Raw genomic sequence first — 57,671 nt, forward strand, 5'->3', positions numbered from 1 at the left:
TCCAGCGCGCGGTTGATGATCCGGACGTTGTCGTCGGGATCGGTGCTTCCCAGCCGGCCGAAGTTCATCGTGCCCAGGCACTGGGTGCTTACCTCGACACCGGTTGTTCCGAATCTGCGATATCTCATGAGTCTCCTTCAACCCTGGCGACGGCCGGCTGCGCCGCCCCCTGCTTGCTCCACATGTAGTCGGCCTTGCCGTGCTCAACCGCCCACTTCGCCGCCTCGTCGAAGTCGATGATGGCGAGGTACTCCTTGAGTAGCAGCAAGGTTGGCCTCCCAGCCCAGGCCCGCCGCGGAGCAGATGAACCCGGTTCGCGCGGCAGACTGGACGACCTCAGGTCGACGATGTGACAGCGGTGGTCGCGGGTAGCGCACGGACCCATCGCGCCAGGCGGTCCCAGAGCTGGTGGCGGGTGCCCGCGGTGTTGTGGCAGTGTCCGGACCTCGGGAGCCGGAACAGCGTGATGTCGTCGGAGGAACTGTAGGCACGGGCTTCGTCGTGATGGTTCGGGGTGGAGTCACGCTCACCCAGGCCGATGAAGACCGGGCAGCGGACCCGTCCGGCATGGTCCGAGGTGATGAACGGGACGATCGACAGCGGCCCAGTCACGCCCGGAAGATGGGTACTCGTGAGGTCGTCGGCGGCGATGACGTCCGCGGGGACGTCCTCCCAGTAGAAATGGCGGCGGATGACGGGATTGGCCCGGTCGGACTTGAACGGCTCGTCGTAGGCGCCGGCCCGAGCCGGGACCATGATGGACTCGAGGCTGGGTATACGGGTGCGGTCGTCTCCGGCCAGATAGGCGGCGAAGGGCGCGACCGTGCCGTAGCCGAGTGGGGCGATGGCATCGAAGCTGCCGTGCAGCGACTGCTGGAAGACGGCGAGCATAGCCCCCATCGAGTGACCAACACCGATGACCGGTCCGACGTCGACCGGCCCCAGGCCGGGCAGGAGCAAGCCCTTCTCCGCGCGTTCCACCAGGTCGGAGAGCGCCGCGTTGTTCGCCGCGGCGACGACGTCGGGAGTGAGCTCGGCGGCCCGCGGATACCGGGAACTCTCGCCGGTGGCGAGGTGGTCGACAGCGATGACGAGCATGCCCTGAGCCGCCAGATGCTCGGCGAAGCTATAGCCGGTGCGGCCGGGGACGTCCAGATGCCAGTACGCCTTCGTGTAGCTACCACCCGGGAGGCAGAACAGCAGCGGCACCGGGCCCGCCAGCGGCGTCGGGGGCGGGAAGACCCACGTCGCGATGTGGTGCGGGCCGTCGATCGGCACACGGCCGGTCACGTCGACGATGACGGTGGGCGGGGCGGTGGCGACCGGCGTGCTCATTGGGCGCACCCCGCGTTCCCGACTCCCGTGTGTTCGTTTCCTAACATCAGCGAACCTCCTCAAGAACTGCTGCCCTTGCTCGATAACGGACCCTGATCCGCGTGTGAGAACATCCGCGCCGATGCCACCCACCGGCTGCTGCGACACGCTGATCTCAGCGACCGAAGAGTTCTGCCACGCGTTCCTGCCCCCCATCGAACTGATGGAGCTGGATCAGCGTCCCGTCCGGATCGAGAACGAAGAAAAGTCTTGATTTCCCCGTGTCGGTCACCGGCCCGATGACGGGAACGGACAGCTTGACCAGCTCGTCGTAGGCGGCGTCGATGTCGGCCACCGTCAGAGCTATCTTCGGGCGACCATAGGGCGCGGGGTAGAGCATGTCGGCCGGTTCCAGGGCCTGCCCGGTCGGATTGGGGCCGCCGGTCGGATGGGGACTGAACAGCTCGAGCATCATCGCGTCGATCCCGATGCCGACGCGTCCCCATGCCTTTCCCCGTACTTCGAAAAGGACCTGGAATCCAAGCACACCGGTGTAGAAAGCCACTGAACAGTCGAGGTCTGCCACCGTCATCCCGACGTGCGAGAAACATCGGATCTCCGGCATTCGTTCCTCCCCATCGGCGGTTTCCGGGACGGCGGTGTTCAGCACAGGCGCAGGGCGACCCGGATCGAATCGTGGCCCGGTGTCCTTCGTGACAGGAGGGCGAACGCCTCCTCGAAACGTTCGAGGGGGAAGGTGTCGCCGAGCAGGTCGGCGGTCGGTACCCGGCCGGCGTTGATGAGCTCGACCGCTCCTTCCGTGTCGAGGCCCGCGCCGGGGTGGAGGGTGATCCGTCGGGTGGGGATCCAGTCGCTGTGGAAGCCCTTGAGCGGGCCGTCCTTCATCCCGGCGACGACGACATGCCCACCCTTGTGCACAAGATCCATGGCCAGGTTCACCGTCACTGGGTTTCCCGCCGCGGCGTCGATCACCACGTCCGCCATCCGGCCGTCGGTGATCTCGCGTACCCGTTCGACCGGGTCCTCGTTGTCGACGTCGACGGTGTGGTCGGCACCGACACGCAGCGCCCAGTCGAGGCGGAATCTGTCGCTCGCCGTCCCGGTCACGATCACCGTGGCGGCTCCGGCCGCGCGGGCAGCGACGATGGTGGCCATGCCCATGTGGCCGGGACCTTCGATGATCACGACATCGTCCTGCCGCACCGGCGCCACCCAGGTCACCGCGCAGCTCAGTGGCTCGAAGACCGTGAGCTCCTCGGCCGGGAGTTCGTCACGCAGGCGATACACCTGGGAACCGGGCAGCAGTTCGAGGTGCTCCGCGAATCCGCCGTGCAGGCCGGAGCCCTCGTCCACGGAGAAGTCGTGCCCGTAGATGCGGTAACCGGCGGGGGTCACCACGATGTCGCGGACGGCGACCCGGTCACCTTCCCCGACGCCCCACGCGGCGGCCGCCGCGGCGTCGATCTTCTCCACCCGGCCCACGATCTCGTGACCGGCGATGGACGGGAACGCACCGCCCCAGGACGTGTGCACATGACCCCGGAAATGATCGATATCGCTGTGGCAGAGGCCGGTCGCCTCCACCCGAAGGACAGCTCCGCCCGGCCGGGGATCGGGCACCGGCAGATCACGTTCCTCCCAGGTCTCGTCGCCGTTGAAAACGATGGCCCGGCTCATGGGAGAACCTCCACGCCCTCTGATGCGTACGCCGTTCGCCTTTCAGTCGATGAAGTATGCGAACAGTGCACGCATTCTGTCAAGGTGGTGTTGGATGGCCTGGTGAAGCGGCGATCATCTGTGGAGACCACCCTGCGGTCCGACTCGCCTGGGTCCAGGGCCGTACTTCCGGCGGATCCGCCGGATCCCGCGTCCTCGGGCGAACCGGTCGCGCCCGGATCGGTGCGCTGGTGGGTGGATCGCGCGGCGGTCGAGGCCCGGCGCAAGCCCCGCGCCGGGGGCCTGTCCACCGCGCGCATCATCGACACCGCGCTGGAGATCCTCCGGGAGGGCGGACTGGACGCGCTCTCCGTGCGGGCCGTCGCCGTGCGGCTCGGCACCAGCGCCGGATCCCTCTACCGGCACATCGCCAGCCGCGAGGAACTCGTCGCGCTGATCGCCGACCACGTCATGGGCGACATCCGCCTCGACCGCACCGGCCGGGGATGGCGCGCCGACGTCGAGGCGCTCCTGCGCGAGATGCGACGGGTCTTCCTCGAACAACCCCTCCCCCCGTCCGCGACCAGAGGGGAGGCGTACGGGCCGAACATGCTCCGCGTGGTCGACGCCGCCCTCGGACTCTTCCTGGAGGCCGGACTGACCAACGAGCAGGCCGCCTACGCCACCTCGACCACACTGAAATTCGTCGCCGCCGCCACCAGCATCCAGCGCAGTGCCGCCAGCCAGGCGACGGGCCGAAAAGCCGGAGGCGCCGACTTCGGCCAGCTTCTCGACGCGCTGCCCGCCAGCCAGTTCACCGCCCTACGCGTGGCCGGACCGATCTACGCGGACATCTCCGCCGACGATGTCTTCACCCAAGGCATGGCGATTCTCCTCGACGGCGTGGCCAGCCGACGCCCCGACAGGTGGTGAGCGTCGCGTCGGTCATCGCGAACGGCCGCCGGTCAGCGTCCAGGACGGTGCCCGAGACCATCGTCGCGGCCAGCAGCGTCGGGTGCACCGGTCCGACGCCCACGACGCCCACGACGCCCACGCGATCATCAACGCCGCGAGGCCCCCGCGTAACATCGGCACCGACAGCTTCCCCGCCCATCAGGCCGGCTGGCTGACCAACCAGTCCGAAACGGAAGCTGTCGCATTGCCGCGCGAGAGGGCGAGCAGCTGCGCCGAATGTGCTCGACAACGCCTGTCGACCTGTTGTAGATGGGATACGGATCGTCACAGCTGGTTTTCCGCAATGCCGTCGCCGTCAGACGGTGTCTGAACCCCTTCAGTACCGCCCCGACCTGCTACGGGGCTTCCTGGCCGGAACCGGCCTACAACTCGAACCACCATAGCCGGTCACCTCACGAGTACAACATCAGTAAAGCCACCCATCGAGTGGCCGACCAGCACGTCACCGGGTTCGCTCACTTCAACGACCGCGTCGCGGTAGCGGGCGAGAGTGGCGTCCTCGTCGACGCGCTTACCGTGGCCGGGAAGATCGATAGCTAGTGCGGTGTGACCGCGCTTCTCGAGAGCTGCACCGGCTGAACCGTGCGATCGCCCTCGACCACACCGCCACCGCCGACCGGCCCGCCATCCTCGAGCAGGCGGCGGGCATCCTCGCCAGCGGCGACGAATTCGCCCACGGCGCCCGGCCCGGCCCGGCGCCGACGCGAGTGGCAATCCGCAGCTGCGGATTGCGGACCCAGCTGAGCGGGACGGGCGAGTGTGGCGTCATCATCGGTCTGCTCGGGTTGTTCACGCCGCCTCCCCTGCCGCCGCCCGGCACCACCGTGGCCGTCTGTGGCGTGGGGAATAGACCGCGACGGTGGGGCCGAAATGGTCACCCAGTCGCCAATGCGACGCACCCAGCTGGCGATGATTTGCCGCATCCCACCGGCGGTCATTGGTCCGGATGAAGGGCGTGAAGCCGGTCACTGGCGGTGGACGTCAAGGCCGTTGGACACCGGCGAGCCCATCGACCGGGCGGCGTGGATCGTTCGACAGGACGGCACTCGGTCGCGCCGATCGGCCGGATCCTCAAGGAAGTCGATCTCGAACGGCGGCGGTCCACGACTGTCGCGACCCTCCCGCTGACCAGGGCTTTGCCGCCAAGGTTCGCGCCCTCTACCTGCTCCCAGCCGCGGGCGCGACGCCGCTCAACCTGATCGCCGCGGCGGATGTCGTGCCCGGCCAGATTTTCCTGCAAGATCACCTTAAGGAGCGACGCGGCACTACTATCCGCCCATGGCGGTCCCAGTGGGTTCTTCCCCGACCTCGCCCATCGCGGCCAGTCTGCGGCAGCAGGGTGTCGACGCATCGGCGGTGCGAGCTGGCACGTACGCCCTGGGGGTCGGCCGCGAAGTGGTCAGCGGTTGGCATTCGCACGAGGTTCACCAGCTGGAGTACGCGTTCGAAGGCATCGTCCACGTCGAGACGGCGACGGCGCGCTATCTCCTCCCACCCCAGCAGGCCGTCTGGATCCCAGCCGGGATGGTTCACTCCAGCACGATGACCAACGTCAAGGCCGTCGGGGTCTTCTTCGACCCTGCGATGGGCCTGCCGGTGGGCGACCGGGTCCGCATCCTCGCCGCCGCACCGGTGATCCGGGAGATGATCTTGCACGCCAAGCGGTGGCCGATCAGCCGGACAGTGCAGGACCCGATGGCCGACACCTTCTTCGAAGCCCTCGCCCACCTCGTCGTCGAATGGCTCGACCGCGAGACCCCGCTGTGCCTGCCAACCAGCCGCGACCCGCTCGTGGCCGCGGCCATGGATTACACCAACGAGCACCTGGCCGAGGTGTCCCTGCCCAAGGTGTGCGCGGCTATCGGGGCGTCGGAGCGCTCGCTGCGCCGGGCGTTCGCCGCCGCGACCGGCATGTCCTGGCGCCGGTACCACCTCGAGAGCCGCCTACTGAAAGCCATGGTCCTGCTCGCGCAGGACGGCCAGAACCAGAACGTCACCGCTATCGCCATTGCCGTCGGCTTCCAGAGCGTGAGCGCCTTCACGCGGGCGTTCGGCCAGTACGCGGGAGAGACGCCAACCGCCTACCGCCAGCGCGTCTGCGCCGAATGAGGCCGTTCGCCGGTGGGTTACGCCGGGCGGTGCACCGCGAACAATGCGGCGCTCGGGACGCTGCCGACTACGTATCCGGCATGGCGACGAGCTTCCTGGTGAGCATCCCGCGGTGTCCGATACGGCACTTCTCCTTCTTCTCGACTGCCCGGTTGGAAAGGTCGTTCACGCCATCCGCCGCCAGCACTGTGCCGCCGGGTCCGGGCGTTGCCGGGCAGGATGGGCTGGCCGGTGTCCAACGGCCTTGACATCCACCGCCAGCGACCGGCTTCATGCCCTTCATCCGGACCAATGACCGCCGGTGGGATACGGCAAATCATCGCCAGCCGAGTGCATCGGATTGGCTACTAGGGAATTAGACCGCGACGGTGGGGCCGGAATAGTCAACGACTTGGCCGAACGCGCAAAGACGGCCAGGGTCGGGCCGTCGATGATGAGCCCACAGGACGCTGCCGACGGTCCCAGACGGGCAAGGATGGCGCTCGCACCGGAGCTGATGACTACCGGTGTGGACCATCGAGCCGTCTGAGCTGAACGTCGGGATCATCATGGCGGCGGCGGTAGCGGAGGCGGCGTGAACAAGGACGACTTAATCCTGATCAGCGTGGACGACCATGTGATCGAGCCACCTGACATGTTCGACGGCTTCATCCCGGCCAAGTACGCCGATCGGGCCCCCCGGCTCGTCTCGGACGAGCTGAGCGACAAGTGGGTGTTCGGCGAAGGCGAGGCCCGCAGCTCGGAGCTGAACGCGGTGGCCGGCCGCCCGCCTGAGGAGTATGGCGTGGAGCCGACGCGGCTCGAGGAACTGCGGCGGGGCTGCTACGACGTGCATGAGCGAGTCAAAGATATGAGCGTCAACGGCGTGCTCGCCTCGCTGAACTTCCCGTCGATGGCCCGCTTCTGCGGCCCGTTCTTCGCCAGCCGAGTCGACCAGGACCCCGGCCTTGCCCTCGCCGTCCTGAAGGCCTACAACGACTGGCACCTCGACGCCTGGTGCGGCTCCTACCGCGACCGGTTCATCCCCTACTCGATCCCGCCCATCTGGGCCCCCCAGCTGATGGCCGCCGAGATCCGCCGGACCGCGGCCAAGGGCTCGCACGCGGTCAGATTCTCGATGAACCCCTACGCTCTCGGCCTGCCGTCACTGCACAGCGACCACTGGGACCCGTTCTGGGCGGCGTGTCAGGAGACCGAGACGGTCGTGTGCGTGCACATCGGGTCGGGCGGTATCGGTGTGGTCACCGCACCCGACGCCCCGATGAACGTCGAGATCACCTGCGCGGCCATCAAGACCTTCCCGACGGCGACCGATCTCGTGTGGTCACCGATCTTCCAGAAGTTCAAGAATCTGAAGGTGGCATTGTCGGAGGGCGGCATCGGCTGGATCCCGTACTTCCTCGATCGGGTGGATTACACCTACAAGCAGCACAAGGCATGGACCCGCCCCAACCTCGGCGGCCGGCTACCGAGCGAAGTCTTCCTCGACCACGTCGTCACCTGCTTCATCGTCGACGACTTCGGCCTGGCCAACCTCGACCGGATGAACGAGGACATGATCACCTGGGAATGCGACTACCCCCACTCCGACAGCACCTGGCCGCGCTCCCCCGAGGTGGTGGCGGAGGCTGTGGCCGGGCTGACCGACACGCAGGTCGACAAAGTCACCCACCTGAATGCCATGCGGGTGTTCTCGTTCGACCCGTTCGCCCTCCGGCCGCGCGAGCAGTGCACGACTGGCGCGTTGCGGCGGGAAGTTGCAGGCCACGACATCTCGATCCTCTCCCGCGGCACTCGGAACTGGAAGGCGGTCACAGTGGGGCAGTTCGCCCACTCGCACCAGCCGACCAGCACGGCGTGAGCGCGGCGCCACTCGCCGGGGTGCGGGTGCTCGAGGTGGCCTCGCACGTTTTCGTCCCGTTGTCGGGGGCCGTGCTCGCCGAGTGGGGAACCCTTGATACTCCCGTATCGCACCGCCGACCATGGCGACCGACCCCCGCTTCCTCGACATCGACGCCCGCCGCCGCAACGCCCAGGCATGCAAAGTTCGAGGGTGAGTGGGCACCGAGCCGCAACGGCCACTCCCTCTCGCTGGCGACCGCACCCGTGCAGTTCGACCAGCAGCCCAGCCAGCCGGCCCGCACCCCCGAGCACGGCGAACACACCGAGACCGTGCTCCTCGAACTCGGCCTCACCTGGGACGAAATCGACGAACTCAAAGCCAGCAAGGCCATCCTGTAAACGGGCGCGGCAGTCACATCTAAAGGCAGTTGGGATTTGCCGGGCGAGGCAAGGAATTGGTCGAATACGCAAAGATCGCGCTAAGCTCAACCGGAAGGATTCGTTGATGCTGGGTGCTGTAAGGATATCGGGCGATGGCGTCGAACCGCCCCGGCGAGTGGGGATTGAGATGAGCGACACCTGGACGGTCACCGTAGATCGGGAGCGGTGTATGGGTAGCGGTATCTGCCTCGTCTATGCGGCCGGCACGTTTGGCCATGACGAGGAAGCCAAGGCGATCGTGATCGACTCGGCCGCCGATCCGATTGACGTGATTCGCGTTGCGGCAGAAGGGTGCCCGACCGCCGCAATCCAGCTCGCGCCAAACGATGGGATGTGACGGTGTTACTCGAAAGGAAGAGCGCGGTGATCACTGGCGCCGGGTCGGGCGTCGGCCGCGCCTCAGCCCTGCGGTTCGCCAAAGAGGGTGCGCTCGTCGTCTGCACTGACATTCGGCTCCAGTGGGCGAAGGAGACCGTGCGCCAGATCGAGGCTGCTGGCGGCGTCGCCATCCCGCAGGAATGCGACGTGGCATCTGAACAGGACGTCGCCGCGACGGTCGCCGCGGCCGTCGAGCGGTTCGGCCGGCTCGACATCATGTTCAACAATGCCGGCATTCCAGCGCCCCGCCGCGGCAAGACGATCGAGGACCACACTATCGAGGAGTTCGAGCGCATCACGTCGGTCAACCTCCGCGGGGTGTTCCTCGGCTGCAAGTACGCGGTGGCGCAGTTCAAGAAGCAAGGCGACGGCGGCGTCATTCTCAACACCGGGTCGGTAGCCGGGTTGGTCGGCCTGGGCGACACGATATACGGAGCGACGAAGGGTGGCGTGCACCAGCTGACCCGCGGCGTCGCCATCGAATGCGCACCCTTCGGCATCCGAGTCAACGCGATCTGCCCCTCCGGCATGCCGTACACCACCAATTTCACGGCGGCAGGCGGAACAGAGGTTCCGCCCGACGCCCTTGAGCAGTACGCCGAGCGGGTCGGGTCAATCCATCCGCTGGGCAAGCCGATCAGGACGGAGGACTGCGCCGAGGCGGCGGTGTACCTGGTGTCGGACCGGGCGGCGAATATCACAGGTGTGTTGTTACCGGTCGACGGAGGTTACGTAGCGAGATGACCAGACCAGATAGCATTGGGTTGCTTGACCGGGCGCGTTTGCGCGAGGTTTTCGATCTCCGCAATGAGGCGAACCTCGGCACGGTCGCGGGCTATGAGGAAGACCCGTACCCGAGGTGGCACGAGCTTCGGGAGCTGGCAGCGGTACATCCTGGAACGTTGCACGAGTTGACGGGTTTCAGCGGCCCGGTGTTGTTTCAAGGGTTGCCGTTCGAGGACCGGCCGCACTTCACCGCGTTCACGTTCGCGGCGTGTGACGAGGCGTTGAAGAACCAGGAGGTTTTTGCTTCGTCGTCGGTAGCGGTCGATCTCGAGGGCGGTCGGCTCGCTCCGCTGAACAGCATATTCTCCATGGCCGGTGCCCAGCACCGCCGTTACCGGAGGCTGGTGCAGTCGTCGTTCGTGCCACCGCGGATGGCCTGGTGGACCGAGAAGTGGATCGAAACGACGGTACACGCATTGATCGACTGGTTCGCCGGCGACGGCTCTGCGGACCTGAACGTCGATTTCTCGGCAGCGGTCCCGGTACTGACGATCACGGGCAGCTTCGGGGTGGCGGTCGAGCAGGCGATCGCGATCCGGGAGGCTTTGAGCAGCCCGGAGCGGCTCGTACCGCTGCTGGCGCCGATCATCGCCGCCCGCCGCGAGACTCGCGAGGACGATCTCATCAGCGTCCTGGTCGACGCCGAGGTGCAGGACGACGACGGGAACCCTCACCGCCTGTCGGATGCCGAGATCTATTCGTTCGCGGTGTTGCTCCTCATGGCGGGATCGGGCACGACATGGCGACAGATGGGGATTGTACTGACCGCGTTGTTACAGCGCCCGGAAATCCTCGACGCGGTACGCCGGGACCGGCAGCTGCTGCGTAACGCGATCGACGAGTCGTTGCGGTGGATGCCAACCAATCCCATGTTCTCCCGGTTCCTGACCAAGGATGTTGAATTCCACGGCGCGCATCTCCCGAAGGGCGCGGTGTTGCACCTCGCGCTGGGTGCCGGTAGCCGGGATCCCCGCCGCTGGGAACGGCCCGACGAGTTCGACGTGACCCGCCCACCGAAGCCGTCGCTGGGGTTCGGCGGGGGACCCCACGTGTGTCTGGGGATGCATGTCGCCCGGGCCGAGATGTACACGGGCATCAGCGCCCTGCTCGACCGGCTGCCGAACCTTCGGCTCGATCCCGACGCCGACCCTCCCCGCATCATCGGCATGTACCACCGCGGCCCGACAGCGATCCCCGTGCTGTTCGGTTGAGAGGAGCGACCCGTGGCTGAGAGCGACTTCCAACTACCTGACCGGACCCTGCTCGGCGCGGAACACGTCCGCCGTTACCGGGAGACCGACGGCGAGGTCGGCTACCTCTGGAACACCGTCCCGATATTGCTGCTCACCACGACCGGCCGGCGCACCGGCAAGGCACGTACCACGCCGCTCATCTTCGGGCGCGACGGCGACGACTACCTCGTCATCGCCTCCACCGGCGGCTCACCCCGGCACCCAGCCTGGTACCTGAACCTCACCGCAAATCCTCGAGCCGAGATCCAGGTCCGAGCCGACCACATCGTGGTGACCACCCGCACCGCAACCGAGGAGGAAAAGCCATGGTTATGGAGGATCATGGCCGACATCTGGCCTAACTACAACGTCTACCAGCGACGTACCGAGCGAGTGATCCCCGTCGTCGTACTCACCCCTGCCTAGATGGGCACGGCGGGCAAACCCGCCGGACGGAAGGAGCAGGCAGCAGTGGCTGACAGACCTCAGTTCGAGTCGAGGATGTTCATCGACGGCAAGCTCGTCGAGGCCGCGACCGGCAAGACGTTCGACAACGTCAACCCGGCGACCGAGGAGGTGCTCGGCCAGGTCACCGATGCCTCCGCCACTGACATGCACCGCGCCATCGACGCCGCCCGCCGGGCCTTCGACGAGACCGACTGGCCGACGAACCGCGCGTTGCGCAAGCTCTGCCTCTCCCAGCTACAGAAGGCGCTCGAGTCGGAACGCGAGCAGTTCCGCGAGGAGCTGATCGCAGAGGTCGGCTGCCCGCGGACGATCACCAACGGCGAACAGCTCGACGCGCCGCTGGCGAACGCGCTGCGCCACCCGACCAAGCTCATCGACACCTACCCCTGGGAGACCGACCTCGGTAACACGGTCGACGAGCGAAGCGGAAGGCTGACATCGCGGAGGATCTGGCGCGAGCCGACCGGCGTCGTCGGGGCCATCGTGCCCTGGAACTTCCCGCTCCAGATCGCACTGCACGCACTCGGCCAGGCGCTGGCCACCGGCAACACGGTCGTGCTCAAGCCTGCGCCGGACACCCCGTTCCACGCCACCCGCCTCGGCCGCCTCATCGCCGAACACACCGACTTCCCGCCTGGAGTCGTCAACGTCGTCACGGCGTCGGACCACCTCGTCGGCGAGGAACTGACCCTCTCCCCCAAAGTCGACCTGATCGCCTTCACCGGGTCGACCGCCGTCGGAAAACGGATCATGGAGAAGGGTGCGGCCACCCTCAAACGACTGTTCCTGGAGCTGGGCGGCAAATCGGCGACGATCGTGCTCGACGACGCCGACCTGCAGACCGCCACGAGGATGGGCATCGCCGCATGCGTCCACGCCGGCCAAGGCTGTGCCATCCCGACCCGGATGCTGCTCCCCCGCTCCCGCTACGACGAGGGCGTAGCCCTGCTCGAGGCCATGTACGCGGGCGTCAAGGTCGGTGATCCCCAGCAGGGGGATACCGTCACCGGCCCGGTCATCTCGACAAAACAGCGTGAGCGGGTGCTCGGCTACATCCGCAAGGGCATCGATGAGGGAGCCAAACTTCTCGTCGGCGGCACCGAGCGGCCCGAAGGGCTCGACAAGGGGTACTTCGTCAAACCGACGCTGTTCGTCGACGTCGACAACTCCATGACCATCGCCCAGGAAGAAATCTTCGGGCCCGTCCTGGCGGTGATCCCGTTCGAGGACGACGAGGACGCGATCAGGATCGCCAACGACAGCTCCTACGGCTTGTCCGGCGCGGTGATGTCGGGATCGCTGGAACGGGCGCTGGCGGTGACCCGACGTATCCGGACGGGCACCGTCCACGTCAATGGCGGCCTGGCGTCCGGCCCGGACATGCCCTTCGGCGGCTACAAGGCCAGCGGCATCGGCAGGCACAAAGGACATGCGGGCTTCGACCAGTACCTCGAGACCAAGTCCACAGCTTGGCCGGCGAGCTGACGCGCTCATCGCTTGGCAGACCTACATCTCAGGCAAGGGCACAACCACCTGGCCTTCCCGGGACGCGCCGCACCTGGACCTGGGACTTTCGTCGACGCAGCGCACGACCGCCTTCTCCGGCGGGTCGAGGTAGACCCCGACCACGTCACGAACCTTGTCCACGAACAGCGGGTCCGTCGAGAGCTTCCACGTCTCGACCAGATGCGGTTTCAGGCCGAATGCCCGTCACATCCGCGACACCGTCGACTGCGACAACCCCGACGCCCTGGCCAGCTCACCGCCAGTCCCGCGGGTTGGCGTGGGAGAACGGTGTCGCGCGGAACGCCGAGTCGTCGCCCCTGTGGATGAACAGGTGCCCGGTGAGCACGTCGCCGTCGCCCAGCACGGCCCAGCCGCGCCCACTGATCTCATCGCCTTCGTCGTCGCCGTCCCAGCTGAACTCGACGAGGGGCCGGCCGTCGCGCGTGCCCCAACGACAGTCCATCCAGCCGCGAACGGCGATGAACCCGAACTCGCTGGTCCCGTCCCGGTCGAACTCGATGAACCCGGGGCCGACGAGGTCGATGGCATCCTGGTCCCACAGGTCCATCTCCACGATCCGCCACCGCCCGGTCAGACGCTTCATCCGATCCTCCGCCCTCGCCGTGGTCGCTCCGTCGGACTGGTCCGGCAGCCGCTCGCTGTTCTGCAAGCACTCGGGTGGAAGGCCGGGCACGCATGAGTGCCGTGGCATGAGGAACGAACATGGAACAGCCGCAGGAACATCATCGCGATTACATCGACCCGCGAAGATCTACCAGCAGGCCGCGGGCCACAGCATAGACAATGATCGTCGGCGGAGAGAGTTCGGCGTCCCGAGCACAGCGCTCCCACAGATCCGTCACACAGGGCGACCACCGTGCACCAGGTCCCACCATGGGCGCGACCGCAGGCGCCACTCAGATCGGGGCACCGGTCGATGCCTGGGCGCAAGGACGTTGCCAAGCTCGAACAGGGACGTCAGCCCGGCCACGATTCCCGTGCGGGCCGTTCAAGACCGTCGACCCGTATCGACCGCAGTCGACTCGGCCCACCACCAGAGTCCCGAGCTGCCGTCTGACCGTGTCTCGGACGCCAGTTTGTGTTACCGGTGTAGTCGGCTCGGCGAATCTTCGCGTGCGCCGCGCCCGCAGCGACCGTCGGGCCCGTGACCTGCAAGTTCAGGTTCGCATTAATACTGGTTGGATGCTCCCGGTCAGGATCGAACCTTCGGAATCTGCCAGGCGCCCCTGCGGGAAGAAGGCTCACCTGCCACGACTGTCCGGTTACGCCCGGACTCCTTTGCTCGGTAGAGGGCGGCATCCGCACGAAGCAGCAGGTCATCCAGGCAACGGTCGCCAGCGGTCAGCATCGCGACACCCACGCTCACCGTAATTGCGAGAGAGCCACCGGGGATGCAGACCGGGCTCGTCGATACGTTGTTTCGAAGCCGTTCAGCGAGGACGACCGCGGCATCCTCGTGGCAGTCGAGCACTGCCGCGAACTCCTCTCCGCCGACCCGCCCCGTCACGCCGTGCGGGCGGAGCACATTCTGGATGAATTCGCCGATCCTGGCGAGAACGAGGTCCCCAACGGCGTGACCATGGCGGTCGTTCACGCCTTTGAAGCCATCGATGTCAGTCATCAGAGCAGCGAGCGGTTGGCCGGCAGTAATGTGTTTCTCGACCAGAGTGCCGGCCTGCCCGAAGAAGGCGCGCCGGTTGGCGAGTCCGGTCAGCGGATCGGTGCAGGCGAGACTTCTGGTCTCCCTGAAGATCAGCGCCTGCTCGAATATGGTGGCTGCCTGACCGAGAATCTTCTGGGCAATGGCCGCGCGTTTCGGGCCGTAGCGGCCGGGGGCGCGGGATGTCACCACGACTATCACGCGCGGGTACGTGCCGCGGGCGGCCGGCACGGCGATCCAGCTTCCGGCATAGCTCTGGTGGCCCGGCATCTGTTCCAGCGCGGGGAAGTGCGGACTGGCTCGCATGGTGCCGCAGAAGGCAAGGTGGAGCACCGAATCGGACGGCGCAACGAAGTCCATACCGACTACCCGCTGGTCCACGTCGCCCTGCACCGCGATGACCTTCAGGGCCTGATCCGGTTCTCGGGCGAGCACCCAGGCCGCGTGCCAGGGAAGCAGCGGCGCGGCTGCCGTCATGATTCGTGCGAGGACATCCTGGCCATCAAGTGTGGACATGTCCTGAGCCGCGATTCCGCTCAGCGTCTCCGCCACTTCCCGATTTCTGCGCTCCGTCTCGTACAACCTCTTCAGCCGGGCTGTGTCATAGTCCCTGACCCATATTCGTCGCCGGTCCGAGTCGCTCTTCGTCGAGGACAGGACGTTCTGGATCTTGTCCGCCGCAAGATCAGCTACGGCAGCCATCATGGGTCCTGAGTCCACCGCCGGGCAGCAAAGGTCCAGCAGGCCGAGAACCTGGCCCGTGACGGGGTCACCGAGAGGCACACCGACACAGGAAAGATCCCGGAGCTCGTTGACGTAGTGCTCGCCGCCGGCCACCAGGGTCGGAGCACCACGATGCAGTGCCGTGCCGACGGCGTTGGTACCGGCAGACTGTTCGGACCAGCTGTAGCCGGGAAGCGAAGCGGCCCGGTCGAGTCGGCGTCTGAACGTGGGATCTTTGGCGAAACGGAGCAACAGCACGGCGTCCGCATCGGTGAGAAGCAGGCCGATCTGCTGGCCGGCCAGCCGGCCGGCCAGCCGTTGCAGGATCGGTCTCGCGATATCCACTATCGGCGGGTCCAGATCCCGGTTCACCGGGTGCGGCACGAGTCGATCCGCCGCAACGGCCCAGCGCCGCGACCGCAGCCATGATTCCCCGATGAGATCTCTGACCCCGACTGGCTTGTTGCTCCTCGTGGCCAGGAACTGGTCGCGCGCCTCCAGGACCGATGCCCGATGCCCGCTGTCATCAGTCCCTGCGCCTGGGAGGTCGTTCTCATGCGCCGCAGGGGTCCGCCGTCCCGGCATCGTATGCACCTCCTCGGCGTACCCCTTGGCCAGCGCCGTGCCCAGGAAAGCCCGGCCTAGCCAGCCTATGCCGTACGACCTCCCGCTTCTTCGCCCGAGCACTTTTTCTACTCACCGCGACTTATAGACGTGCTCGCACTTTCTTGTCAGTTCTGGGGCTTTTTCGGGTCTCGCCGTCAGCCAGGACAGGTGCCCGCCTCTCCGCGGAATGCCGGTGATCACCGGGCCGGCGGGGCGGCGGACGGGTACGGGAAGCCGTCGGGCACCAGGATGTCGTCCGGAGTGAGGTCGTGGATGGATGAGTGGCCGAGCGCGAGCAGGGTGGAGTCGATCCCGCCCCGCAGGATGTCCAGGACGTTCTCCACCCCGGCCTGCCCGGCAGCGGCCAGCCCCCACAGGTATGCACGGCCGATCATGACCGCCCGAGCGCCGAGCGCCAGTGCCTTCACCACGTCGCCGCCACGGCGGATGCCGCCGTCCATCAGCACCTCGACGTCCTCGCCGACCGCCTCGACCACTGCACGTAGCGCCCGGATCGGGGCGGGGGTGCTGTCGAGGTTGTTGCCGCCGTGGTTGGACACCGAAATCGCGCTCGCCCCGACATCCACGGCACGCCGGGCGTCGTCGACCCGGCTGATGCCCTTGAGCATGAACGGCCCGTCCCACTGCTGGCGCAGCCAGGCGATGTCGTCCCAGCTGGGTGGGGGTGTCTGCAGCCAGGTGCCGTAGGCGCCGAAGAACGTGGGGGCGGGCTCACCCGGCTCGGCCAGATTCGGCGCGGTGAGGTCGGGGAGCCGGCCGGCGCGCAGGTGGGCCGCCAGCCAGCGGGGCCGTGCGCGCCCCTGCGGTGCCAGCCTTGCCATGGCCCTGAGGCCGAGCCGCTCGGGGATCCAGGGGCTTCCCCAGTCCCGGCTGTGCGAGAACGACCAGTCCAGGGTGACGATCAGGCCGACCGCGCCGGCATCCCGGGCGTGCTCGAGGCGCCGCACCATCCAGTCCCTGGTGCCCATCCAGTACGTCTGGTAAAAGACCTGCGGGTTCGCGGCGATGACCTGCTCGATCGGCTTGCTCGCGAACGAGCTCAGGCCCATGGCGGTGCCGCGGGCCGCCGCCGCCCGGGCGACGGCCACCTCCCCGTCGGGATGGACGGCCTGCACCCCGGTGGGGGAGATGACGACCGGCAGTGCCAGCGGCTGGCCCAGGACGGTTGTGCTCAGGTCACGCTTCTCCTTCAGCCCCGCCACGTGCGGGGCGAAGCCGAGCTCGTCGAAGGCGGCGGTGTTGTCCCGGTATGACACTCCCGCCTCCGAGCCGGCGAGCAGTGCGCTGTAGACCGACGACGGCAGCCGGCGGCGCGCGCGCCGCTGTGCTTCGGCGACCGATTCAAACCATGTCTTGTCCATACGTCACCTCTCGACGGCCTGCCGGACCGCTCGTGGTTGTCGGGTCGCAGAGATCAGCCCCACGGGGAGACCCGGCAGCGGCACTGCCGTCTCAGGAGAAGCGGCGTACCGCCACCGGCCCCCGGTCCGGGACGTCAGGAGGTGACGACTCCGGTAAAGGTCCGCGAAGGTCGGAGTTACGCCCGGGTCGTGATATCGGGGCGTCCCAGATTAATGACGATGTTGTCCGGATGGCGCGCTGTCAGCCAGACCAGCTCGTCGACGTCGGAGGCGTTTCCCTCGATGTGCGGCAGGCTCGGCGGAACGAAGATGAAGTCGCCTTCCTCCAGATCCACCCGCTCCCGGTAGTTCTCACCGAAGAGTATGTAGGCGCGGCCCTTGAGGACGTAGCCAGCCGTCTCGGCCCTGCCGTGGTGGTGGGCCTCCGACGCGTAGCCGGCCGGGGTGTGCACCTTTCCCAGCCAGATTCCGGTCGCGTCGCTGTTCTCCTTGCTCACCCCGGATCGGCGCAGCGCGCCCTCGGTTTGGGCCGTGAGCTCACCGAGGTCCGCCGATCGAATGACCTTCAGCTGTTGTTTCGCTACATGGAGAGCCACACCGACTCACCCACCCTTCTTGATTGTCCGAACGAAGAATCGTAGGCGGACGTTTGTTAGCGTATAATGGCAACCGACTGCCGCGTGGAGCCGAAAGACGCGTCGACAACAGCCGGGGAGAGCAGATGCAGAACCGACCACGAGATGGAGCGCGAACTCGCGCCGAGATCAGGGCCGCAGCGGTCGCACTTTTTTTCCAGCATGGCTATGAATCGACGTCACAGCGGATGCTCGCCGACCGGGTCGGTATCAAGGCCGGGAGTCTGTACAACCACATCGGCAGCAAGGACGAGCTGCTCGCCGACATCATGACGTCGATAATGGATCGACTTATCAGCTCCTCGCGGGAGGCACTTGAGAACGCGGGCCCCGATCCGGTCAGACAACTCAGCGCACTCATCGACAACCACCTGCGTTTTCATGCGAAAAACGCGAAGGAGACCTTCATCGGCAACTCCGAGCTGCGTTCACTTTCCCCCGACCAGCGGCAGCTCATTCTGGGCCGCCGCAGGGAGTACGAGTTCCTGCTGAGAGGGGCCATCGAGACCGCGGCGCAGTTCGCGCGGCTGCCTCTTCTCGACTCTCGGCTGCAGACCTACGCCATACTCGCCCAGGGCATGCATCTCGCGTCCTGGTTTCGGGAGTCGCGCGAGCTTCCCCTCGAGCGCATCGTCGGGGTCTACACCGAGCTCACCTTCCGCCAGCTCGGCCTGTCCACGGCGGCTGGGACGGCCGGGCCCAGCGCCGGGCAGACATCGCCAGCCCATGATGATCATATGTGACAGGCCCCCACTCAGACCGGCGTGACGCCGACACGGCGGGCCGGGCCGGTACGGGGGCGCCGGCGGTAGACATCCAGACGGGAGACGAGTTCGTTCCGCAGGAGGCTCGTCGGTACCACGGCCTCCACAGCGTTCTCGTTGGCAATCTTGAACACGTCGATCCCGGCAGCGTACTCGTCCTGCTTCTCCTTGATGAAGGCCGCACGTTCCGCGGGGTCTTCGATGCTCTGGATCCGGTTGTAGTGAATTCCGTTGACGGCGGCGTCGGGGCCCATGAGAGCGGGTTTGGCGGTCGGCAACGCGATCACCGCATCAGGGTTCATCGGTGCTCCCGACATGGCCAGATAGCCACCCCCATACGCCTTCCGCACCAGAACCGTGATCCGCGGGACCCGACTGTCGGCGACGGCGTACAGCATCTTCGCCCCGTGCCGGATGATGCCGTTCCGCTCGACCTCCGAGCCGATCATGTAGCCGGCGATGTCGACAAGAAACAGCAGCGGAATGTTGAAGGCGTTGCAGATCCAGATGAATCGCGCCGCTTTGTCCGAGGAGTCGGGGAAGAGCACGCCACCCAGATGAATCGGCTGATTGGCCACGATGCCGACCGGATGGCCGTCTAGACGTGCGAACCCGGTGACCAGTTCCGGGGCGAAAAGCTCCTTGTAGGGGAAGAACGAGCCGTCGTCGACCACCGCGTTGATCAGTTCGACCATGTCGAAGGGTTCCGACTCCCGCTCCGGGACGATCTTCCGTACGGTGCGCCCGTCTGCGGGCTCCAGCGGCTGGGCCCGTGGCGGGTCCTCCTGCCAGTGCTGGGGCAGGTAGGAGAGCCAGACACGGATCGCCGCGATGGCCTCCTCGTCGTCTTCGACCAGGACGTCTCCCAGGCCGGAGGTGCGGCAGTGCATCTCCGCGCCGCCCATCTCCTCCAGCGTCACGTCCTCCCCGGTCACCATCTGGGCAAGCCGCGGAGAACCCAGGTAGGCGGTGGCCCGACCCCGAACCATGATCGTGAGGTCGCACAGCGCTGGCACGTATGCCGACCCGGCCGGCGAGGGCCCGAACAGGGCGCAGACCTGCGGGATCCGCCCGGAGTACTGGACCTGGTTGTAGAAGATGTTCCCCCAGGCCCGGCGGCCGGCGTAGCTCTCGAACTGCTCGTCGATGCGTGCTCCGGCGGAGTCGAACAGGTAGACCAGCGGTGCCCCGATGTCGTCGGCGGTCCGCTGCATGTTGACGATCTTCTCGAAGGTGCGCTTGCCCCAGGTTCCGGCCTTGACTGTGTAGTCGTTCGCGATGACGCACACGGTCCGGCCATCGACCCTGCCGACGCAGGTGACCACCGCGTCGCCGGGCAGTCCCTCCTCGAACCGTGCCAGCAGGCCGTCCTCGAAGCTCCAGCCGTCGTCGAAGAGCAGGGCCAGCCGGTCGCGGACGAGCATCTTGCCGGCCTCGACCTGCTTGCGCCGCTGTGTCTCGCTCCCGCCGAGGCGGGCCGCGGTCAGCTTGCGTTCAAGCTCCTCGTGGGGATCGGAACGCACCACCGCGGGTGCCGGTGTGGTCTGAGTCATGATGTCTCCCGGATAGGTCGGCTCAGCCCGCCGACGGTGTGATCTCGCCGAGCAGGGTGCCTGTGCTGACCACCAGGCCCGGTGTCGCGAGCAGGGATGTCACGGTTCCGGCGATCGCTGCCCGTATCGGGTTCTCCATCTTCATGGCCTCCAGGACGAGCACGACCCGGCCCTCCTCGACGAGGTCGCCCTCCTTCACATTGATCTTGATCACCGTCCCCTGCATGGGGCTCACCAGTGCGCCCGTCCCGGCGGCGGCCTTCTTCGGGCGACGCGCGGCAGCTTCGCCACGTCGCCGGCCGGCGGTTCCGTTCCTGGCCGCGGCGGACGGGGCCGCGACGGCTGTCAGCGTCGGCGCCGCGGGCAGGGGAATGCGGTAGAGGCGGCCACCCACGTAGACCTCCTGCCGATCGAGCAGCTCGTCGTTCTCGGCGGCCTGGTCAGCGTGGTCAGGGTGATCGGAGTCGTCGGGGTCGGTCGCCACTCCGGGTGCCGGCAGCAGTGCGGGAAGGTCCACCTCGTGCTCGAGCCAGCGGGTGCTGATCCGGGCGTTCTGGAAGTCGGCATGGTTCAGGATCACGGCTGCCGCGGGCAGTGTTGTGGGGATGCCCTCGATCTGCAGCTCGGCGACGGCGCCCAGGGCGCGCTCGATCGCGTGGCTTCTTGTCGGCGCCCACACGACCAGCTTGCCGACGAGGCTGTCGTAGTACGGCAGCACCTCGTCGCCGGTGTCGTAGCCACCGTCGAACCGCACGCCCGGGCGGACGGGCACCCGCAGCGTGCTGACCGGCCCGGGGGACGGCCGGAAGGCGCCCTCCGCGACGTCCTCCGCGTTGACGCGGATCTCGATGGCGTGCCCGCGGGGGGAGGGCCCTGAGGAGGTGACGCTGAGGCGGCCGCCACCGGCGACGCGGATCTGTTCGGCGATCAGGTCGAGCCCGAGGGTCTCCTCGGTGACCGGGTGCTCGACCTGGATCCGCGTGTTCATCTCAAGGAAGTAGAAGGCGTCCCGCTCAGCCTCGACGAGATACTCGACCGTGCCGGCCCCGACGTAGCCGACCGCCGACGCCAGCCGAACCGAGGCCTCCCCCATCGCCTGCCGCAGCCGCGGAGACAGACCGGGTGCGGGGGCCTCCTCGACGAGTTTCTGATGCCGACGCTGAACCGAACAGTCGCGGTCGCCGAGCCAGACCACGGTGCCGTGGGTGTCGGCGAAGACCTGGACCTCCACATGCCGAGCGTTGGCGAGATATCGCTCGATATACACCTCGTCCCGGCCGAACGCGGCGGCAGACTCACGGCGCGCGGCCTCGAACGCCTCAGCGGCCTCCCCCTCGTTCCACACTGTGCGCATCCCACGGCCGCCGCCCCCGTAGGAGGCTTTGATCGCCAGTGGATAGCCGTGCTGACGCCCGAACTCGACGACCTCGTCGACAGTGGTGATCGCGCCCTTGCTGCCCGGGACCTGGGGGACTCCCGCGGTGCCCGCGGTCTCCCGCGCGGCGACCTTCTCACCCATCGCCTCGATCGCCGCGGCCGGCGGCCCGATGAAGGTCAGACCGGCGGCATCGACCGCACGGGCGAAACCGGCGTTCTCAGCCAGGAACCCGTAGCCGGGATGAATGGCTTCCGCGCCGGAGGCCACAGCCGCCGCAATAATTTTGTTCTGGTCGAGATAGGTGTCCTTCGCACCCGCCCCGTCCAAGGCCGCGGCTTCGTCCGCCAGCCGGGTGTGCAGGGAGTCGCGGTCAGGATCGGAATATACGGCGACGCTCCCGATGCCGAGCTCGCGGCAGGTGCGGATGACCCGAACCGCGATCTCACCACGGTTGGCCACGAGGATTTTCGAGAACATCCGACAGCCTTTCGGTCGATTCAGTGGACGTCGGCTTCGACACACACGTTCCACAGGGTGCCGAGCTCCGAGACCGTGGTGACGACGACGCTGCCCGGCGCCAGGAACTCCGCCGGCTGGCGCGCCACTCCCACCCCGCCCGGCGTGCCGGTGAGAACGATGTCACCGGGCCGCAGTGCCAGGACGTGCGAGAGGTAGGAGACGAGCACGTCGGGCGGGAAGACGAGATCCTTCGTCGAGGCCCGCTGCTTCTCCACACCGTCCACAGAGCAGGTGACGGTCAGGCCGTCCCGCGGATCGACCACAGTGCCGGCGACGATCCAGGGACCGATCGGCGTGGTCCGTTCAAAGGTCTTTCCCAGCAGCCACTGGGTCCCCCGACGCTGCCAGTCGCGCGCGGAGACATCATTGGCGACCGTGTAGCCGGCGATGAAGGCACCCGCCTCCCGGGGCGAGACACGGCGGGCTCGCCGGCCGATCACCAGCGCGAGCTCGGCCTCCCAGTCCCACGCCTTCGCCTCGGGACTGAGCACTATCGGATCAGCGGGCCCGACGAGCGCCTCGGGAAACTTGCTGAACACGTTCGGGTACTCGGGCAGCGGATGACCCAGCTCCAGAATGTGATCGCGGTAGTTGTGTCCGACGCAGATCACCTTCGACACCGGGTCGGCCGCCGGTAGAAGCGAGACCTCGACCGGGGCCGAAATCTCCGCGACGGCATGCTCGCCAGGATTCTCAAGTATCCCGGCTGCAAAGGCCGTTCCGAAGGTCTCGAACGGGCTGAGAAATGTCACCCCGTCAAGGCTGACCACAACCCGTGGGCCCTCGGATGTCCGCATTCTGGCCAGCCGCATCGCGAATCCCCTCCCGCATCCACCCACTGACATCGACCACATCATCCGACACATCCGACACATCCGACCTTAACAAACGAACGCTCGTTTGTCTACGACAGCGCAATCATGAGGTCGCTCGTGAAGGTCATGACCACCTCGTCACGCTGATCTACCATCTCGTAGGCGAAGGTCCAGATGCCCCGGTCGCCGGAGGACGTAGTGCGGGCAGCCGTGAGCGTCACTCGCGGGTGCACGGTGTCTCCGATACGCACCGGCGACAGGGCGCGAACGCGGTCGACCCCGAGCCAGGCCACGACGTTGCGGAGCATTCCGGTCTGTGTGAACAGACCGAGCCCAAGGCTCATGATCAGCGGCCCGTGCGCGATTCGGGATCCGAACCGGGTCTGCGCCGCGAGCGTCTCGTCCAGGTGCAGGGAGACGATGTCGCCGGTCAGCCCGGCCCACGTGACCAGATGCGCGTCGGTGATCGTCATGCCAGGACCATCGATGACCGTTCCCACAGTCAGATCGTCAAAATTCGGCCCCCGGCCAACGTGGGGCGGCGTGCGGACGTCGAAAGACATCGTCGATAGCTCCCGGTTCCGAAGTGCTGGAGCGCGGGCAGGCGGCCAGGCACCCGCCACGCGGCACTGATCCACTGGGCTCAGCTGTTGAACGCGGCGACCACCTTGGCGACCGCGTCAAGGTTCGCCATTCCTCCCGCCGGACTCGCGGCCGGGTCGATCCACAGGGCGGCCCGTTCCACGCCCTGCGCCGCGTAGCGCTCAAGCACCGCGGGGTCCGGCGGCGCCGAGGCCACTGCGATGCTGATCGAGTCGCGGTCGCGGCCGACCTCGTCGACGGTCCTCCAGAACGCGGGAATGGACGCCTCAAGCGTGGGATCATGCGGCGGTGGCACGACGTACCAGACGTCCGCCCACTGCGCGGCGTGCCGCATGGTGGTGGGGCCGGCGCCCCCCAGGTAGATCTTCGGGCCAGCCGCCTGCTTCGGCTTGGGCCAGGACCAGCTCGGCACGAGCGAGACCTCGGTGCCCTCGTAACTGGCCTCCTCCTGGGTCCACAGGGCACGCATCACCTGGACCTTGTCCCGGAGGATGCTGAACCGCCGCTTCCAGACCACGCCATGTGACTCGGCCTCGTCCTGATTCCAGCCGAAACCGACGCCGCAGAGGAGACGTCCGTTCGACAGGAAGTCGAGGGTGGCAAGCTCCTTCGCCTTCGCGATCGCGTCATGCTGGGCCAGCAGGCAGACGCCCGTGCCGAGCAGGAGGGTCCGCGTGCCGGAAGCGATCATGGAGAGGGTGACGATCTGGTCCAGCGTGTGCAGGTAGAAGGACGGCAGTTCCCCCCCGCCGTAGGCCGCGGGGTACGGCGTCCGCCGCGATAGCGGAAAATGTGTGTGCTCAGGCAGGAAGAGCGACTCGAACCCATAGGCTTCCGCCGCCTGCGCGAACTCGACGGGGTCAGGCCCGTCGTCGGTGAAGAAGTAGACACCGCCAAGCTTCATAAAAGCTGCCCTTCAGGCCTTCGAGACGAAGATGGTCGCGCCGCGCACATGCTTGGACGACGGTCACCCGTTGTACTTGACCAGCATTCCGGCGTCGACGGGGATCGCGGCTCCGGTGACGTACCTGGACTCGTCCGACGACAGCCACAGGACTACTGCGGACACGTCCTCGACCTCGACCCAGGGAATCGGGAACAGATTGATGCGCTGCAGCACCTCGGCCGTGTCGTCGACATCCGGATTCTCCAGACCCGGCGAAAACATTCGAGCCGACGCGGGATTGTCGATCATGGGCGTGTGAACGTTCGTGGGGTGCACGGTGTTGACTCGGACGCCGTGTCGCGCGACTTCGTTCGCCAACGAGGCCGCCAGACCCACCAGACCGTGCTTTGCCGCCGAGTAGTTGCTGACTCCGGGAATTCCACGCAGTCCGGCAATGGAGCTGACCAGCACCACCGAGCCGCCGTTCCCGGCCTCGATCATGTGGGGTACGGCGGCCCTGACGGACGTCCAGACACCAGTCAGATTGATGTCGACGACGGTGTCCCACTCCTCGCGGCTGAACTCCCAGGTCTGACGGCCCCTGCCGAGAACACCGGCATTGGCGACCAGGATGTCGAGGCGGCCCAGTTCCGCCACCCCCGCCGCGGTCCCGGCCGCAACGGCGTCCAGATCTCGGACATCAGCCTCCACCGCCACCGCGCGGCGGCCGAGTGCACGGACCTCCTTGGCAACCGTCTCCAGCGCGGAAGAGTCCGGCATCGGGTACTCGATGTTCTCGATCGACGACACGGCGTCGAGGAGGATGACGTCCGCTCCCTCCGCTGCCAGCCGCAGGGCGTGGCTTCGGCCCTGTCCTCGAGCGGCGCCTGTCACCAAGGCGGCCTTGCCAGCGACCCGGCCCGCGCCTGGGGTTCCCGCTGCGTCACTCATGAGTGCCTCGCCTTCCGTGTGGTCTGATGCGCCAGCCAGGCACGCAGATCGAGGCCGCGCACTGTGACGGCGATCCCGATCAGCGCCGCCTGGACGATCAACTGTGTCGACGACGGCGCGCCGAGGGAGAACACCAGCTGGGTGAGCTGGCTGAGGAACAGCGCCCCGATCGCCGAGCCCACGACCGTGCCCCGCCCGCCGGTGAGCGCGGTTCCCCCGATCACCACGGCCGCTATCGACGGCAACAGGTAGGAGTTGCCCGCGTTCGTGTTCGGGGTGCTCACATAACCCGCCAGGACTACGCCGGCGCCGGCGTAGCACAGAGCCGCCGCGACGTACCCGCCGATCTGGACCCGGGCGACCCGGATGCCGGCGACCCGTGCGGCTCGCTCGCTGGCTCCGACCGCGACCAGCCGCCGACCCCAGGTACTGAGCGAGGTCGCCACCGCCGTGAACAGCACGAGACCGAGCGCCAGCCAGACCGTGTTGGAGATCCCCAGGGCCTTGTTCAGGGAGAAGGAGGCGACTGCCTCCGGGGCCCGGGTCGGTGTCCCGCCCGAGTAGGCCAACGCTGCGCCCACCAGGCCCGCGTTCATGGCAAGCGTCGCAACCAGCGGCGTCACCGAGAACACGGTGACGATGACGCCGTTGAGCACGCCGATGACGACGGCTATGACGGTGACGACGGCCAGGGCGGCGATGACGTTGTCGCCGTGGTCCGCGGCGTACTGGCTGCTCACGAGAGCCGCTAACGTCATCATTCCGGGCAGGGAGAGATCGATGCCACGCAGCATGATCACCAGGGTCTGCCCCACCGACGCCATCGCCAGGATGCCGGCGAACGGCAGCAGCGAGTCGATCCCGCTCCGCGAGACGCTTCCCGGCGCGATCAACCAGCTGAGCAGGAACAGCGCGACCGTGACGATCAGCACTGGCGCGGAGTCCGGCCACCGTCGACCTCGTCTGGGGCCCATGCGGGCCAGGAGTTTCCGGGGTGCCGTCCGCGCGCCGGGCCCGGTCCCGCTGCCTGCTCGCGCTCCGTTCTCGCCGTCGCTCGCCTGCGCTCTGCTCTCACCGTCCGTGCCAGTACCCGCTCCGGTGCCGACGAGGTGGGCGCTCATGCCACGCTCCGTGTCATCAGTGACCGGGTCTTGGAGTAGAGGGCCACGGAGACGATCGTGAGTCCCGCCAGGAGCCACTGCTGCCAGTAGAGTTCCAGGCCCAGGAACTGCACGACGGTGTTGACCTGAGTGATGAGGGCCGCGCCCACCAGCGCGCCCACGAACGAACCGCGGCCACCGAAGATGGACGCCCCGCCCAGCACCACGGCCGCGATGCTGGACAGCGTGTAGCTGTCGCCAATGCTGGGATTCCCGGTACGGGCCTGGGCCATCAGCAACAGGGCCGCTGGAACGACCAGCACAGAGCATCCGACATAGGCGACAAGGCTGGCCCGGCGGGATGACAGTCCGATCCGCTCAGCTGTTCGTGGGTTTGAACCCACGGCCCGCAAGCGGACGCCCCGCGACGACAGCCGGAGCCATGCTTCGAGCCCGATCGCCACCGCGATGGCAAGAACCATCATCACGGGCACGAACCCCCAGGTCGTCTGGACCTTGGAGAGGAACACAGGGTCGATCCGCCCCGCAGGCAGCGGGCGCAGCAGGAACGCCAGCCCCTGCAGGAGGGTGAACGTCACGAGCGTCGCCATGATCGGACTGATCTTGAGAACGCTCGCCAGCACCCAGTTCACCGTCCCGGCCGCAGCCGCGACGAGGACCAGCAGAACGACACCGAAAACCATGCCGGCCGGCGAGCGGTAGGCAGCGAGCGAGAAGGAGCCCACCACCACCAGGAAACTTGCCAGTGGTCCCACCGAAAGGTCGATCCCACCGACGAGCATCACCATCTGCTGACCCATTGCGAGGAAGGCGAGCAGCGCGAGGAGCGGGAGCACCAGACTGAAGTTCCGCTGCGTCAGATAGAACTCGGTGTGATTCACCGCGACCACACCGAGCACGAGGATCGCCAGCGCCAGGACGCCCGAGGGCATCAGGTCGTTGCGAGCCAGCCTCCGTGGTACCGAGTTGGCGGCGGGAGCGGGTCGAGTGGCCTCGTCTTCGGCAGCGCTGGCCCTGGCCCTGCTCGCGGTCAGCGCGGCCTGCGTGATGCCGTGGTCCGTGAGGGCCGCGCCCTCCAGCTCGGCCACCACCTGGCCACGGGAGAAGACCACGACCCGGTCGCAGATCTGCGCGAGCTCGGCACTCGAGGAGGACAGAACGATGACGGCGATTCCGCGGCGTGCGGTCTCCCGGAGGATCTCGTAGATCTCCTCGCGTGCCCCGACGTCCACCCCCTGGGTGGGCTCGTCGGCCAGGATCACCTGTGAGCCGGCGAGGAGCACCCGGCTGAGCACGACCTTTTGCTGGTTGCCGCCTGATAGCGACGCGATCTCCACATCCATCGACGGCGCCTTGACTCTGAGCGCCTCGAACTGGCCGCGGATGGCTCGCCGTTCGGTCTGGGTCGACATCAGCCCCCAGCGCGACAACCGCCTGAGCGTCGTCACGGCGGCGTTCTCTCGCAGCGACAGATGCGCGAACACGCCCTCGTTATGCCGATCCTGCGGGAGATAGAGCACTCCCCCGCGTTGGGCGACTGACGGGTTACGGGTACTGATCTTACGATCGTTGACCCGTACCTCCCCGCGGCCGTCCTCCAGGCCTGCCAGCGCGCGGAGCACCTCCCGCTGCCCCTGGCCCTCGATGCCCGCGAACCCGAGGATCTCACCCGCCCGCACGGACAGGGTCACATCGTGGAAAGCCTGTCCCGAAAGGCCACGGACGGCGAATCTCTCGGTCTGCTGCACGTCGCCGCCGGACGCCCGATGTTCGCCGACCGTGACCTCGTGGCCGACCACCAGGTTCACGATCTCGGGTTCACTCACCGTCGCACGGTCGAAGGTCCCGACAAGCGCACCGTCGCGGAGCACCGAGATCGTGTGAGCGATCCGCATCACCTCACCGAGGCGGTGGGAGATGTAGACGACCGCGCCCCCGTGTTCCACGTGCTCCCGGACGAGTCTGAACAACTCCTCGACCGCCGCCGGCAGCAGATGCTCTGTGGGCTCGTCGAGCACGATGACCCGGGGCTGTTCGGCCAGCGCACGACCGATCTCCACCACGAAGCGGGCATCAGGCCGTAGCTCACGGACGGGCAGCGATGGATCGATGTCGGCCAACGACTGCCAGCGGTCGAGAATCTCCCTGGCCCAGCGCCCCTGCGCCCGCAGCGCCGGACGTTGCGCCTGCGGCATCGCCAGCGCCATGTTCTGCGCCACCGTCAGATCCGGAAGGAGAGCCGGCTCCTGGTAGACGATGGCCAGGCCCGCCTCCCGGGCCCACTCCGGGGACGGTTCCTCGCTGACCGCCGAGCCGATCTCGACGGTGCCGGTGTCAGCGCGAACGGATCCCGCCGCCACGCCGACCAGGGTCGACTTGCCGGCGCCGTTCTCCCCTACCAGGGCGTGGATCTCCCCGGCGTGCACCCGCAGGGACACCCCTTTGAGCGCGTGGACACCGGGGTATCGCTTCTCGATCTGGTCCAACCGAAGGACCACCGTCCGGGGATCGGCCGTCGGTAACAGCCGGTCGTCGTCAACGACTTCGGATTGCGTCACCGCATCCCTCCTTCCTTCCCTGACTGCGCGGATGCACCGTCAGCTGAAAACGGCGGCAAGTTTCTCCGGTGACAGCGCGGAAGAGAGGTCTGCGTCCGGCGGCAGGTCCTTCCTGCAGGTCGGCAGCTTTCCGTTCACCGTATCAACGAACACCTTGAGGTCGAAGTTCGTCGGCTCGTTGTCAGGCAGTTTGCCCAGCGCTGCGAGCGCCTTTCGTGCCGCGATCCGGACAACGGTGGTGGTGCCGTCCAGGGTGAACAGCTCGAAATCAGGGTTCGCCTCGTGCAGATCCACCCACATGCAGCCGAGCTCGTTGTCCGTTGCCGATGTCGCCAGCGGCGGGATACTACGGCCGGCATTCACGAACGCCCGAATCGTCCCCTTGTCGGCATTTCCGTAGTCGGAGACGATGGCGTCGATCTGGCTATACTTCGCCAGCGCGCCCGCCGCCGCCCGCTGCATGTAGGCAGGGTCCCAGCTCGAGGGCACCGGCTGATCCGTGAGCGAGGTGACCGGATCACCCATCTCCTCGCTCGTCTGCCTGACCGCCTCGAACAGCGCCAGCGTGGAGGGGCTGCCTCCCGCCAGGCCGCCCGTGAACAGCATGCGGGCACCTGGGTCGACAATCTTGGCCAGCCACCGCGTCATGGCGTCGCCTTCGGTGTCGAAGTTGTACTGGACGTACCCGTCGTAATCGACTCCGACCTTCCCGCCCGGGTCGGAGATGTACGGCACGACGACAACTCCGGCCTGGTGCGCCTGCTGAAGCGCGCTCAGAGCCTGACTACCGAAGTCGTCATAGGTGATGATCGCGTCGAAACCCTGCGCCGTGTAGGAGTTGATCGCGGTGATGTACTTCTGCAGGTCGCCGTCGGTCTGGGTGTATTTGAGCGTCACGTTGTCGCAGGCCGATAACTCGTCGGCCAGCTCCGCCTGCGTGATGCGCCGCCACGAGTTCCCGCCGAACCCCGCGACATGGGCAATTTTGAGCGGCCGGTCACCGCAGAGCTGCTGCACGGGAACCGCTCTATCGGAACCCGCGGCTCCCACCTCCGCGGAATCCGCGGCGGAGTCGGTCGCCGGCGCGCTCGCAGAGCAGGCCGCGACCGAGAGCAGCGAGACCGCCGCGGTCGCCACGACCGCCCGCCTCAGCCATCTTCTGGGCACGATGAACCCCTTTGTACAATTGGAGGGAAGAATGTTGGAACGTGCGGCGGTACGGGCCCCGCCCGGCCGGGAGGACGTACACGGTCCCGGGATTCAGGCGGTTCCCCGCCGGGTCAGGGCCGGAAGGGCTGCCTGACCCAGCCCTGGTCCCAGTTGGAGACCTGGTGGGTCCGACCAAGCAGTTCCTGGAAATACCAGGTCCCGTCGCGCCTGACGAACTGATCGGTGTAGTTGAGCGTGAGAATCACCGCATCCTTCTCACTCGGGTCTTCCGTGCGCTCGATCGTGCAGAAGCAGATGAGGTAGAACCGGCCGGTGGCGGTCTCGCCGTCCGACGCGACCTCGACCCGGGGCGCGATCACATAGTGCTGGGCCCAGGAGATCCGCTCCGACAGCGCCCGAAAATGAGCCTTGATCTCGTCATGGCCGGTAAGAGTCGCGCCCTCACCGTCGACGACCCAGCGGCCATCCTTGGCGAAAAGGCCGGCGATGCCCTCGGGATCGTACGAGTCATCGCAGTAGCCGGCATAGCGGTACTTGAGCTGCTCGATGGCACGAATATCTTCGAGACGCGCGAGTCGTGCCACAAGTTCGGCGACGGGCACGCCTCCCGAGTCCTGACCGTCCGGTGCCGTCATTGATATTCCCCCAGCCTGCGGACGGATGTCAGTGGTCGATGTCGAGAATGCCGCGGATGTTGACGCCTTCGAGGAGGTCGTCATAGCCTTTGTTCACCCCTTCGAGGGGGTAACGACTGGTGATGAGCTCGTCCAGGTGCAGGTGCCCGGCCTGATAAAGATCGATCATCTTACGGATGTCCTGATGTGGGCTGCCCGACCCGAAGAGGCTCCCGACGATCTTCTTCTCATACAGAGTGAGCTCGAGGCTCGGAATCGCCAGCTGTGTGTTCGGGTTGGCAAGTGCCGTCACGACCACCGTGCCGGCCTTCCGAATGATCGTGAAAGCCTCGGAAACGACCTGCGCGTCAACCAGGCCGACTGTGACGATCGCCGCGTCGGCGCCCTGGCCGCGCGTCAGGTCCCAGACAAAGGTATGCGCCTCGGCCGCGGTCTCGAAGGCATGGGTGGCCCCGAGCTTGAGTGCAGTGTCGCGCTTGAACTTCAGCGGGTCGACTGCCACAATCACCCGGGCGCCTGCATGCCGGGCGCCCTGGACGGCGTTGATGCCGATGCCACCAATGCCATAGACGACTGTGACGTCGCCGGGCGTCGTGCCCGCCGCGTAGACAGCCGATCCCCAGCCTGTAGGCACCCCGCAGGCGAGGATCGCCATGACGTCCAGCGGCAGGCTCTCATCGATCTTCACGACGGCGGACTCGGGAATGACATTCCACTGGGAGAACGTTCCCAGCAGATCGACACCGCCTAAGTCGTGCCCCCTGGCGTGAAGCCGCTGCGTGCCGTCCAGCATCTTTCCAGCCATCAGATAGGCGCCGTTGTCGCACAGATTCGACTTGCCCATCATGCAGAACCGGCACCGGCCGCAGTAGGGCATCCACGAGGAGATGAAGTGGTCCCCCGGGCAGAGGTCGCGGACCCCCGGACCGACAGCCTCGACCACGCCCGCTCCCTCATGGCCCCCAACCATCGGCGGCGTGATGACCAGATCGCCATGCCGCAGGTGCTCATCGGAGTGACACAGACCCGCGTACTCGTAGCGAACGAGGACTTCGTTCGCCTTCGGCGGATCAAGATCGAGCTCCGTGATCTCGAAGTTCCCGACGCTCTCCCACATCACAGCAGCTTTGGTCTTCATCGCGCTCCTTTCTGCCCCCGCCCTCGCGAACCAGCTCGATCACGCTAGGGAGACTAACGTTCGTTAGGTGGTTCACACTAAGCTATGCTGGTAGCGCTGGCAAGAGGTGGAGAAGCCTCGCGTGTTCGCACCCGAGGTTGAGATCCACACGCGTTCTGCAGCCACCTGTGCACAGTCGTCAGGCGTCATCAGGTGCCCGCGGAACGCCACTCCGCTTCAGGATCCATGGGTTGCTGTGGCCATCGAGTCGAACCATCATCCGGCAACGGGATGGTGCCGGGTCCGTAACACACGGAGACTAGACTGGGGTTGCATTCCAGAAACGTGGCCGGAAGAACTACATGGTCGGGAGAGGCCCATGACCCCAACGAACGGCAACTCCACGGCCATCGCGATCCGCGAGGCAGCCGCCCGGCTCTTCTACGAGCGCGGTTACGAAGCGACGTCCCTTCGCGAGATAGCCGCGGCCGTCGGAATCCAGGTGGGCAGCCTCTACAACCACATCGGAGGGAAGAACGAGCTCCTCCAGACGATCATGATAGAGATCATGGACGGGCTACTGGCCGCGATGCAGGAGGCCATCAGCTTCGAGGAGGACGCGGAGAAGCGGCTCGTCAGAGCTCTGGACTGTCATCTCCGCTTTCACGCGACCCATTCTCGGGACGTGTTCATCGGAAATTCCGAGCTGCGTGCTCTCACGGCAGAGGCCCGCCAGGAAGTGGCCAGCCGCCGGAACCAGTACGAATGCCAGCTCCGGCGACTCGTCGCCGGAGCTGGCACGGACCTCCCCGAAGATTCCGTTGACAACCGTCTGCAGACGTACTCGATCCTGGCGATCGGAACGCACCTGTCCTCGTGGTACCGGGAGGACGGCCCAATGTCACTGGAGGAGGTGGTCGACTGCTACACACAGGTAATTCTGCGCCAGCTCGGCATCGTAAGACTCGCTGCGCTCTGAGACCCCAGCCGGCCGGAAGAACACAATCGGCCGGCCGGGGTGCCGGCGTCACCGGGCTGCTGGCCGGGTCATTCCTCGGCGCCGAGCACAGCCTTCAGGATCTGGAAGCCCCGCACACCCCACTCGTCATGCTCATAGCCGTTACCAGACTGCTTCCACCCACCGAACGGCATGGCGGCGTACGCGGCGAACTCGTGGTTGATGTACACATGGCCGGCCTGGATCCTTCTCGCCACCCGGACGGCGCGTGCCCGATCCGCGGACTGGACCACGGCGGCCAGACCATAGATCGAGTCGTTGGCGATACGCACCGCCTCATCCTCGGTGTCGTAGGTGAGAATGCTCAGGACAGGACCGAAGATCTCTTCCTGCGCGATTCTCATGGCCGGCGTCACATCCGCAAAGACCGTGGGCCGGACGAAGTAGCCACGCTCCAGGCCCGCCGGCCGGCCGAGGCCGCCGGTCACCAGGCGTGCGCCCCCGTCGATGCCGCTCTGGATGAGCCGCTGCACATGCGCGAATTGACGATCATTGATCAGCGGACCGAGGGCGGTCGCCTCGTCCGTCGGGTCGCCGGTCACGAACTCCTCGGCGGTCTTCCGCGCGATGGCGACGACGTCCTCGAGCAGGTGCGCCGGCACGATCATCCGGGTCGCCACGCTGCACGACTGTCCGCTGTTGGAAAAGCATGCCGCGACGCCGTTGCGCACGGCAGTCTCCAGGTCCGCATCATCAAGGATCACGTTGGGTGACTTGCCGCCAAGCTCCAGGTGCACCATTTTGATCGTGTCGGCGGCATCGCGGAGGATCTGCCGGCCCGCCCGGGTCGAGCCGGTGAACGAGACCACGTCCACCCCGGGGTGCCTGGCCAGCGCACTGCCGACGGTAGGCCCCTCGCCGAACACCAGGTTGAAGACGCCCGGCGGCACCCCAGCCTCCTCGACGATCTCCGCGAACAGCACAGCATCGAGCGGCGAGTACTCACTGGGCTTGAGCACCATGGTGCATCCGGCGCCCAGCGCCGACGCCGCCTTGGTGAAGACCTGGTTGACGGGCCAGTTCCACGGCGTGATGAGCGCTGCGACGCCGGCTGGCTGGCAGATGATCCGCGATGTCCCGCGGACCTCCTCCAGCTCCTGGCGCCGCACCGCCTCGATCGTCCGCCGGAGGTGGGCCACGCCCAGGTCCGCCTGCGCGCCCCGCGCCAGGCTCGTCGGGGCGCCCATCTCGCGGGTCAGCGCGGCTGCGAAGTCGTCGCGCCGCCGCTCGTACGCCTCGAGGAGCCGCTCCAGCAGCTTGATCCGCTCATCGACCGATGTCAGCGAGTACTCCTCGAAGGCCGCCCTGGCCGCGTGCACTGCGTCATCGACATCCGCGTCGCCGGCGCTGCGCACTGAGGCGATCGGCTTCTCTGTCGCCGGGTTGACGACATCTGCCCAGGCGACCCCACGCGCCGGAACCCACCGACCGCCGATGAAGAGGTCGGTCTGACGCTCGATGCTCATAACTCTCCCTCGCTGCCCAGCGCTCACGCCTGGCTCGCCGGCGCGGCTGGTCGAAGACGGCTACGGCCAGGCTCCCGAAGGCACCGGCGATCGCGGTGACCATAGACGAACGGACGTAAGTTTGTCTACGCCCGTATACAGCCGTTGACGCCGCTTACCAGCACACTTACCCTGTGGGACACGCAGACTAACGAACGCTCGTATGTCGACGTGCGGTGGCGGTGACGCCCGCGCAGCGCCCACCACCGCGTGGGCGCCCGCCGCCGATTAGGTGTGTCGCGCGCCGAGTTTCTCCGGGCTGTCCTCCGATCACCGCGCCAGGCCACGGGCGCCGCCGGGAACCCGGGGCCGGCGCCTCCGAGCACTGCGTCGCCGTCGCCGTCGCCGCAGGGCGCGTCCCCGCACATCCACCCAGAAACGGAGGCCGCCGATGTTCCTGCTCCCTGACTTCATCCGGCTCAACCGGCGCCGACATCCCGACCTTCCCGCGGCGGTGGACGGGCTGAGCCGAAGCACCCACCGGGAGCTGTCGGACCGGGCATGGAGCCTCGCCTCCGGCCTGACGGCAAACGGAGTACGGCCCGGCGACCGTGTCGGCGTGCTGTCCGGAAACAGCACCTTTGCCCTGGAGACGTTCCTGGGCATCGTCGCCGCAGGAGCCGTCTACGTACCCTTCAACTGGCGCTGGACGCCCGCCGAGCTGATCCACGGCATTGCGCTGACCACGCCGAGCGTCGTCCTGGTCGAGGAGGAGTTCCGTTCCGCCTTCGACGCCGCCGTGCACGCCGAGATCGACCACAGGTTCCGCTGCTTCGGCCAGGCGAGCTCCTACGGGGAACTCCTCGGCCACGAACCGGTCGAACCGGACGTCGCTCTCAGCCCCGAAGCCCCCGCGGTGATTCTGTTCACCGGGGGCACGACGGGCTTCGCCAAGGGCGTGGAGCTCTCCCATCGCAGCGTGGTCTTCAACGCAGTCAACGAACTGGTTGACCTGCGGTTCGGAGCCGGTCAGGGACAGGTCGGGCTGTGCACCGTGCCGTTATTCCACTCCGCGTCTCTACTGACCGTCTTCGCGCCCCATTACATCGCGGGTGGCACCACGGCGGTCCTGCGCAGGTTCACCGAGGAGGGCTTCGCCGAGATCGTCGAGCGCGAACGGGTCACCTCGACCTTCGCCACCCCCAACATGCTGCGGCGCCTTCTCACGGCAGGGGTGCTGAGCCGCCCGGGCCTGCGCTGCCTTCGCCAGATCCACTCGGGCGCGGGCCTGCTGCGGATGCACGACAAAGAGGCCATCCGGGCGGCCCTTCCCGACGTGGAGCTCTTCTTCCGCTACGGGCTGACCGAGGCAGGTCCGATGGTGACCAGGCTGCGGAACGCAGACATCATGCGGCCTGACCTCGACGGCTCCGTGGGGTCCGAGTACACCTTCGCCGAGGTGCAGCTCCAGGATCCGGCCGGGCAGGAGATCCCGGATGGCGAACTCGGGGAGATCTGCGTGCGCGGGCCCGCACTGATGACGGGCTACTTCGGGCAGCCGGCAGCCACCAGGGACGTACTTCGCGATGGCTGGCTGCACACAGGAGACCTCGCCGTCCGCGGCAAGGACGGCAATCTGTTCTTCCGCGACCGAATCAAGGACATGATCAAGACCGGTGGCGAGAACGTATACGCCTCCGAAATCGAGCAGCTGCTCCACACCCACCCTGCGGTCATGGAGTGTGCCGTCGTCGGCGTACCCAGCGAGGAATGGGACGAGGAGGTCCGCGCGGTGGTCGTCCTGCGGCCAGGCTCCTACGCCGGAGCGGATGACCTCGGCAAGTTTCTCCGCGCCGAACTGGCCGGCTACAAGATTCCGAAGCACTTCGCCTTCCTCGAACTCGAGCAGATGCCCATCAATGCGAGCGGAAAGATCATAAAGAGTCGGCTGCGTGATCTGCTGGGATGGCCGTGACCCGCCCTTCCCCGGCACCGATCCCGCCTTCTCCGCCCTTCGTCGACGCTCTCTGCCCCCTATCCACCGATCTTCGACCGGCCGCCCGTGAGGACTGGCATGCTGCCCTACCGTTCCTGGTTGTTCGTTCCCGGCCACAAGGCGGCCTGGGTCGACAAGGCGCTGTCCGCCGGCGCGCATGCGCTGATTCTCGATCTGGAAGACGCCGTTCCCGACGGCGAGAAGCAGGCAGCCCGCGACACGACCGCCGCCTCGATCGCCCGGCTCGCGGGCCGGACTCCCGCCGGCCTCATCGTCCGCGTCAACGCACTGGACACCCCGCATTTCGGCGCCGACCTGGAGGCGGTCGTGCGGCCCGGCATCACCGCTCTCCTGCTGCCTAAGGTCCACAGCGCCGACGATCTCGTCGCGTTCGACGCCCTGGTCCGCCATTTCGAGATCAGGGCAGGCATGGAGGTCGGCACCGTGGGCCTGGTGCCCTCCTTCGAGACAGCCCGCAGCCTGGTGAACGTCGAGTCCATCGCCCAGGGGCCACGGGTCGTCAGCCTGATGGCCGCCGCGGCACGGGACGCTGACATCTCCCGGGAGGTCGGCTTTCGGTGGACGCCCGCCGGATTGGAAACCCTCTATCTCCGCAGCCGGGTCGTTCTGGCCGCGCGCGCTGCCGGTGTCCGCCACCTCGTCGTCGGTCTGTGGCAGGACATCCACGACCTGTCCGGGCTGCGTGCCTTTGCGCAGACCAACAGCGAGCTCGGCTTCACCGGCCAAGTGGTCATCCACCCGAGCCACGTGCCGGTCGTCAACGAGGCATACGCCGTTCCCGAGACCGACCTGAAGCGCTATCGGGCCATGGTCGAGGCCTACGAGCGCGGTGCGGCCGAAGGGCACGGGGCAGTTCTATTCGATGGCGAGCATATCGACCTCGCCCACGCCGAGAACGCTCGGCAGATCATCGAGTTCAACCGGCTCGCGCCGGGTTCCTCACCAAAGGCGGTAGCACCGTGACAGGAATGCACTTCGAAGATCTCAAGCCCGGCCTAGTGGTCCGGCACGCCGCCACCCGGACGGTTACCGAGACGGACAACCTGCTGTTCACCGCCTTGACCATGAATCCGCAGCCGCTGCACCTCGACGAGGAGTTCGCACGCGGATCGATGTACGGCCAGCGCATCGTCAACAGCGTGTTCACGCTCGGCCTCGTCGCGGGCATCCACGTGACCGACCTGACCCTGGGGACCACCCTGGGGAATCTCGGTTTCAAGGAGGTGCAGTTCCCGAAGCCCGTGTTCATCGGCGACACTCTCCGCGTGGAGTCGGAGGTGCTCGGCGCCCGGGAGTCAAGAAGCCGGCCAAACGCCGGAATCGTGGATTTTCTGCACCGGGCCATCAACCAGCGGGACGAGGTTGTCTGCGTCCTGACTCGGGCCGCGCTGATGCTCCGGCGGCACGCGCCGTAGTCGGTGCGGCCGCGCGGTTCCGGCGGTCCGCTGCGTCCTGCCGACCGCAGCGTTTCTGGCGCCGTCGACCGTGATCCGGTGGCCGACGGCGCCAGAACGCGTCAGTAACTCTTCGGCAGGCCGAGCTCGTGCACGGCCAGATGGTTCAGGCTCATTTCCCTGCTCACCGGGGCGATCCCGTACAGACGGGTGATACCCCACAGATCCGCCAGGCCGAAATCATGCGACATCCCGTTGCCGCCATGGACCTGGATGGCGGCGTCGAGTGCTTCGGCCGCAGCCTCCGCGGCCGCGTACTTAGCTATCGTCGCTGCCGATCCCTGGTGCTGCCCGGCTACGACGAGGTCGGCGGCGCGGTGCAGGAGAAGCCGCGCCGACTCGAGCGACACCAGGGCCCTGGCAAGTGGATGTGCCACTGCCTGGTGCGCCCCGATCGGCACACCCCAGACCTGGCGCTCGCGCGCATACGCAACCGCCTTGTCCAGGGCGTACCGCCCGATACCCACACACGTCGCGGCCGAGACGATCCGCTCTGGATTGAGGCCGTCGAACGCATGCGCCAGCCCACGGCCGGCGAAGCCGACGAGGTGGTCGTCGCCGAGCCGGACGTCGTCGAAGATAACGGTGAACTGACGCTCAGCGGCCAGCACGTGCGTACGGACAGGCGTGTATGTCACTCCCCGCGCGTCCACCGGCACCATGAACAACGACAGCTGGGCCGCTCCGGCCGGGGACGTTCCAGTACGGGCGACCACCATCATCGCCTCGGCGTCGTCGACTCCGGAGATGTAGTACTTCTGGCCCTGAAGACGCCAGTTCCTGCCGTCGTGGCGGGCGTGGGTGAGAAGGGCGTGGCTGTTGCTGCCCGCGTCCGGCTCGGTGATGGCGAACGCCAGGCGGGACCGACCGGACCCGATGCCTGGCAGCCACCTCCGCCGCTGCTCGACCGTGCCGTGCGCGGCGAGGATGGGGGCACACAACCCCGGCGACACGACCAGTGTCATCAGCGGGCATCCAGCCGCGGCCACCTCCTCGGCCACCGCCATCAGGTCGTGCAGGCGACCGCCGCCGCCGCTGTGCTCCGCGGGCACGTTGACTCCGGCGAATCCGTGCTCTGCGAGGCGCTCCCACAGCGCGAGCGGGAACTGGCCGTCGGCCGCACAATCGGCATACCGACGGTGACCGAACTCATGCGCGATCGCTGACACCGTCGCCCTGAGTGCCCGATCCTCGTCCGGCAGATCCAGCGGCATCACAGGCTCACCCCGGCGTCTCCAACAACGTCGAACATCACTGCGAACTGATTCCTGCACACCACGGCAATCCTCCTCCGAACTGAGGGAAGGTGATCTGTTGACCGTGCCCCCCGACACCCCTAGAGTGTACTAACGAACGTTAGCTTGAAACGTCTCCTACGGAGATCAGATGCCTAAGATCATCGCTCTCATCAAGCGTAAACAATCGCTGACACGTGAGGAGTTCCTGTATTTTTGGCAGGCCGAGCACCCACCTCTGGTGTGGGCCCTTCCCGGCCTGCGGCGCTATGTCCAGAATCCGAGTCTGCCCGCATCACGCACCTGGGCCTATGACGGGGCCGCCGAGCTCTGGTTCGACTCCAAACGGGACGTAGCCACGGCGTTTGCCAGCGAGGCAGCGGAACCGCTGGTCGCACACGAGCGCCTCTTCATCGACGATATCGTGTGGTTTCTCGTCGATGAAGTCGAAGTTAAGCATCCCGCTGCCGCTTCGGCCTCCCCAACAGAGATCGGTGGATGACTCCGGGGTATGGACCAAGGTGGGATCCCGCCCAGCAAACCCCCGAACCACACGGCCACCGAAGCAACGAAGGGAAGACAGTGACCGAGAAGTCAGGAATCGTCCGCACCGTCGCCTTACTCGGACGTAAGGAGGGGATGACGTTCCAGGAATTCGACGACTACTGGCGCAAGGTCCACGCCCCACTCGCGGCGCGTGTTCCCGGCGTGGTCCGCTACATCCAGCGGCATGTGGTGCCGGACCCGGCGACAGGCGAGCCGGACAACGGCTTCGGTATCGACGGGCTCGCAGTGCTCGACTACGAGAGCGTCGAGGCGATGGAGGCCGGCTGGGCCACCAAGTACGGTCAGCGCGCGCTCGACGACGTCCCGAACTTCCTGGGCAAGCACTACGTCCTCACACTCGAGGACGTGGCAGTGGTCGGCGGCGACTACTACTGAGGCGCCTGCCACTGGCGGTCGCCTCCCGCGGAACACGGGCGGGCGTCGAGTAGCAGCGCGGGTGGCCCGGTGGCCTGCATGCGCGGGGGCGCTGATCCCGTTCCCGCGGCGGGTCGGGCTGCCCCACACTCGGATACGTCCGTAGGCGCTGCTGTTGCATCGGCGATGTCCACCTTCGCGTAGCCGCCGATCAGTCATGATCAGAGGATGCGTCGACGTCGTGTCCGTCCACCGGTTCCGACGTCGGAGTTCGCCGGGTTCCGGTTCCCGCCGGAGGTGATCGTGCTGGCAGTGCGGTGGTATCTGCGGTTCGCTCTGTCGTACCGGGACGTCGAGGAGCTCCTCGCCGAACGCGGCCTCGAGGTCGATCACGTCACGATCTACCGGTGGGTGCAGCGCTTTACGCCCCTGCTCGCCGAGGCCGCGCGGCCGTGCCGGCACCGACCCGGCGACAGGTGGTTCATCGACGAGACCTACGTGAAGGTCGCCGGCCTGTGGACCTACCTGTACCGGGCCGTTGACCAGCACGGACAGGTCATCGACGTCCTCGCCAGCACGCGCCGCGACCAAGCCGCCGCCCGCCGGTTCTTCGTCCGGGCACTGTCTCATGGCCGGCGGCCGGTGGAGGTCACCACCGACAAGGCCCCGGTCTACCCGCGGGTCCTGGACGACCTGGTGCCCGAGGCCTGTCACGTCGACGCGGCCCGGAGAACAACCGGATCGAAGCCGATCATGGCCGGCTCAAAGCCCGACTCCAGCCGATGCGCGGCCTGAAACGGCTCCCCTGCGGTTCGCCCTGTCGTACCGGGACGCGGAGGAGCTGCTTGCCGAACGCGGCATCGAGGTCGATCACGTCACCGTCTACCGGTGGGTGCAACAGTCCTGCGAACTACACTTTTTATATGGCAAAGCTGAACGGTCTGCGACTTGGTCTGTACACCTCGACGCATGCCCCGATCATGACAGGCCAGGCATCCAGACAGTCAGACCTCGCCTGTGCAACAGAGCCTGCCGGGGCGGGTGTGCGGTAGACGACCAGGATGCAGTCGCGGTCGTCCATGTGGGCGGGCCAGGTGGCGGTACATCGCCGGGCAAGGGATACCGAAGGCGCCGGTGATCTCATCGATGGTGTTCTCGGCCCGGTAGCCGTTTCATCGGCAGATTAGTAGGGAACGGCAGTACTGGCGGCAATGTGCGGAACCGTGTATATCCGACAGTGCCCGCCGGTCCGGCGGGCCAATGAACGAAGTGCGAAATGGGCAAAGAGGACCCACAGGGCGGCGCCAGAGTCTTCCCGGAGCCTCGCGATACCTGGCGGGCCGAGGCAGACCCCGGGCATGGTGCGCGTGGGATGGCTCAGGTTTTCGCCTCTGGCGGCGAGGTGGGCCAACTGATGTCGGCCATGGACTGGTCCGCCACGCCGCTCGGACCGCTGCGCAGCTGGTGCACCGAGCTGCGGATGGCAGTGAGTATCTGCCTTGAGTCCCGTTTTCCGATGCAGGTACTATGGGGGTCAGACCTCATTCTTATCCAAAATGATGGGCTTGCTCAACATATAGGGGATAAATACCCAGAATGCATCGGTCGACCCTTTCGCGAGGTCTTTCCTGAAGTCATGCCCAGCGTCGGGCCGCTACTCAATCAGGTGATGTCCGGCGGTGGGGCCACCTGGTCGCAGGATATGTCGGTCCTGCTCGACCGGCACGGGTATCTTGAGGAATGCTATTTCACCTTCTCCTTCAGCCCCATTCGGAGAATCCCGACCGCCGAAGTATTGGGGGTACTCACGGCATCACACGAAACGACACGGCACGTGGTGGGCCTGCGGCGACTCTCCTGCCTGCGCGAGATCGCGGGTGTCACCGTCCACGCACAAACCTCCGGGGAAGTGTTCACGAACGCGGTCGGCGCGCTGAGCCATACCTCGGCGGACGTCCCGTACTGTGTGATCCTCCTACGGGATCCTGGCACCCCTCGGCCGGTGCTGCGGCCCGTGGCGACGGCCGGACTGGCCACGGTGCCGGACGTGTTCTCCCGCCCGGGCACGCTCGCCCCCGACGGCCTTCTGCCCGAGTTCGGGGACTCGCTGATCTCCGGCCGGATGCTGATCTCCAGACGGCTCCTCGACCGGCTCGAGCTCCAGCCCATCACCGACGTCCCGTCCGCGAACCGCGCGCTCGTCGTCCCCCTCACCGCAGGAGGAGACGATCCGCCCATCGGGCTCCTCGTGGCCGGGATCAGCGATCGGCTCCCTCTGGACGGTGACTACCGCACCTTCCTCACGTTGGCCGCCACCCAGATCTCCAGCGCCGCGTCGACGGCCCACAGCACCGCCGAGGCCCGCCATCAGTCTCTGCACGACACACTGACCGGACTACCGAACAGGGCCGCGCTGTTCGATCACCTCGGACAGGCCATCGTCGAAGCCCAGGAACACGCACAGCGCCTCGGTTTCCTCTTCGTCGACCTCGACGGATTCAAGACCGTGAACGACTCGCTAGGTCATCAGGCCGGCGATGATCTGCTGTGCGCCGTCGCGAATCGGATCCGCCGGGCCGTCCGTCCCGGCGACTTCGTCGCCAGGCTCGCCGGTGACGAGTTCGCCGTCCTCTGCCAAAACATCACCTCCACAGACGAGATCGAGGCGGTCGCCGACCGAGTTCTCGTGGCTGTCTCGACATTCAGCTCCCACGGGACACAGGCGAGGATTGTGACCGCAAGTATCGGTATCGCCCTGTCCGGTCCCACGACCTCCACTCCCGACGAGCTCGTACGCGCCGCGGACGTCGCCATGTACACAGCCAAACGGCAGGGCCGAGACCGCCACCAGCTCTTCGACGGCGCCACGCTCTAGGAAAAAACATGGTGACCTGCGATGGGAACTCGGCACGCACCGTCAGGAGGCCTGGCCGTCTGGTTCGGGTGCTGATGGTGGTGTGGCGGTGACCTGGTAGCCGAGCGAGGTGAGCTGGCCGATCAGCCGGTGGGCGTGGCGGGCGGGGTCCCGGCGGCGGGTGAAGTAGTCGACTCTGACACCAGGATCCGAAGACACACTCTGATCTGTCACGCTCTGATATTGATATTGAAAGATCGTCGCTAATGTTCTTTTCGCCTTCAAGGCCCTCCCCGCCTCGGACTGACGGCGGTCAACCAGCAATGCACCTGCAGCGGCCGCTCGACGAACGACTCACACAAGCGTTGTCGGGGTGCAGTAGACGCCCGACCAGATGAGGGACCCATGACACTGTTCGCGTTGATCCACGGGGGCGCGAAAGATCTATGAGTGTCTTTGATGGTAACTGGTGCAACGTTCCTCATTATGGTTGTAGATCGTCTGTGCCGGCGGGATGCTGGAAGGGAGGCGATCTTTCATGCCGAAGTTGTTGTATGCCCGCCCTCCCGCGAACGCGGAGGAGGAATGGAGGACCCGGAAGCTGGCCGGATCGCGGCACGCTCCCGGTGACTGGACCATGCGGGCGAAGATGATCGTTGCCAGCTGGGACGGCGAACGCACCAGCACCATCGCCGCCCAGCTGGGCTGCCACATGCAGACCGTGCGCGAACACCTGGCCCGGTTCAACGCCGAGGGCCTCGACGGGCTGGGGGACCGGACTGGAGCCGGCCGCAAACGGCGCATCACCGAACGCCAGCGGGGTCGCCTCATCGCCCTGGCCCGCGCCAACCCCCCGGGCGGGTGCACAGACGGTGACCTATTGGCCCTCGTGCCGGACGGGTGGCCGCAGCGGGCAAGGACTTGGCCGAATGCGCGAAGACAGCCACGCGCCGAGCCCAGATCATCGGAATCGACGGGGAACGGTGGCAGGCGCGTGCTGGGACAGGAATGGATCGAATGACGTGCTGCCCTCGGAGCTGTTCCGGGAGAGTGTCTGTGTCACCCACTGTTCTAGTCGGTCGCGCCGAGGAATTTCCTCGGTCTGGTGCCGGTCGGCATGTGCTGTTCGAGACCGACTTCCCGCACACGACCCGCCTGTTCGGGAACATTCAGGAGACCATATCGGCCGGGCTCGGGCATGTCGAGGCGGGGCGGGGCGGGGCGGAAGATTCTGTGGGAGATCACGGTACGGCTGTACCGGATCAGTGAACCGCCGGCATCGTGGCGGGTAATCGCGGGAGCGGCCAGAGCGGGAGGCGACGACGATCTGCTCGACATCGCGCCGGCCCCGGGGAGGTCACGTTCTAGGATGGCCGTTCCGGCGATGGATCTGCTGGACGAAAGGACGATGATGAGCGAGGACCAGAAGGCAGTATTAGCCGAGCTCCGGGCGCGGACGATGTGGCAGATGCTCGTCGCGTCGGCGGAGCGGGTCCCGAACCGCGCCGCGCTTGTCGCGGCTGACGACGGTGGGAACGTGCAACGGCTGACCTATGCCACGTTGGTCGAGCGGGCGCGGGCGTTGTCCGCCGGCCTGGCGAGTATCGGCGTCCGGCGCGGGGACCGGGTCGTGCTGTGGCTGACGAACACGCCGGAGTGGGTCGTCTCGCACTTCGCCTGCATGCGGATCGGCGCGGTGACGGTACCTGTCAACACTTTCCTGAAGCCGGCCGAGGTCTCCTACGTCATTACCCAGTCCGGTGCCCGTCACGTGATCCTGCTCGACGGCTTCCGGGCTCTGCGGATGCCCGCGATGCTCGCGGAGATCTGCCCGGAGTTCGCGACCGCGGACCTGCCCGGGCACCTGCTCAGCGCCGGGATCCCGGACCTGCGCAACGTGGTGATTTTCCACCGCGGTGGCGGTCGGCACGGCGGGGCCTTTGACCTCGGTGCGCTGGAGGCGCTGGGCCGTGACCCGAGTGCCGCGGATGCCCGGGGGCTTGCCGATCGCCTGGAGCGGCAGGTATTGGGCAGCGACCTGGCGATGGTGAAGTACACGTCCGGCAGCACCGGGTTCCCGAAGGGGGTGATGCTCGAACAAGGCGGCATCGTCGCCAATGCGACGTTGCACTCCCGCCGGATCGGGATCGGCGGCTCGGACGTGTTCTTCAGCATGATGCCGTTCTTCCATGGCGGCGGCAGCATCTGGGGCCTCATGACGATGCTGGTGAACGGCGGCACGCTCGTGTTCACCGAGGCGTTCAACGCCCGCCTCGGCGCGGAGCTGATCGAGTCCGAGCGGGCCACTGTGATGTTCGGGGTGATTCCTGCGGAGGTCGTGCAGGCGGCGATCGAGGACGGGCGCGATCTGTCGTCGCTGCGGATCGCGGCTGTGCCGAACGAGGATGCCCGTCGGGTGATGCCCAATGTCACGTTCACGTTCGTCCCGTTCGGTCTTACGGAGACGTACGGGCCGGCGTCGGTGACGGCTCCGGATGATCCGCCCGACAAGCAGCGCACGACGGGGGGCCGTCCCCTACCGGGTAACGAGGTCCGCGTCGTCGACCCTGTGACCGGCCTCGACGTCCCACCTGGGGCGGTCGGTGAGGCGTGGGTGCGCGGCAACGCCATGCGGGGCTACTGGAACAAGCCCGAGGAGACCGCCCGGGCCCTCGACTCCGACGGCTGGCTGCACAGCGAGGACCTCGTCACGATGGACGCCGACGGCTACATCACCTATGCGGGTCGGCTGAAGCTGATGCTGAAGGTCGGCGGTGAGAACGTCTCGGTGGAGGAGGTCGAGAAGGTCGTCGCCAGCCACGAGGCCGTCGAGTACTGCGGTGCCGTCGGCGTGCCCGACCGGCGCAAGGGCGAGGTGGTGCGGGCCTACGTCGTCGTGCGCCGCGGCCACCATCTCGACGCCGACGCCCTGCGCTCGTGGCTCGAGACCCGGCTCGCGCGGTTCAAGATGCCCAGGGACATCGTGTTCCTCGACGAGCTTCCGCGGTTGGCGAACGGGAAGCTCGACCGGGTCGGCCTGGCCGAGCGCGCAAAAGAAGAGGTGACGGTGTGACCGGTGCGACCGACCTCGCCGATGTGACCGAGGACGCCGTCTTCGCCGCGTTCCCCGCGGTGCTGATCGACCGGGACAACATCGAGCACTACCGGGGCCTACTGGCGCGAAAGCTACTGATCAATCGTTGCTCGGCCTGCGGCTACTGGGTGTACCCACACCGCCCGCTGTGCCCGAAGTGCTGGTCGTGGGACATCGTGCCCACCGAGGTGAGCGGCGAGGGCTCCGTGTTCCTCTGCACGCTGATCCACCAGGAGCGGGATCCGAACGCCGCACTGTCGGAGCCGGTGCCGGCCGCCGCCGTGGAGCTCGTCGAACAGCCGGGGTTGCGTTATCTGGCGCCGATCGTGAACTGCCCGCTCGAGGCGATCCGGCTCGACATGCCGGTGCGCCTGACGTGGGTGGATCGCGACGGGCTGGCGTGGCCGGCGTTCGAGCCGGCGGGCCCGATCGAGGACAGGAGATAGCAATGGCGCGCAACCCGTTGAAGGACAGCCTGGCCGTGGTGGGTGTCGGGTCGACGCCCTACGGCCGTGACCTGAAGCGCACCGAACTGTCCCTCGCCCTCGAGGCGGCCGTCGGCGCCATCGAGGACGCCGGCATCGACCGGCAGGAGATCGACGGTGTCTGCGGCACGGGCATGGACCCGCTGTCCATGGGCGGAGCCGGGTTCCTGACGCTGCAGGGCGCGCTCGGAATCGAGAAGACCACCTGGCAGAAGAACGGGTGGCTCGGGTCGTGCTTCGTCTATGCGGCCGAAGCGGTGTTCTCCGGCCTGTGCGACGCGGTCCTGGTGGTACAGGCCTACACCCGCAGACCCGAGATGTCGCGGTCCGCCGCGAACGACCCGTTCCGCCTCCGGGCGGCGCAACTGCGCGCGGCGAGCCACGCGCCCATAGGCCGGGACGACTTCGCTCGCCGCTGGCTGCACTCCGGTGAGCCGTATGCCGCCTGGATGGCGCGCTACCTGCATGACTACGGAGCGACGAAGGACGTCTTCGCCCGCATTGCCGTGAACAACCGCACCCACGCGACGAAGAACCCCAATGCAGCCATGCGAACCCCGATCACGATGGAGGACTACCACGCCTCTCGCGTGATCTGGGAGCCCATGCAGATGCTCGACATGGACGTGCCCGTCGACTGCGCGGAGGCGCTGATCATCACGACGGCCGAGCGGGCGAGGGATCTGCGCCACAAGCCTGTGTACGTCCACGCCATGTCGCTGGGCGGTTCACGGGTCGGGGAGTACTACGACAACAGCCTGGGTTGGACCGAGAACGCTCTGTGGACCTCCCTGGCCGGCCTGTGGGAGCGCAGCGACCTGACCGTCAACGACCTCGACCTCTTCTTCCCCTACGACGGCTACACCATCGACACCGTGGGGTGCATCGAGGCAGCCGGGTTCTGCAAGCCGGGCGAGGCCGGCGACCTGCTCGCATCGTCGTGGGACGCGGAGGCGCACATCCTTCGCCTCGGCGGGCACACACTCGTCACGACCAACGGGGGTGGGCTGTCGCAGGGACGGGCGGGGGGTTTCAACTTCTACACCGAGGCGGTGCGACAGCTGCGGGGCACCGAGGGTGAACGTCAGGTTCCCGGTGCCAGGACGGCGCTGCTCTGCCCCGGCGCCAGCTTCTTCCACGATCCCGCGTCGGTCATGTTGCGCACAGACTGAGCGGAGTAGTCGAGCGAGCGGAGTGGTCCCGCGAGGAACGAGCGGGGCCGCGAAGCGAGTGAGCGACGGAGCACAGCAGGGAAACGGAGCACAGCGATGGAGACCCGCACGCTCGTCAGCTTCGACATCGACGGCACCCTGAAGACGGGCGACCCGGCCGGGCCGCTCCGACTGGCCTTCGTGCGGTGGGCCCAGGCACAGGGCTACGTGATCGGTAGCTGCTCCGACCGCACCCTCGGCGAGCAGCCGGTGATGTGGGAGCGCGCCGGGATCGTCCCCGACTTCGTCAGCCGCAAGCACGAGCTCGCGGGGGTCCGAGCGGCCTTCGGCTGCCGGCGGTTCGTGCACATCGGCGACACCCACGTCGACAGGCACTTCGCCGAACGGGCCGACTTCGAGTTCATCTTCGTGCTCGACCTCGCTCGTCGGCTCGCCGGCTCCTCGGCCCGCCGGGGGTCTCGCCCTCCGGCAGCCCGAGGGCCGGCCACGCGAACCGCACGACGTGCGCCCTCGCCGCCGCCCGCTGCTGGAAGTGGGCCTCGTGCCGATCCGCGGCGGCGCTGACGAGGGCGTACAGGCTGTTCGCGTCGGCCTCCGGGGTCGGTGAGCGCAGAAGACCTGCCTCGTGGCCCGCGCGCAGTGCGCCGACGAGCGGCTGGCAGAAGATCCGTCGCATGTCCTGTAGCACGTCGGCCAGCGGGTAGGAGCCGCGAACGGCGGGGGACGAGAACAGCGCCACGCGGGCGGCCCGCCGGGGCTCGTAGAAGACGTCGAGGAATCGCTCCAGCCAGGCCTCGATCGCGGCGACCGGATCGGAGGCCGCGGCCACGGCGCGCTCCAGCGAACGCGCCACCGCCGCGGCGTCGCGTTCGAGGAGGGCCAGCAGCAAGGCCTCCTTCGACTCGAAGTGGCGGTAGAACGACCGGGTCGACAGCCCGGCGTCGGCGAGGATCTCGCCGACGGACGTCTGGGCGTAGCCGTTGAGCGCCATGAGCCGCATCGCCGCGTCCATGATCATGCCCCGCTCCGTGTCGGCGTCGAAACGGCGGGGCCGCCCAACCCGTGGTGTCGTCGCGGGGGTCGGCTCGGTCACAGCTCCCTCCAGGGTCACCTGTCACTCTAATTTGAAAACGAGTCTTGCATATTGACGAGTTGTCTCCCTAGGCTGGGAACGACCCTGAAGAGGTTCTGATGACATCTCGGATCCAGGACGGCTCGCCATGAACACACTGGGCGCACACCCGGCATCCGCCACGCCGGCCCGCCGACCGGGCTCGGTGCGACGGACCACCACCCACGACTCCCTACGGCCGGACGGGCTGCTTGGACCGGTCACCGTCGTGGCGCGGGGGCGCGATCTGCGCACCGCGCTCGACGGCGCAAGCACCATCCTCGGCACGGCGCGCCTCGATCTCCAGGTGGACCACCCGGAGCGGCTCGTCCGCCGGATCACCGGCGACCCGTCCCATCCGGGTCTGGCGGCGCTCGTCGGTATGGCGGCGTCCGCCGGCTTCCGGAAGGCCGTCGATGACGCCATGCCTGGCGAGCGAGTGTCGCGCTCCGTGCGGTTCCAGCTCCTCGACGACCTGCCGACGGCTCTGCTCGTGGGCGGCTACGCGGTGCAGGTCGGCGGTGCGGTCCGGTCTCGTCCGAAGCTCACGCTGCAGCACCCGGACCTGTGCGCCGGGTGGGTGGCGGGAGGCACGCTCGTGTCGGGGTTCGCCGGGACAGGGATGCCACCCACCCACACCGGTCCCGAGGCGCCCTCCGTCGAGTCCACCGACGACCCGCTCGGCTGGCACGCGTTCGACTCGCTCCCGCCGCACGGGATGCGCCGACGTCGCCGGCTCGACGTGTGGAAGGACGGCGAGGTCGCCCTGGTGGAGTGCTTCTTCCGCGACAGCCACATGGACGGCGACGGCGTCGAGACGATCGTGCACGAGTACACGGTCCACGCCACATTCGACCCCTCGACGCGGCAGTTCCTGTCGGGTGAGGCCGACATCGGCGCCCTCCCGTGGCCGGAGTGCCCCAACGCGGCGGCGAGCGCCGCCCGCCTGGCAGGCGCGCCGGCCGAGGGCCTGCGTGGCTGGGTGCGCGACACCTTCGTCGGCCCGTCCACCTGCACACACCTCAACGACACCCTGCGCTCACTCGAGGACGTGAGTGCCCTGGTGGAACGAGTGGACGAGGGGAGAAGCCGACCGTCCGATGACCACCACGAACCGTACGGCAACCGGTAGGTGTCGACGACGAGGTTGCGACCCGTCGTCGACGAGAAGGAGGTAGGAACCGTGGCAAAGATCTGGGCCAACTCGGGTGACTCACACCTTGTCGAGCCGGACGATCTTTTCGAAAAGAGCTTGCCCGGGTCCCTCGCGGCGCGGATGCCGCGCAGCGTCAAGGACTCCGACGGCGGCTGGGAGACGATCCACGTTGACGGGCAGGAGTTCCGGCGCCGCCTGCCCCGGCCGGGCCGGCAGCTCACCGACGAGAACGGCCACACCGTTCCCGAGCGGGCGCCCGGCGCGAACGACAAGGAGATGCGCCTGCTCGACCTGGACTCCGAAGGCATCTGGGCCGAGCTCATCTATCCCTCTCTGGGGATGTGGACCTCGTCAATCCGTGACCCGGAGCTGCTCGCCGCGGGCGCCCAGGCGATCAACGACTGGGCGATCGAGTACCAGCGGTTCTCGCCCCGCTACATCTGCGCGGCGACGATCCCCTTCCTCACCGTCTCCACCGCCGTGGCCGAGGTCGAGCGGGCCGCCGGGCTCGGCTACCACGCCGCGTCCCTGCCGGTCACGCCACTCGTCGACGGGGACGACTGGCATCGCGAGTCGTGGGAGCCGCTGTGGGCCGCCCTCGCGGAGACGGGTCTCGTGATCGCGTTCCACATCGGCAGCGAGCCCCACGACGCGTCCACCCGCAACGGCGTCTACTACCGCGGCCCCGGCGGCGCGCTCCTGAACTACCTGGAGACGACCTACGGCGGCCAGCGGGCGGTGGCCAAACTGATCGCCGGTGGCGTGTTCGACCGGCACCCGTCCTTGCGCGCAATCGTGTCCGAGGGCGGAGCGACCTGGGGGCCGTTCATCGCCGACCGGCTCGACGAGGCGTACCGGCAGCACGCGTCGGCCGTCAGTCCCCGCCTGCGACGGCTCCCCAGCGAGTACCTGTACGAGAACGTCTACGCCTCCTTCCAACACGACCGCTCGGCCGTCGCCGCGGTGACGGCCATGGGCTGGCGCAACGTGTGCTGGGGCAGCGACTACCCGCACATCGAAGGCACCTTCGGCCACACCCAGAAGACACTCCAGGAGCTCGTCGGCGACCTCGACCCCGCCACCCGGCACCGCATCACCCAGGGCGCCTTCCAGGAGCTGTTCCCTCACGTGCCGCCCGCTCCGGACGGCGGGTCATCGCTTGACCCCCTGTTCGATGCAGCGGCGAGGTGACGCCACCCAGCGGGAAACCCAGGCGATCGGCGGTCGATCGTGGTCACTTATCATTTCCAGCGCACCCGCGCGAAACTCGATTGGCGAGTCCCTGGTCGTGGCCACCCAACAGGTCGCGGGTGGAGCCAAGGGGATGCGCTGCCCGGGTTGATGAGCACGGCCAACCGGAAGGATGAGCCACGCGCATGAACCGAAGGTGCAGGGAAAGTCGCACGTTATCCCAAAGCGGCTGGTGTGGGAGGCGTGACTGAAAGTCAAGGGCAATGGGGGAGCGGCCGGCCCGGTGGGGTGACGGTAGCGCAGTTCGAGGCCAACCTGTGGGGCTCCAGAACCCGGATTTGGGCGGTGACCTGCGTGTTTGCCTGCCGGACGGGGCCCGCCCCGGGCAGGCTGGATGGTCATGGTGTGGTCGCTGCTCCACGCCCTGACACGCAACGCTCTCGGACTGACGTTGCTCCGCGTGCGTGGCGACACCGCGAAAGACGTGGAGCTCCTCGTCCTGCGACACCAGGTGGCGGTGCTGCGACGGCAGGTGAACCGCCCGACACTGGAACCGGCGGATCGGATGATCCTCGCAGCCCTGTCCCGGCTGCTACCCCGGGCCCGGTGGGGTTCGTTCTTCGTCACCCCCGCCACCGTGCTGCGCTGGCACCGCGACCTCCTCGCCCGAAAATGGACCTACCCACGCAAGACCTCTGGGCGGCCGCCGGTCCGCCGGGAGATCCGCGAGCTGGTTCTGCGCCTCGCGTGGGAGAACCCGACCTGGGGCCACCGCAGGATCCACGGCGAACTGATCGGGTTGGGCTACCCGGTCGGGGTCGCCACCGTCTGGCGGATCCTGCACCGCGCCGGCGTCGACCCCGCACCCCGGCGGGCTGACGCCTCCTGACGGACGTTCCTGCGCGCGCAGGCGTCCGGCCTGCTGGCCTGCTGGCCTGCGACTTCTTCACGGTGGATACCGTGTTCCTGCAACGGATCTACGTGTTCTTCGTCGTCGAGCACGCCACCGCCGAGTCCACCTCCTCGGGGTCACCAAGCATCCGACCGCGGCCTGGGTAACCCAGCAGGCACGAAACCTGCTGATGAATCTCGAGGAGCGCAGCCACCGGTTCCAGTTCCTCATCCGTGACCGCGACACGAAATTCACGGCTTCCTTCGATGCCGTCTTCACCGCAGCCGGCATCGACGTGATGCGCACACCACCACAGTCGCCGAAAGCGAACGCGATCGCGGAACGCTGGGTAGGCACCGCCCACCGCGAATGCACCGACAGACTACTAATCGTCTCCGAACGGCACCTGACATCGGTCCTCGACAGCTACGCGAAGCATTTCAACACCCACCGACCCCACCGCTCCCTCGGCCAGCACCCACCCGACTCGCCACCCGTGGTCACCCCGACGCCGGATTCCACCATCCGTCGCACACGCATCCTCGACGGCATGATCAACGAATATCGCAACGCCGCCTAACCACTTGCGCGGAAGATCCCGTCAACCGCAAAAGACCAGCTCACAGGCAGAATCGGGGTTCTGGAGCCCCACAGGCGACCTGCTCACCGACGCCAAGGTCCGCGCGGCGCGGCTGCACGACGCGCGCCACACCGCGGCGACCATGCTGCTCGTGCTGAAGGTGCCCACCCGTGCCGTCATGGACGTCATGGGCTGGTCGCAGGCGAGCATGGCCAAGAGGTACCAGCACGTGCCCACCGAGGTTCTGACCGGCATCGCCGATCTGGTCGGCGGACTGCTCTGGCAGACCATGCAGCAGGAGCGTGACGACGGCGACGACGGACCCGCCGGAGCGCTCTCGCCAACGGGGTAACAGGTACAAACGAGACCAGGACTGAGACCACAAAGCCCGCCAAGATCCTTGGCGGGCTTTACTCTGCCTGGTACTGAAGGTGGGCAGGGGCGGGGTCGAACCGCCGACCTTCCGCTTTTCAGGTCAAAACGCCTAAACGCTATGCTGACCTGCGTTTTCCCACGACCTCGATGAGCGTAACCGCGACAGGCGGATTGTCTTCGATTCCACAGTAGCACCCGGCTCACCCAGCAGGCGAGGGGTGGGGGGCCTCTCGCCAGGCCGGATCGGTCGCTGGCCATGTGCGAGCAGGCGGCCGCCCGCTTCCGCGGATCTCGGCGCGTGTCGCCGACTGTCGAACCACGGGTCGGCCTGCCCCGAGGTCGGAGGTAGATCTCCCGCGCGGAGCTTGAGGCGCCGCCGCGCTCGACGTCCTCGAGTCTCGTACCGAGGACGACCTCCGAGTATCCACGCAGAGGCATGACTCCTCGCCTAGCGATGCCACACGGCGACCTCTACTGCCGAGCCAGCGCCGGCCGACATACGCGGAGGGCAGTAAGCAAGGCGGGTAGATCAGCCGAACCCCAAGGTCCCCTACCAGCCCTCTCGGTATGCGCCGGCGATCGCCCGATCTGCCGCAGGCCACGACGCAACACCTAGATGCAAAACTTGACTCATAGTCCCTCGACTCATAGTCCTAGGAGCAAGAGCATTTAGGACAAATGAGATCGTCTGGATCACCCCAAGCGGAGCGCTGGAAGCGTGACTTCGGCGCGCGCCTACGCGAGCTCAGAAAAACGTCCGGCATCTCACAGCTGGCGCTTGCGCACATGGCCGAGCTAGATCCAACCTACATCTCAGCTGTCGAGCAGGGCCGACGCAATGTGAGTCTGGTCAACATTCACGCTCTCGCTGCAGCTCTCCATACATCACCACGGGATTTCTTCACGGGAGCACAGCCCGAGCCATCAGATCTCCCGGACAGACCTTGATCGGCCACTCAGCACCGGCTGAGCGGCCGGTCCATGAAGCTCTGTCCGCCGCATTGGCTGGACTCTCAGCGAGCCAACTGTCTTTGATTGCATCCATCGCTCAAGCGTTGCAAGTCCCAGCAGAATCCTCCATCGGCCCTCATACGGACATCGTCGACGATGTCTTCAGCGAGACGATGTCGAATCTCCTCACCGTGCATCATGCGCTTCATGAGGAGCCACTGAACAAGAAATCTTTCGAATATCTCTTCAAGCAATGCCTCACGGCGACAGGACATGCTGCGGCCTTAAATTCCCGACCGGGCGACTCTGCCTGGGACGTTGAAGGGGCGGGATATCGATGGTCCCTCAAAACGGAGGCCGCGAGAGGCATCAGCGCAAAGGCAATCAAGATAGAGAAGCTGATGGAGGCGAGGTGGGTCCGGGAAGCAACCACCTCCGAGAAATGTGCCGATGCCGTGCGGACAGTCCTCCCCCGGCACATGGAGCATTACCAGCGGATTCTAATTCTCCGCGCCTTCGATATGGGAGACGGATACTCCTACTTCCTCGAGGAGATTCCGGTAGAGCTACTTGTACGGAAATTCTCCTCGACCCTGCCAGTAGATATCGAGAAGAAGGGGAGGTCGATTAGTTACGGAGCGGATTATTTTGACGATCGCGGGATCAAGATTTTTCGTATGCTACTCGATTCCAGCGTCGAGAAGGTTCGCCTATGGTTCCAGGCGGACCATGCCATCCACCATGGCTCCTGGCGGATCAGAGTCACCGATGTCCAAGAGGTTCAGCAGGAGTCGATGGCCATCTGAGCGCCGCGCCGCACCAGATCTTCCACACGCAGCGAAGTCTCAGGAAGGACTATCTGTTCCATCTCGGGCCTGTTACCCGACAGCATCCAGGCGGCAAGAGATGCCAGCTGATAAGAAACTATCGGCGGCACCGCATCACCCACCTGACGATACAGATTTTTCCTGCTGCCCCCAGTAAATTTGTAGGTCCGAGGAAATCCCTGCAAGACAGCTAGTTCCCGCACGGTGCACTGACGATCCTGCTCGGGATGGGCGTATCGCCCATTCCCTATGTGCGAACATTCGCGCTTTATGGTAGGCGCCGGGCGATCCCAGGACATTCGCCCATAGACGTCACGGTAACTGTTGAGGCGCCCCCGCTCTACAGCTGTCCACATCGATGGAATCAAGAATTTCTGCTTGCTCTTGTCTCGGAAAAGATCCGGCCAACTACCTCCGTCTCTCGGTATGGCTTGAAGCCGCTCCAACGATTCGCCGGCCAGGAGTGTACTAGTGTGCGCGCTGTCATCAGGATGCGTCTCCCCCGAGACGACATGCGGAAGAGCGCCGATGGCACGTCGCACCGTTGTCGCCGCGGGTTCAGCTCTCCAATCGCCCCAAAGGTCGTCCATCGTGTAGAGCGGAAGATCTTTCTTCGCCGCGATGATCAATGCTCGTTCTCTAATCTGCGGCAGACCGAACCGGTCAAGCCGGTGGACATCTGCATGCACTTTGTACCCAAGTTCCTCCAAACGCCCGCGAAGGGTAAGGTAATGGGACCGAAAATTACCGTTGATGAGCTGCGGAACATTCTCCATGAAGAGCAGCTGGGGATTTAGGGCTTCGACGAACTCGGCGACCCTCGCGACCAGCCCGTTTCGGGGGTCGTCTGCCACATAGTTTGTGTGTACCGCTCTAGAGAATCCTGTGCATGGAGGACAGGCCAGAAGAACTTTTAGATCGCTGGATCTTCCCTCGAACCAGCCAGAGGCGACAACACTCGCGTCTACCTTCGACAGATCTACAGCCAAAGGGCGAACCTTCATATTTGCTTCATAAGTCGAATTACAGCCGATGGCTCCATGGCCGGTACTCGGCTTGCCGATCTCGGCATCTGCGGCACCGATAATATCAAACGCGGGGTGGGCGCAGAATCCGTAACTCATTCCCCCTCCACCCGAGAAAAGATCCGCAACGTCTCCGAGGTACTCCGTCACGCGACCTCCATAGGTTTCGTCCTGCCGTCAGCACAGCGCAGGAGATGTCCGGCCTCCTAGCAGGCCAGATCTATCGTATCGTCGACCTGGCGCGGCCCTGATAGACGGATATTTTGTGTCTCCAGCGAGTCTCCTCACGGACAAGATCCACAGATGCGGTCACGCGCCGAGCGGACGTTGCCTCGGGCTGCAGTCTCTGTCTGGCCCGTATCCGGATCCGATGGCAAACCCGAGTGTCCAGGGCCGCACCGGAGTTGCCCGAGGTAGTCGCTACGAGCCGATGAAGGAGACCGCCAGGGCATGTGTGGGCAGCGTCTCCTCCGTATCGACACACCGGTTCCAGCGGACCGCCTGCGCGATCACCTCTGGTGGAAACCTGAAATCCCCCGAACCCTGAGACCGGGACCAGCGAACGAGAGCGGCAGCGATCCGCCAGCCACTCATACTTCGGCTCCGATACGGACCACGGCCTCGGCTCGTGCAACAGCCCCGTCTCCAGCCCTAGCCTCCATTTCTATGATCTTTTTGCTTACCCGTTCGGCGAGGAGACTGGGCACGGCGTTTCCTACTTGGAGCGCCATGGCCTCGACCCCTCCTCGGAGCTGAGCATCCGGCGGGAACGTCTGTAGCAGCATCGCCTCACGCAGGGTGATGGCTCTATTCTGCTCGGGATGCGCGAAGCGACCGCGAGTGACGTTCGTACAGCCGGACGTCAGCGTCGGCGCAACCCGGTCCCACCACATACGCCCGTAGATATCGTAATGGCCGTTGTGATCTCTATGGCACCTTAGGACGAGCTCGTCGGGGAGGTCAGCGCGTCCCCCTCCTTCAGGGATGGCTGCAAGTCGACGCAGGGCGAGCGGACTGTGGCGGCGAGCGCGATGGAACGGGTCGTCCGGGTCAGTCTCGCCGGAGTCGAGCGGCCTTAGAGCGGAGATGGCATCGCGTACGGTGGTGAACGAGTCGAGGCCGTCGCCGCCGTGTTCGCTGTGGGTCGGCTCGGGAAGTTCGGGATCGGTTACACGGCTGCCGATCACGAGAACCCGGCGACGCCTTTGAGGTACGCCATACTCTGCGGCATCGACCACGCGCCAGGTTAAACTATAGCCTAGATCGGCGAGCTTCTGCTGAAAGCTGATGAAGTACTTTTCCCAGCGTCCCTCGACCAGGCCGGGGACGTTCTCGAAAGCGAGGTGTCGGGGTTTAATCTCTTCCACGATCCTTAGATACTCGAAGATCAGGGAGTTACGACGGATGTCTTCATAGCTCGCGCTGGATCCTCGGCGTAGAATCGTAAAACTCTGGCAGGGTGGACAGCCAAAAAGTAGGGTCACCCGTCCCGGCTCGACCCCGGACGCCCGCATATCCTCCAGCGATATATCCCGGATATCTTTGACCATGGGAGGAGAGCCAACATTGAGGGCGAAGGCCTCCGCGGCGAATTTGTCGATCTCCACTGCGGCGACGGTCTCAAAACCTGCTTCCTTGAAGCCCATGGAGCCTCCGCCACAGCCAGCGAAGAGATCCACGAGAGTATGCATAGTATCCTTCCGTTTCGCGTTCGCCAAACATGTCCCGCCGACAATACTATCGCCCGATCATAGGCGAGGGCGTAGTCCAACAGAAAGGATCATCGACCGTGTCGGCGCGTTGCGCCTACGGCGATGCCACGTCGAGTGGTTGGAGAGTGAGATCCGGTGGCCATCCGGCTTTACACCGTGCCGGGCGCGCGACGCCCAGTCGCCATTAGTAGCCGAATGTAGTTGCCGACGGAGGCTCGAGCTCGCCCCGAAACCGAGCCGGCGGAGCCGGCGGTGCGATTACCCCTCTCTTTCCGGCTATTAATTCGGCGACGAGCATCGAGGCGAAGGCGGGAAAGTGCAGCCGACTTCC

Annotated in this window: 49 protein-coding genes and 8 pseudogenes; 29 read left to right on the plus strand and 28 right to left on the minus strand. The window is 66.6% G+C overall.

All coding sequences use genetic code 11. The features are described from left to right. From FMEAI12_RS20570 to FMEAI12_RS20590, 5 genes and pseudogenes are all read right to left on the minus strand, one after another. A pseudogene (locus FMEAI12_RS20570) lies at nt 1-128 on the minus strand (aldo/keto reductase); the annotation flags it as partial. Between the two features lie 41 nt (nt 129-169). Beyond that, nucleotides 170-311, minus strand: a pseudogene (locus FMEAI12_RS20575) (short-chain dehydrogenase); the annotation flags it as partial. A 25-nt stretch (nt 312-336) separates the two neighbouring features. Next, complete coding sequence (locus tag FMEAI12_RS20580; RefSeq protein ID WP_112107469.1) at nt 337-1,335, minus strand: alpha/beta hydrolase; 999 nt, start codon at nt 1,333-1,335, stop codon at nt 337-339. Between the two features lie 154 nt (nt 1,336-1,489). Beyond that, the gene (locus FMEAI12_RS20585) at nt 1,490-1,984 is read right to left on the minus strand and encodes a VOC family protein (RefSeq protein WP_112107471.1); all 495 of its coding nucleotides are present in this window, start codon (nt 1,982-1,984) and stop codon (nt 1,490-1,492) included. Then, entirely contained in the window at nt 1,978-3,012 is a 1,035-nt protein-coding gene (locus FMEAI12_RS20590; RefSeq protein ID WP_112107473.1) for a zinc-binding dehydrogenase, read from the minus strand. Before FMEAI12_RS20590 ends, FMEAI12_RS20585 begins: the two co-directional genes overlap by 7 nt. 84 nt (nt 3,013-3,096) lie before the next feature. Here FMEAI12_RS20590 and FMEAI12_RS20595 point away from each other — a divergent pair, with 84 nt between their 5' ends. Beyond that, entirely contained in the window at nt 3,097-3,924 is an 828-nt protein-coding gene (locus FMEAI12_RS20595; RefSeq protein WP_112107475.1) for a TetR/AcrR family transcriptional regulator, read from the plus strand. Between the two features lie 429 nt (nt 3,925-4,353). Here the strand turns inward: FMEAI12_RS20595 and FMEAI12_RS40050 are convergent, their stop codons facing one another. Then, a complete protein-coding gene (locus tag FMEAI12_RS40050; protein ID WP_200835348.1) occupies nt 4,354-4,680 on the minus strand; it encodes an alpha/beta hydrolase in 327 nt (108 codons plus the stop codon). 681 nt (nt 4,681-5,361) lie between these two features. Here FMEAI12_RS40050 and FMEAI12_RS20605 point away from each other — a divergent pair. The 8 genes and pseudogenes from FMEAI12_RS20605 to FMEAI12_RS20640 all read left to right on the plus strand — a co-directional run bounded on the left by FMEAI12_RS20605 (nt 5,362) and on the right by FMEAI12_RS20640 (nt 12,707). After that, nucleotides 5,362-6,075, plus strand: a complete 714-nt coding sequence (locus tag FMEAI12_RS20605; protein ID WP_112107525.1) for a helix-turn-helix domain-containing protein — start codon at nt 5,362-5,364, stop codon at nt 6,073-6,075. A 574-nt stretch (nt 6,076-6,649) separates the two neighbouring features. Further along, a complete protein-coding gene (locus FMEAI12_RS20610) occupies nt 6,650-7,936 on the plus strand; it encodes an amidohydrolase family protein (protein WP_112107477.1) in 1,287 nt (428 codons plus the stop codon). Between the two features lie 121 nt (nt 7,937-8,057). After that, nucleotides 8,058-8,316: pseudogene (locus FMEAI12_RS20615) on the plus strand (CoA transferase); the annotation flags it as partial. Nucleotides 8,317-8,485: 169 nt separating this feature from the next. After that, nucleotides 8,486-8,695: a ferredoxin gene (locus FMEAI12_RS20620; RefSeq protein WP_041256562.1), complete on the plus strand. Its 210-nt coding sequence runs from the start codon at nt 8,486-8,488 to the stop codon at nt 8,693-8,695. 26 nt (nt 8,696-8,721) lie between these two features. Beyond that, nucleotides 8,722-9,480: an SDR family oxidoreductase gene (locus FMEAI12_RS20625; RefSeq protein ID WP_235014240.1), complete on the plus strand. Its 759-nt coding sequence runs from the start codon at nt 8,722-8,724 to the stop codon at nt 9,478-9,480. Next, nucleotides 9,477-10,733, plus strand: coding sequence for a cytochrome P450 (locus FMEAI12_RS20630; protein ID WP_112107479.1), 1,257 nt, complete (start codon nt 9,477-9,479; stop codon nt 10,731-10,733). Before FMEAI12_RS20625 ends, FMEAI12_RS20630 begins: the two co-directional genes overlap by 4 nt. Before the next feature lie 12 nt (nt 10,734-10,745). Then, complete coding sequence (locus tag FMEAI12_RS20635) at nt 10,746-11,180, plus strand: nitroreductase family deazaflavin-dependent oxidoreductase (protein WP_112107482.1); 435 nt, start codon at nt 10,746-10,748, stop codon at nt 11,178-11,180. A gap of 75 nt (nt 11,181-11,255) precedes the next feature. Further along, on the plus strand, nt 11,256-12,707 hold the full coding sequence (locus FMEAI12_RS20640) for an aldehyde dehydrogenase family protein (RefSeq protein ID WP_112107484.1): 1,452 nt from the start codon (nt 11,256-11,258) through the stop codon (nt 12,705-12,707). A gap of 87 nt (nt 12,708-12,794) precedes the next feature. Here FMEAI12_RS20640 and FMEAI12_RS20645 read toward each other — a convergent pair. The 5 genes and pseudogenes from FMEAI12_RS20645 to FMEAI12_RS20670 all read right to left on the minus strand — a co-directional run. Continuing rightward, nucleotides 12,795-12,980, minus strand: a pseudogene (locus FMEAI12_RS20645) (IS630 family transposase); the annotation flags it as partial. A gap of 1 nt (nt 12,981) precedes the next feature. After that, the gene (locus FMEAI12_RS20650; RefSeq protein WP_112107527.1) at nt 12,982-13,332 is read right to left on the minus strand and encodes a hypothetical protein; all 351 of its coding nucleotides are present in this window, start codon (nt 13,330-13,332) and stop codon (nt 12,982-12,984) included. A gap of 609 nt (nt 13,333-13,941) precedes the next feature. Next, nucleotides 13,942-15,516 carry a diguanylate cyclase gene (locus FMEAI12_RS20660; RefSeq protein WP_160144302.1) on the minus strand — a complete coding sequence of 525 codons (1,575 nt, stop codon included), beginning with the start codon at nt 15,514-15,516 and terminating at the stop codon, nt 13,942-13,944. A gap of 419 nt (nt 15,517-15,935) precedes the next feature. Beyond that, a complete protein-coding gene (mftD, locus tag FMEAI12_RS20665) occupies nt 15,936-17,120 on the minus strand; it encodes a pre-mycofactocin synthase MftD (protein ID WP_112107491.1) in 1,185 nt (394 codons plus the stop codon). Nucleotides 17,121-17,296: 176 nt separating this feature from the next. Beyond that, nucleotides 17,297-17,716, minus strand: a complete 420-nt coding sequence (locus FMEAI12_RS20670; protein WP_200835349.1) for a cupin domain-containing protein — start codon at nt 17,714-17,716, stop codon at nt 17,297-17,299. A gap of 125 nt (nt 17,717-17,841) precedes the next feature. Between FMEAI12_RS20670 and FMEAI12_RS20675 the strand changes: the two genes are divergently transcribed. Next, nucleotides 17,842-18,498: a TetR/AcrR family transcriptional regulator gene (locus FMEAI12_RS20675; RefSeq protein ID WP_112107493.1), complete on the plus strand. Its 657-nt coding sequence runs from the start codon at nt 17,842-17,844 to the stop codon at nt 18,496-18,498. An 11-nt stretch (nt 18,499-18,509) separates the two neighbouring features. Here FMEAI12_RS20675 and FMEAI12_RS20680 read toward each other — a convergent pair whose 3' ends face one another. The 11 genes from FMEAI12_RS20680 to FMEAI12_RS20730 all read right to left on the minus strand — a co-directional run bounded on the left by FMEAI12_RS20680 (nt 18,510) and on the right by FMEAI12_RS20730 (nt 31,846). Continuing rightward, nucleotides 18,510-20,072, minus strand: a complete 1,563-nt coding sequence (locus tag FMEAI12_RS20680) for an acyl-CoA carboxylase subunit beta (RefSeq protein ID WP_112107495.1) — start codon at nt 20,070-20,072, stop codon at nt 18,510-18,512. A 22-nt stretch (nt 20,073-20,094) separates the two neighbouring features. After that, nucleotides 20,095-21,927, minus strand: a complete 1,833-nt coding sequence (locus FMEAI12_RS20685) for a biotin carboxylase N-terminal domain-containing protein (protein ID WP_112107497.1) — start codon at nt 21,925-21,927, stop codon at nt 20,095-20,097. 20 nt (nt 21,928-21,947) lie between these two features. Continuing rightward, nucleotides 21,948-22,781: a fumarylacetoacetate hydrolase family protein gene (locus FMEAI12_RS20690; protein WP_112107498.1), complete on the minus strand. Its 834-nt coding sequence runs from the start codon at nt 22,779-22,781 to the stop codon at nt 21,948-21,950. A 92-nt stretch (nt 22,782-22,873) separates the two neighbouring features. Further along, nucleotides 22,874-23,347, minus strand: coding sequence for a MaoC/PaaZ C-terminal domain-containing protein (locus FMEAI12_RS20695; RefSeq protein WP_112107499.1), 474 nt, complete (start codon nt 23,345-23,347; stop codon nt 22,874-22,876). Between the two features lie 80 nt (nt 23,348-23,427). Continuing rightward, the gene (locus FMEAI12_RS20700) at nt 23,428-24,291 is read right to left on the minus strand and encodes a TIGR03619 family F420-dependent LLM class oxidoreductase (RefSeq protein WP_112107500.1); all 864 of its coding nucleotides are present in this window, start codon (nt 24,289-24,291) and stop codon (nt 23,428-23,430) included. A gap of 63 nt (nt 24,292-24,354) precedes the next feature. Next, the gene (locus tag FMEAI12_RS20705) at nt 24,355-25,224 is read right to left on the minus strand and encodes a mycofactocin-coupled SDR family oxidoreductase (RefSeq protein ID WP_112107501.1); all 870 of its coding nucleotides are present in this window, start codon (nt 25,222-25,224) and stop codon (nt 24,355-24,357) included. Next, complete coding sequence (locus tag FMEAI12_RS20710) at nt 25,221-26,345, minus strand: ABC transporter permease (protein ID WP_200835351.1); 1,125 nt, start codon at nt 26,343-26,345, stop codon at nt 25,221-25,223. Before FMEAI12_RS20710 ends, FMEAI12_RS20705 begins: the two co-directional genes overlap by 4 nt. Next, nucleotides 26,342-28,903, minus strand: coding sequence for an ATP-binding cassette domain-containing protein (locus FMEAI12_RS20715; protein WP_112107502.1), 2,562 nt, complete (start codon nt 28,901-28,903; stop codon nt 26,342-26,344). The genes FMEAI12_RS20710 and FMEAI12_RS20715 overlap by 4 nt, the downstream gene beginning before the upstream one ends. A gap of 39 nt (nt 28,904-28,942) precedes the next feature. Next, the gene (locus tag FMEAI12_RS20720; RefSeq protein ID WP_200835352.1) at nt 28,943-30,040 is read right to left on the minus strand and encodes a substrate-binding domain-containing protein; all 1,098 of its coding nucleotides are present in this window, start codon (nt 30,038-30,040) and stop codon (nt 28,943-28,945) included. Nucleotides 30,041-30,183: 143 nt separating this feature from the next. Beyond that, the gene (locus tag FMEAI12_RS20725) at nt 30,184-30,708 is read right to left on the minus strand and encodes a nuclear transport factor 2 family protein (RefSeq protein ID WP_200835353.1); all 525 of its coding nucleotides are present in this window, start codon (nt 30,706-30,708) and stop codon (nt 30,184-30,186) included. Between the two features lie 28 nt (nt 30,709-30,736). Continuing rightward, a complete protein-coding gene (locus tag FMEAI12_RS20730) occupies nt 30,737-31,846 on the minus strand; it encodes an NDMA-dependent alcohol dehydrogenase (protein WP_112107504.1) in 1,110 nt (369 codons plus the stop codon). 358 nt (nt 31,847-32,204) lie between these two features. Between FMEAI12_RS20730 and FMEAI12_RS20735 the strand changes: the two genes are divergently transcribed. Further along, entirely contained in the window at nt 32,205-32,804 is a 600-nt protein-coding gene (locus FMEAI12_RS20735; RefSeq protein WP_112107505.1) for a TetR/AcrR family transcriptional regulator, read from the plus strand. 68 nt (nt 32,805-32,872) lie between these two features. Here FMEAI12_RS20735 and FMEAI12_RS20740 read toward each other — a convergent pair whose 3' ends face one another. Beyond that, entirely contained in the window at nt 32,873-34,309 is a 1,437-nt protein-coding gene (locus FMEAI12_RS20740) for an aldehyde dehydrogenase family protein (protein ID WP_112107506.1), read from the minus strand. A 430-nt stretch (nt 34,310-34,739) separates the two neighbouring features. On the opposite strand from FMEAI12_RS20740, the gene FMEAI12_RS20745 reads away from it, so the two are divergent. From FMEAI12_RS20745 to FMEAI12_RS20755, 3 genes are all read left to right on the plus strand, one after another. Next, a complete protein-coding gene (locus FMEAI12_RS20745) occupies nt 34,740-36,263 on the plus strand; it encodes a class I adenylate-forming enzyme family protein (RefSeq protein ID WP_112107507.1) in 1,524 nt (507 codons plus the stop codon). Between the two features lie 99 nt (nt 36,264-36,362). Beyond that, nucleotides 36,363-37,268 (plus strand): CoA ester lyase, encoded by a 906-nt coding sequence (locus tag FMEAI12_RS20750; RefSeq protein ID WP_112107508.1) that lies wholly within the window; start codon nt 36,363-36,365, stop codon nt 37,266-37,268. Further along, nucleotides 37,265-37,720 (plus strand): MaoC family dehydratase, encoded by a 456-nt coding sequence (locus FMEAI12_RS20755; RefSeq protein ID WP_112107509.1) that lies wholly within the window; start codon nt 37,265-37,267, stop codon nt 37,718-37,720. Before FMEAI12_RS20750 ends, FMEAI12_RS20755 begins: the two co-directional genes overlap by 4 nt. Nucleotides 37,721-37,821: 101 nt before the next feature. On the opposite strand, the gene FMEAI12_RS20760 is transcribed toward FMEAI12_RS20755, so the two are convergent. Beyond that, entirely contained in the window at nt 37,822-38,973 is a 1,152-nt protein-coding gene (locus tag FMEAI12_RS20760; RefSeq protein WP_112107510.1) for an acyl-CoA dehydrogenase family protein, read from the minus strand. Nucleotides 38,974-39,145: 172 nt separating this feature from the next. Here FMEAI12_RS20760 and FMEAI12_RS20765 point away from each other — a divergent pair, with 172 nt between their 5' ends. The 5 genes and pseudogenes from FMEAI12_RS20765 (at nt 39,146) to FMEAI12_RS20785 (ending at nt 42,790) form a co-directional block, all read left to right on the plus strand. Beyond that, complete coding sequence (locus FMEAI12_RS20765) at nt 39,146-39,496, plus strand: EthD family reductase (protein ID WP_112107511.1); 351 nt, start codon at nt 39,146-39,148, stop codon at nt 39,494-39,496. 137 nt (nt 39,497-39,633) lie between these two features. Continuing rightward, nucleotides 39,634-39,936, plus strand: a complete 303-nt coding sequence (locus tag FMEAI12_RS20770) for an EthD family reductase (protein WP_200835354.1) — start codon at nt 39,634-39,636, stop codon at nt 39,934-39,936. A gap of 207 nt (nt 39,937-40,143) precedes the next feature. Further along, nucleotides 40,144-40,718: pseudogene (locus tag FMEAI12_RS20775) on the plus strand (IS6 family transposase); the annotation flags it as partial. A 2-nt stretch (nt 40,719-40,720) separates the two neighbouring features. Then, nucleotides 40,721-40,813: pseudogene (locus FMEAI12_RS20780) on the plus strand (IS6 family transposase); the annotation flags it as partial. Between the two features lie 738 nt (nt 40,814-41,551). Next, nucleotides 41,552-42,790: a GGDEF domain-containing protein gene (locus tag FMEAI12_RS20785; protein WP_235014243.1), complete on the plus strand. Its 1,239-nt coding sequence runs from the start codon at nt 41,552-41,554 to the stop codon at nt 42,788-42,790. Nucleotides 42,791-42,832: 42 nt separating this feature from the next. Here FMEAI12_RS20785 and FMEAI12_RS20790 read toward each other — a convergent pair whose 3' ends face one another. Then, entirely contained in the window at nt 42,833-42,988 is a 156-nt protein-coding gene (locus tag FMEAI12_RS20790; RefSeq protein WP_200835355.1) for a hypothetical protein, read from the minus strand. A 418-nt stretch (nt 42,989-43,406) separates the two neighbouring features. Between FMEAI12_RS20790 and FMEAI12_RS20795 the strand changes: the two genes are divergently transcribed. The 4 genes from FMEAI12_RS20795 to FMEAI12_RS20815 all read left to right on the plus strand — a co-directional run bounded on the left by FMEAI12_RS20795 (nt 43,407) and on the right by FMEAI12_RS20815 (nt 47,520). Continuing rightward, nucleotides 43,407-43,790 (plus strand): helix-turn-helix domain-containing protein, encoded by a 384-nt coding sequence (locus tag FMEAI12_RS20795; RefSeq protein ID WP_200835356.1) that lies wholly within the window; start codon nt 43,407-43,409, stop codon nt 43,788-43,790. A 177-nt stretch (nt 43,791-43,967) separates the two neighbouring features. Further along, on the plus strand, nt 43,968-45,842 hold the full coding sequence (locus FMEAI12_RS20805) for a class I adenylate-forming enzyme family protein (RefSeq protein ID WP_235014245.1): 1,875 nt from the start codon (nt 43,968-43,970) through the stop codon (nt 45,840-45,842). Then, nucleotides 45,839-46,309, plus strand: a complete 471-nt coding sequence (locus FMEAI12_RS20810) for a Zn-ribbon domain-containing OB-fold protein (protein ID WP_112107514.1) — start codon at nt 45,839-45,841, stop codon at nt 46,307-46,309. Before FMEAI12_RS20805 ends, FMEAI12_RS20810 begins: the two co-directional genes overlap by 4 nt. Nucleotides 46,310-46,311: 2 nt before the next feature. Then, entirely contained in the window at nt 46,312-47,520 is a 1,209-nt protein-coding gene (locus FMEAI12_RS20815; protein WP_112107515.1) for a thiolase family protein, read from the plus strand. A 400-nt stretch (nt 47,521-47,920) separates the two neighbouring features. Here FMEAI12_RS20815 and FMEAI12_RS20825 read toward each other — a convergent pair whose 3' ends face one another. Continuing rightward, the gene (locus FMEAI12_RS20825) at nt 47,921-48,613 is read right to left on the minus strand and encodes a TetR/AcrR family transcriptional regulator (RefSeq protein ID WP_131626792.1); all 693 of its coding nucleotides are present in this window, start codon (nt 48,611-48,613) and stop codon (nt 47,921-47,923) included. Between the two features lie 127 nt (nt 48,614-48,740). Between FMEAI12_RS20825 and FMEAI12_RS20830 the strand changes: the two genes are divergently transcribed. The 6 genes and pseudogenes from FMEAI12_RS20830 to FMEAI12_RS36270 all read left to right on the plus strand — a co-directional run bounded on the left by FMEAI12_RS20830 (nt 48,741) and on the right by FMEAI12_RS36270 (nt 54,582). Next, a complete protein-coding gene (locus FMEAI12_RS20830) occupies nt 48,741-49,763 on the plus strand; it encodes a DUF2889 domain-containing protein (RefSeq protein ID WP_112107518.1) in 1,023 nt (340 codons plus the stop codon). Nucleotides 49,764-49,814: 51 nt separating this feature from the next. Next, complete coding sequence (locus FMEAI12_RS20835) at nt 49,815-50,978, plus strand: amidohydrolase family protein (protein ID WP_112107533.1); 1,164 nt, start codon at nt 49,815-49,817, stop codon at nt 50,976-50,978. A gap of 358 nt (nt 50,979-51,336) precedes the next feature. Next, nucleotides 51,337-52,450, plus strand: a pseudogene (locus FMEAI12_RS40055) (integrase core domain-containing protein). 79 nt (nt 52,451-52,529) lie between these two features. Next, nucleotides 52,530-52,802, plus strand: a pseudogene (locus FMEAI12_RS38420) (tyrosine-type recombinase/integrase); the annotation flags it as partial. A 701-nt stretch (nt 52,803-53,503) separates the two neighbouring features. Beyond that, on the plus strand, nt 53,504-53,773 hold the full coding sequence (locus tag FMEAI12_RS40060; protein WP_112107519.1) for a helix-turn-helix domain-containing protein: 270 nt from the start codon (nt 53,504-53,506) through the stop codon (nt 53,771-53,773). After that, nucleotides 53,770-54,582 (plus strand): hypothetical protein, encoded by an 813-nt coding sequence (locus FMEAI12_RS36270; protein ID WP_146776739.1) that lies wholly within the window; start codon nt 53,770-53,772, stop codon nt 54,580-54,582. The genes FMEAI12_RS40060 and FMEAI12_RS36270 overlap by 4 nt, the downstream gene beginning before the upstream one ends. Here FMEAI12_RS36270 and FMEAI12_RS20865 read toward each other — a convergent pair. After that, on the minus strand, nt 54,558-55,778 hold the full coding sequence (locus FMEAI12_RS20865; RefSeq protein ID WP_200835357.1) for a DNA cytosine methyltransferase: 1,221 nt from the start codon (nt 55,776-55,778) through the stop codon (nt 54,558-54,560). The genes FMEAI12_RS36270 and FMEAI12_RS20865 overlap by 25 nt on opposite strands. Nucleotides 55,779-56,218: 440 nt before the next feature. Further along, nucleotides 56,219-57,319, minus strand: a complete 1,101-nt coding sequence (locus tag FMEAI12_RS20870; RefSeq protein ID WP_112107521.1) for a DNA cytosine methyltransferase — start codon at nt 57,317-57,319, stop codon at nt 56,219-56,221. Nucleotides 57,320-57,671: the final 352 nt, after the last annotated feature.

Source organism: Parafrankia sp. Ea1.12 (assembly GCF_900465275.1).
Lineage (GTDB): Bacteria > Actinomycetota > Actinomycetes > Frankiales > Frankiaceae > Parafrankia > Parafrankia soli.

What these genes read in the sequence shown, in the direction of transcription:
- FMEAI12_RS20630 (WP_112107479.1), top strand. Translation starts at nt 9,477, where the DNA reads ATGACCAGACCAGATAGCATTGGGTTGCTTGACCGGGCGCGTTTGCGC.
- FMEAI12_RS20695 (WP_112107499.1), bottom strand. Translation starts at nt 23,347, where the DNA reads ATGTCTTTCGACGTCCGCACGCCGCCCCACGTTGGCCGGGGGCCGAAT.
- FMEAI12_RS20730 (WP_112107504.1), bottom strand. Translation starts at nt 31,846, where the DNA reads ATGAAGACCAAAGCTGCTGTGATGTGGGAGAGCGTCGGGAACTTCGAG.
- mftD (WP_112107491.1), bottom strand. Translation starts at nt 17,120, where the DNA reads ATGGACAAGACATGGTTTGAATCGGTCGCCGAAGCACAGCGGCGCGCG.
- FMEAI12_RS20685 (WP_112107497.1), bottom strand. Translation starts at nt 21,927, where the DNA reads ATGTTCTCGAAAATCCTCGTGGCCAACCGTGGTGAGATCGCGGTTCGG.
- FMEAI12_RS20870 (WP_112107521.1), bottom strand. Translation starts at nt 57,319, where the DNA reads ATGCATACTCTCGTGGATCTCTTCGCTGGCTGTGGCGGAGGCTCCATG.
- FMEAI12_RS20580 (WP_112107469.1), bottom strand. Translation starts at nt 1,335, where the DNA reads ATGAGCACGCCGGTCGCCACCGCCCCGCCCACCGTCATCGTCGACGTG.
- FMEAI12_RS20750 (WP_112107508.1), top strand. Translation starts at nt 36,363, where the DNA reads ATGCTGCCCTACCGTTCCTGGTTGTTCGTTCCCGGCCACAAGGCGGCC.
- FMEAI12_RS20690 (WP_112107498.1), bottom strand. Translation starts at nt 22,781, where the DNA reads ATGCGGCTGGCCAGAATGCGGACATCCGAGGGCCCACGGGTTGTGGTC.
- FMEAI12_RS20785 (WP_235014243.1), top strand. Translation starts at nt 41,552, where the DNA reads ATGCCCAGCGTCGGGCCGCTACTCAATCAGGTGATGTCCGGCGGTGGG.
- FMEAI12_RS20590 (WP_112107473.1), bottom strand. Translation starts at nt 3,012, where the DNA reads ATGAGCCGGGCCATCGTTTTCAACGGCGACGAGACCTGGGAGGAACGT.
- FMEAI12_RS40060 (WP_112107519.1), top strand. Translation starts at nt 53,504, where the DNA reads ATGAGATCGTCTGGATCACCCCAAGCGGAGCGCTGGAAGCGTGACTTC.
- FMEAI12_RS20765 (WP_112107511.1), top strand. Translation starts at nt 39,146, where the DNA reads ATGCCTAAGATCATCGCTCTCATCAAGCGTAAACAATCGCTGACACGT.
- FMEAI12_RS20620 (WP_041256562.1), top strand. Translation starts at nt 8,486, where the DNA reads ATGAGCGACACCTGGACGGTCACCGTAGATCGGGAGCGGTGTATGGGT.
- FMEAI12_RS20735 (WP_112107505.1), top strand. Translation starts at nt 32,205, where the DNA reads ATGACCCCAACGAACGGCAACTCCACGGCCATCGCGATCCGCGAGGCA.
- FMEAI12_RS20700 (WP_112107500.1), bottom strand. Translation starts at nt 24,291, where the DNA reads ATGAAGCTTGGCGGTGTCTACTTCTTCACCGACGACGGGCCTGACCCC.
- FMEAI12_RS20795 (WP_200835356.1), top strand. Translation starts at nt 43,407, where the DNA reads ATGCGGGCGAAGATGATCGTTGCCAGCTGGGACGGCGAACGCACCAGC.
- FMEAI12_RS20680 (WP_112107495.1), bottom strand. Translation starts at nt 20,072, where the DNA reads ATGACTCAGACCACACCGGCACCCGCGGTGGTGCGTTCCGATCCCCAC.
- FMEAI12_RS20745 (WP_112107507.1), top strand. Translation starts at nt 34,740, where the DNA reads ATGTTCCTGCTCCCTGACTTCATCCGGCTCAACCGGCGCCGACATCCC.
- FMEAI12_RS20725 (WP_200835353.1), bottom strand. Translation starts at nt 30,708, where the DNA reads ATGACGGCACCGGACGGTCAGGACTCGGGAGGCGTGCCCGTCGCCGAA.
- FMEAI12_RS20740 (WP_112107506.1), bottom strand. Translation starts at nt 34,309, where the DNA reads ATGAGCATCGAGCGTCAGACCGACCTCTTCATCGGCGGTCGGTGGGTT.
- FMEAI12_RS20675 (WP_112107493.1), top strand. Translation starts at nt 17,842, where the DNA reads ATGCAGAACCGACCACGAGATGGAGCGCGAACTCGCGCCGAGATCAGG.
- FMEAI12_RS20815 (WP_112107515.1), top strand. Translation starts at nt 46,312, where the DNA reads ATGGCGCGCAACCCGTTGAAGGACAGCCTGGCCGTGGTGGGTGTCGGG.
- FMEAI12_RS20770 (WP_200835354.1), top strand. Translation starts at nt 39,634, where the DNA reads ATGACGTTCCAGGAATTCGACGACTACTGGCGCAAGGTCCACGCCCCA.
- FMEAI12_RS20640 (WP_112107484.1), top strand. Translation starts at nt 11,256, where the DNA reads ATGTTCATCGACGGCAAGCTCGTCGAGGCCGCGACCGGCAAGACGTTC.
- FMEAI12_RS20650 (WP_112107527.1), bottom strand. Translation starts at nt 13,332, where the DNA reads ATGAAGCGTCTGACCGGGCGGTGGCGGATCGTGGAGATGGACCTGTGG.
- FMEAI12_RS20705 (WP_112107501.1), bottom strand. Translation starts at nt 25,224, where the DNA reads ATGAGTGACGCAGCGGGAACCCCAGGCGCGGGCCGGGTCGCTGGCAAG.
- FMEAI12_RS20710 (WP_200835351.1), bottom strand. Translation starts at nt 26,345, where the DNA reads ATGAGCGCCCACCTCGTCGGCACCGGAGCGGGTACTGGCACGGACGGT.
- FMEAI12_RS20830 (WP_112107518.1), top strand. Translation starts at nt 48,741, where the DNA reads ATGAACACACTGGGCGCACACCCGGCATCCGCCACGCCGGCCCGCCGA.
- FMEAI12_RS20760 (WP_112107510.1), bottom strand. Translation starts at nt 38,973, where the DNA reads ATGCCGCTGGATCTGCCGGACGAGGATCGGGCACTCAGGGCGACGGTG.
- FMEAI12_RS20805 (WP_235014245.1), top strand. Translation starts at nt 43,968, where the DNA reads ATGTCGAGGCGGGGCGGGGCGGGGCGGAAGATTCTGTGGGAGATCACG.